This window comes from Mesorhizobium sp. M1342 (assembly GCF_040317955.1).
In the GTDB taxonomy this organism is placed as follows: Bacteria; Pseudomonadota; Alphaproteobacteria; order Rhizobiales; family Rhizobiaceae; genus Mesorhizobium.
Genome location: NZ_JAMYLI010000030.1, coordinates 1 through 55,584, shown reverse-complemented (window position 1 = coordinate 55,584; position 55,584 = coordinate 1). Strand labels below are relative to the sequence as shown.

Here is a 55,584-nt window from a genome sequence, read left to right as displayed (position 1 = left end):
ACTCGCCATGGACCCCTGCCCCAACATAAGCACCGGGCTGGCGTAGCGCCGCAGCGGTTTTCGCCCGTATAGCTTGGTGCCAAGGGAGCTGAATTCACAGTTCCCTTGTGTCGCTCCTCACAGCATTTCTGCCGCTCCGGCAATTTTGGTCCCACGCGCCTTATGGCCGATATCGCCATTCTCGAAACACGCGAGCGGGTTCTTGCAGGCATCCTGCTGACCGGTGCGGCCTATCTGCTGTTTTCGACACAGGATGCTTCGATCAAGCTGTTGGTCGTCGGCATGAGCGTCTGGCAGATCATGTTCTTCCGCAGCATCACCATTCTGGGTGCGTGCGCGGCGATCGGCGGACGACAGTTGTTTGCTGACACGATGCGCTCGCCGATCGTGCGGCCGATGCTGGTGCGCAGTGCCTTCACGCTTGCTGCGTGGCTCTGCTACTACAACGCGGCGCGCAGCCTGCAGCTCGCCGAACTGACCACCGTCTATTACGCGGCCCCAATCATTGTCACCGTGCTTTCGGTGTTCCTGCTCGGCGAAAAAGTGCCGATGCTGCGCTGGCTGGCGGTGCTGATCGGCTTTGCCGGCGTGTTCATCGCTTGCGATCCGACTCATCTCGGCCTGTCCGTGCCGGTGCTGCTGGTGCTGGCGGCCGCCTTCTTGTGGGGCATCGCCATCGTACTCTTGCGCAAAACCGCCCTTGCCGAGCGCTCGATGATCCAACTCCTGCTCAACAATTTCTATTTCCTGCTGTTTTCGGCGGTACCGGCGTTGTTGTGGTGGCGGACACCGGACGGGGCTCAGTTGCTGCTCCTTGCCAGCGTCGGCGCACTCGGCGGCCTGGCGCAGTATCTTCTCTTCGAGGGCATGAAGCGCACACCGGCCTCGGTGCTGGCACCGCTGGAATACACCTCGCTGTTGTGGGCGTTCGCGCTCGGCTTTGCGATCTGGGGCGACGTGCCGCGCCGCGAAGTCTTCCTGGGTGCCGCCCTGATCGTCGCCGCCGGCCTGCTGATCGTCGGCACCGAGCATTTTCGCAAACGCCTATGATGTGGATCACCATCATTGCTGACATTACGATGTCAGGACCAAGCGGCGTAGGCTGGCCGCATGACTGAGATTGCAGCTACCATCGACACCGCCGCGGAGCGTACGCTCGGCATCATCCTGGTGTCGTCCTCGGCGGCTGTGTTTGGCCTGACCGGCGTTCTGACCAAGTCGATCCATGCCGACCCGCTGACCATCATCTGCTGGCGCGGCTTCGTCGGCTCGATCCTGGTCAGCCTCTATGTGCTGTGGCGGCGCCACCGCTCCGGCGGGCGTGATAGCCTGCGGCTTGGCTGGCGCGGCTGGCTGCTGGCGGTGGAAGGGGCTCTCGCCAGCATCGCTTTCATATCGGCATTCAAGTTCACCTTCGTTGCCAATGTCGCCGTCATCTATGCCACAGCACCTTTCGTCACCGCGCTGCTGGCCTGGGTTCTGACGCGCGAACCCTTCCGGTTGCAGACGATGGTCGCCGCCGCCGTGTCACTGTGCGGCGTGGCGATCATGGTCTGGTCCGGCTTCGGCACCGGCAATCTGTTCGGCGACGGACTGGCACTGCTGATGACCATCGGCAGCGGCCTCTACATGATCATGGTGCGCGCCTTCCGCGACACGCCCGTGGTGTGGGCCGGTGCGGTTTCGGCTTTCCTGTTGTTCGTGCTCGGCTGGTTCGTCGCCGATCCGCTGGCGGTTTCGCCAAGGGACGCCGTTCTGCTCGCCACTTTCGGCGCGTCCTTCGCACTCTCCTCGATCCTGTGGACGGAGGGCGCGCGGCTCATCCCGCCGGCCGAATCCGGGCTGCTCGGCTCGGCCGAAGTGCCGTTCGCGATCCTGTTTGCCTTCCTGTTCCTGGGCGAGATTGCCCCAGCCGCCAGCATGATCGGCGGCGTCATCGTGTTGTGTGCGGTGTTTGCCCATGCGGGGCGGGATTGGCTGATGGCCCGCTCGCAACGCTTAGCATCAAATATTTCTTAAAAAAGTGACGCGGTCACGGAACCATCATCCGGGTCAGGCATTATTGCTGCGACGGGCCATCCCCAAGTCCCCCCAAACCCCTCGGCCCGTCCTACTCCAAGCCGACCGTAAGGTCGGCTTTTTCTTTGCCCCCAAGCCGACCGTAAGGTCGGCTTTTTCTTCATTCAACCGCCCGACAGGGCAAGGTTACCGCCGAGCAGGGCCGCCAGATCGCCCGCCGGACCATCGGCGCCAGCGCGCAGCCGGATGGCGAACTCAGCCATTGGAACCTGTGGCAGGCCAAGCTCGCGCGGTGCCTCGACAATGCCGGAATGGGCAAAGCGGGCCGTTCGCAGCGTCAGCGCGACACCGGCGTTCACCGCCGTGCGCAGGCCGGCCAGGCTGGCGCTGCCGGCAGCAATATGATAGCGGCGGCCGGCCGCATCGAGTGCGGCAAGTGCTGCTTCGCGAAAACCGCAATATGGGTCGAGCAGCGCCAGCGGCAGTTCCTCCTGCCGCGTGGCCAGCCCCTTTTGTGAGCATAGCCATATCATCGGCTCGCGCAGCACACCGACTTCGTCCGGCGCTGCCGCCTGGCGCATGACGATCGCCAGATCGAGGCCGCCAGACTGCAGCGCCTGCGCCAGTTCGGCGGAGCGGCCGACCCGCAGTTCGATCCTGACGCGCCGATGGCTGCCGGCGAAGGCACGCAGCAGATCCGGCAGGCCGCTGTCGGCGAAATCCTGTGTCGTGCCGATGGCGACGCGTCCGGCAGCGCGGGCGCCCTTAAGCGCCAGCCATGCCTCGCGATGGGCGGCAAGGATCCGCCTAGCATGGCCGACGAGGTCTTCGCCTGCAGGGGTTAAGCCGCGCCCTCGCCCTTGCGGCGCCAGCAGCGGCTCGCCGACGATTTCCTCCAGCCGCTGCATCTGGGCGGTCACCGCCGAGGGCGAACGTGCGACGCTTGCAGCCGCCTTGGCCAGTGAGCCGCTGTCGACGAAAGCTAGGAAGGTTCGGAGCAGATCGGGATCCAGCGTTTCCATACTTCGATCTTATCGAATCTTCAGTTAAAAACAATTCGATTTTTTTGATCGAAAGATGGTGGCATGGTTGTTTCAACGGCGATCGGACGCCGCTCAAGCCAAGGAGAAGAAAAATGCCCATCATCAACATCAGCGTCACCGGCAAACCTGACGCGGCTCTTTCCGCTCGCATCGCAAAGGAGGCCACCGAAATCACCGCGACGCAGCTGCGCAAGGACCCGACGATCACGGCAGTTGCCGTGTCCTACGTCGATCCGCAGCACTGGTTCGCCAGCGGCATGTCGCTGGCCGAGCACGGCACCAACACGTTCTGGCTTGATATCAAGGTGGTCGACGGCACCAATACCAAGCTTGAACTGGAGGCCTATCTGAAGGCGATCTTCGCAGCCTTCGGCCGTCTGCTGGGCGGCGTGCATGAGGAGAGCTACGCCTTCGTGCATGAAGTGCCGGCAGCCGCTTATGGCTATGGCGGCAAGACGCAGGAATTTCGTTTCATCAGTGGACGGCTGCAGGCGGCGTGAGAAGCAGCTTCCCGCACCAAGGGAAGCAAAAGCTCCGCATTGACCTTGCTCCCACATCGTCTAGGTTCTGGCCGACACGGCCGCAAAGAGCCGAGATGCTAAAAAACGTTGGGAGAGACGCGGCATGATCCTGACACTGGCGCTGCTTGCGGGTCTTGTTCTGGCCTGGCTGCTGATCGGCGTGGCGGAAAAATTCCGCCTCGGCCTGCGCTTCACCCAGGCGCTGCTCTATGTGCCGTTCAAGCTCGCCTACCGGATCGGAGACAGCCGCATCCGGGTCGCCCGCAAGGCGCAGGCTCCAGTCATCTACGTCATCTCGCATCAATCGCGCTTCGAGCCGGCGCTGATGCTGTCGCTGCTGCCGGAAGACACGCTGCATATTCTCGATGAGGTCTCGGCGCGCTCGCCGTGGCTCGAACCTTGGCGCGAGCTTGGCCGTACCATCGCCTTCAACGCCGAACATGTCTTCGTCAGCCGCCGGCTGGTGCGCGTGCTCAAAGGCAAGGGCCGGCTCGCCGTCTATCTGCCGGATGCGGTCGAGCCCGACGTCAAGACGTTTCGGTTGTTTCGTGCCGTCACCCGCATCGCCATGCAGGCCGATGCCAAAATCGTGCCGATCTTCGTCGGCGGCGCGCGCAGCCTGCCGGTGTCGCTGACGCCCGCGGACAAGGCGCCACGACACTGGTTTCCGCAGCTGTCGATCAGCGTGCTGGAGCCGATGACCATCGCCGAACTGGTGGCGCGCAACCCCGAGCAGGCCTCGAACACCAACGCGCTGTTCGACCGTGTCGCCGAGGCGCGGCTCTTCGGCACCAACCTCGATCGTGGCCTTTTCCTGGCCATGCGCGATGCCGCCGACCGCGTCGGCGCTTCGCACACGATCATAGAAGACGTCATCTCGGGTGCGTTGAGCTACCGCAAGATGTTCATCGGCGCCCGCGTCCTGGGCAGGCGCTTCGAGGCCGTCACGGCGCCGGGCGAAGCGGTCGGTGTGATGCTGCCCAACGCCAATGGCGTCGTGCTGTCGCTCACCGGCCTTCTGTCGGCCGGCCGGGTGGCGGCGATGATCAACTATACGGCCGGGCCGGCGAGCGTCACCGCGGCCGTGCGCACGGCGGTGATAAGGACCGTGATTTCGTCCCGCGCGTTCGTCGAGAAGGCCGACCTTGCCGATATCGTCGCGGCGATCGAAAAGGGCGGCGCCAGGCTTCTCTGGCTCGAGGATGTGCGGGCCAGCGTCACCGCGCTGGACAAGCTTGCCGCCGCCTTGCTGTGGCGCTGGCCACTGCAGCGGCAGGATGCGGCCAAGCCGGCCGTGATCCTGTTTACCTCGGGCTCGGAAGGCACGCCGAAGGCGGTCGTGCTGTCGCACAAGAACCTTTACGCCAACGCCATGCAGGCCGAGGCGCGGATCACCATCTCGCCTGCCGACATCCTGCTCAACGTGCTGCCGGTGTTCCACTCCTTCGGCCTAACGGGCGGCACCATCCTACCGCTGGTCACCGGGGTAAAGCTGTTCCTCTACCCCTCGCCGCTGCACTACAAGATCATCCCCGAGGTTGCGCGCAAGGTAAAACCGACCATCATGTTCGGCACCGACACATTCCTCGCCAACTATGCGCGCACCGCCAAGGACGGCGATTTTTCCAGCCTGCGCTTCGTCGTCGCCGGCGCCGAGGCGGTGAAGCCGGAAACCCGCCGCGTCTATCGCGAGCGCTTCCAGGCCGAGATCATCGAAGGGTTCGGGCTGACCGAGGCGGCACCGGTGGTTGCCGTCAACACGGCAATCCATGGCCGCGATGGCACGGTCGGCCGGCTGCTGCCGGCCATGCGCATGAAGCTGGAGCCGGTCGAAGGCATCTCCGACGCCGGCCAATTGTGGCTCGACGGACCGAATCTGATGATGGGCTACATGACGTCGGACCGCCCCGGCGAGCTGCAGCCGCTGACCGGCTGGCACGACACCGGCGACATCGTTGCCGTCGACCGCGAAGGCTTCATCACCATTCGCGGACGCGCCAAGCGCTTCGCCAAGATCGCCGGCGAGATGGTGTCGCTGGGTGCGGTGGAGATGCTGGTGCAGTCGCTGTGGCCGGAAGAGCACCACGCGGCTGTGGCCGTGCCCGACAAGAGGCGCGGCGAGCGCATCGTGCTGGTCACCACCGCCGACGACGCCAATCCCGACGAATTGCGCAAATTCGGCAAACAGGCGGGTGCTGCCGAACTGATGGTGCCGAACGACATCGTTAAGGTCGAGGAAATCCCGGTGCTGGGATCCGGCAAGACCGACTATGTGTCGACGAGAAAGCTGGCGATCGACAGGCTGGGGCTCGGCGTCGCGGCGTAAATACCTCGCGGTCGTCATCCTAGGGCGAAGCAAGGAGCGAAGCGACGCGGCGCAGACCCTAGGATCCATTCCGTGACATTCACGTCACGCGCGGCCATTCAGAAGGCGACCGGCGCCAAGCGATTGCCAGTTCTCGTCCGTTGCGCTTTTTGGCTGAGGTCACGGCATGGATCCCAGGGTCTTCGCAACGTCGCTTCGCTCCTGCTTCGCCCTAGGATGACGAAAGCGTAGGTTCTAACCTATATCCGAAGGCGGCACCTTCTCGCCCTCCAGCTTGGCGCGCTTCGAATAGGCGCGCACGCTGAACGGCAGGAAGATCAGGTAGCCGGCGACCGAAGCGGTCAGCGTGTACCAGGGATAGGTCATCAACAGGAGCACGTAGAGGACGACACCCAGGATGATCGGCAACACCTTGTCGCCCGGGATTCTCAGGCTCTTGCCGGAATAGACAGGCAGCCGGCTGACCAGCAGGAAAGCGACCAGGATGGTGAAGCCGGTGGCGACGAAGGCTGCTGGACGACTGGGCTCCAGACCTGTGCGCAGGAAATAGAGATAAAGCGGCAGCATCACCAGCACGGCGCCAGCCGGCGCCGGCACGCCGACGAAATATTCGGACTGCCATATGGGGCGATCGGCCTTCTCGTCATCGAGCACGTTGAAACGGGCGAGGCGCAGCCCGCAGGCGATGGCGAACAGCAGTGCCGCGATCCAGCCCGGCGAACCGGCGCGGTCGAGCAGGAAGGCATAGAGCACCAGAGCCGGCGCCACGCCGAAATTGACGATGTCGGCCAGCGAATCCATCTGAGCGCCGAATTTGGATGTCGCCTTCAGCATCCGCGCCAAGCGGCCGTCAATGCCGTCGAGGAAGGCTGCAAGCAGCACCATCACCACCGCCGGCTCGAAGCGGCCTTCGAAGCCGAAGCGGATGCCGGACAGGCCGGCGCAAATGGCGAGCACGGTGACCAGATTGGGCAGCACCATGCGCATCGGGATTTCGCGGATGCGCGGACCGCCGCTGGCATGGGCCTCGAACTTTTTGTATTGCGTGCCCACCGGTCAGGAAACCCGAACAAGAGGCGTGCCGGCAACACCGCCGAATTCGGCCAGCACGGTTTCGCCGCCAACCGCCGTCTGGCCGACTGCAACGCGCGGCGTCGCGGTCAGGGGCAGGAACACATCGACACGCGAGCCGAAGCGGATCAGGCCAAAACGCTCGCCAGTGCCGATCGAGCCGCCGGCCTCGGCCCAGCAGACGATGCGGCGCGCCACCAGGCCGGCGATCTGGACGGCCGCGACCGTGCCATTGGGGCTCTCGATGACCAGGCCGTTGCGCTCGTTCTCGGTGCTGGCCTTGTCCAGTTCGGCATTGAGGAATTTGCCCGGCCGATGTTCGATTTTCGCAATACGGCCGCGCACCGGGGCGCGGTTCACGTGGCAGGAGAAGACGTTCATGAACACCGAGATGCGGGTCATCTCGACATTGCCGAGGCCGAGTTCGCGCGGCGGCACGGCGGGTCCGACCGCCGAGATGATGCCGTCGGCGGGGCTGACCACCAGGCGGTCATCTACCGGCGTGACGCGCTCGGGATCGCGAAAGAAATAGACGCACCAGGCCGTCAGTATCAGACCGATCCAGAACAGGATCGAGGAGAAATAACCGAGGAAAAGCGTCGCCGCGCCAAAGGCTGCGATGAAGGGATAGCCCTCGCGATGGATCGGTACGAACGCGTTCTTGACCGTATCGACAAGGCTCATCGGTAATAAACAGGCTCCGTTTCAAGTCCGGCCTCAATAGCCGAAAGCCCCCCTCGCCGCAACGCAACAATAGGGAAGGCCGTATTGGGTGCGCCGGCAGGGGTCGCGATCCGCTTGCTAGGTCGGTGTCGTTGTCGGCAGAATTCGGGACACCGACGGTTCAAGGCGCCGGAAAAGGTTGCCCGTCCATGATCCCAAATCCGAAGGCTTCTGAAGCCCGCACCGGCCAGGTGCTCAGCGTCGAAGCGCCGGCACCTGGCATCGGCTGGCGGTAGCAGCCTTGCTACAGCCCGGGAACCCTCTGATAGTTGGCGATGTCGGCGCGAACGCCGAGCCGGGCGATCGTCTCCTGCGGGTTGAAGGCGATGCGCTCGTGCGCGGCTTTGACGATCGGCACGACGTTGTCGACGGCCGCCTGGCTCTCCCATTCGACGATGGTGACGAGGTTGAATTCGCCTGGGCCTGAGAATTGCTCGAGCAGGAAATCCTGCACAAAGCCTTGTTGCAGGCGCAGCAATTCATGCGTCGTCCGGACCTTGGCGAGTATCTCCTTGCGAGCGGCGGCCGGGACGACGAATTTGTCCACCCTGAACACGCTGCCCCCGTCAACAGTCTGATTTGTCTCGCTCATTCGATTGCTCCGTTTTTTAAACACGCTAGTTGGCGGGCTCCAAGAACGGCCTACGATCTCAACTTAAGTTGAGGTCAAGCGGAAATTTTCTCTTTTCCCCTCGTTGGAGAAGGAAACGGTGTCAATTCACCTCCGACGTTCGTCGACGAACGACAACGCCAAGCTCGTCGCCCTCGCGGGCGATGCGTAGGCGCTCCTCGGCCTCGGTCGCCTCGCGCTGGCGGTCCCACATCGAGGCGTAGAGGCCATGCTTGCGCATCAGCTCGGCATGGGTGCCGCGCTCGGCGATCTGGCCGTCCTGCAGCACGATGATCTCATCAGCGGTAATCACCGTCGACAGGCGGTGGGCGATGACGATGGTGGTGCGGCCACGGCTGACCAGATCGAGCGCGGCCTGGATTTCCTGTTCGGTGTGGCTGTCGAGCGCCGAGGTCGCTTCGTCGAGCATCAGGATCGGCGGCGCCTTCAGGATGGTGCGGGCGATCGCCACGCGCTGCTTCTCGCCGCCCGAAAGTTTTAGCCCGCGTTCGCCGACCATCGACTTGTAACCGTCAGGCAATCGCTCGATGAACGGGCCGATCTGGGCGAGTTCGGCGGCCTTCTGCATATCCTCCTCGCTGGCGCCGATGCGGCCATAGCGGATGTTGTAGGCGATGGTGTCGTTGAACAGTACGGTGTCCTGCGGCACCATGCCGATCGCTCCGCGCAGGCTCTCCTGCGTCACGTCCCTGATATCCTGGCCGTCGATCAGCACCTGGCCGGACTGGACGTCGTAGAAGCGGAACAGAAGCCGCGAGATGGTCGACTTGCCGGCGCCCGAGGGCCCGACAATGGCCACGGTCTTGCCGGCCGGCACCTCGAAGCTGATGCCCTTCAGGATCTTGCGGTTGGGGTCATAGGAAAAATGCACGTCGCGGAACTCGACCTTGCCGGCGCTGACAGTAAGTGGCTTCGCGTCCGGCTTGTCGACGATCTCCTGCGGCACATCCAGAAGGTCGAACATCTGCTCGATGTCGGTCAGCCCCTGGCGGATTTCGCGGTAGATGAAGCCGATGAAATTGAGCGGCACCGACAGCTGCATCAGCATGGCATTGATGAAGACGAAGTCGCCGACCGTCTGCGTGCCGGCCTGCACTTCCAGCGCCGACATGCACATGACGATGACGGTGCCGAGGCCAAAGATGATGCCTTGGCCGAAGTTCAGCCAGCCGAGCGAGGTCCAGATCCGGGTCGCTGCGACCTCGTAGCGTGCCATCGAGCGGTCGAAGCGCTCGGCTTCCATGCCCTCATTGTTGAAATATTTCACCGTCTCGTAATTGAGCAACGAGTCGATTGCCTTGGTGTTGGCATCGGTGTCGCTGTCGTTCATGTCGCGGCGGATCGAGATGCGCCAGTCGCTGGCGCGGACCGTGAACCAGACATAGACCCAGACGGTGACCGCGACGACGACTACGTATTTCCAGCCATAGGTGTAGGCGAAGATGCCGGTGGTCAGCGCGAATTCGAGGATGGTCGGCGCCGTGTTGAGCATGATGAAGCGCACGATCGTCTCGATACCCTTGGTGCCGCGCTCGATGATGCGCGACAGGCCGCCGGTGCGGCGCTCGAGATGGAAGCGCAGCGACAGTTGGTGCATGTGGACGAAGGTGCGGAAGGCGAGCTGGCGCACCGCGTATTGGCCGACACGGGCAAACAAGGCGTCGCGCAATTGATTGAAGCCAAGTTGCACCAGGCGCACGACATTGTAGGCAACGACCAGCATGACCGGCGCCAACAGAAAACTCGGCAGCGGCGGCACCGATTTGGCGTCGCCGGCCAGCGCGTCGGTCGCCCATTTGAAAAAATAGGGACCGGCGACCAGCGTCAGCTTGGCGACGACCAACAGAAGCGTCGCCCATGTGACCCGGGCTCTCAGATCGGCGCGATCCGCCGGCCACATATAGGGCCACAAATTGAGCAGCGTCTTGAAGGTCGAGGAGTCGGAGACGGTTTTTTCGGCCATTTCTTGTGCCTTCTTCTTATGTCTTTTTGACCATGATCTCGTCCGAGAACCGGGCTCCACTTTTCGGGATCATGGTCTAGCGGCCGGAGCAGCAGGAATTGACGAGCGCGGCCACCGACGCGGAAACATCGGCAAGTGCGGCACGATCGACCTCGTAGCGCGAGCGCTGACGGTCGGGTTCGAACCGGACCAGCCCGGCTTCGACCAGTATCTTCAAATGTTGTGACACAGTGGACTGCGCCAGATCGAAACGGTCGACAACCTCGCGGCAGCAGCAGGAGTTGCTTGCGGACAGGTATTTCAGGATTTCGATCCGAGCCGGGTGCGAAAGTGCTGCCAGCCGGGTGGCAACGGCTCGGCTGTCCGGGGCGCAGCCAGGCATACCTATTTCAGCTAGGGATTCGCTCATCGTCCATCGGCGATAAACGATGGTCGACGCTGCTGCAAGCTACTCTTCTGGGCAGAGCAGATAGCGGCTAACGCTTTGGACTGGACTTCTCGATCCCCGGGATGCCGGCAATCCGCTCAGCCAGGAAGTCGACCATCAGGCGGACCCTTGCAACGCCCGCGCGCTCCGGGACGATCAGCATGTTCAAAGGGGCGGACGGCAGTGAATAATCATCCAGTATCGTCTCGAGCAGGCCCGCCGCCAAAAGATCGTCGACAAGCCATCGGTGAGCCGGTGCGACCCCTCGACCCGCGAGCAAAGCCTCGCGCGCGGCAAGCCCATGGTCGACACGCAGGCGCCCCGCGAAAGGCACCATATGGCGCTCGCCTCCGGCGCCCTGCAAGGCAAGAGTTTCACTCCCCGCCACGTTCGACATCCGGATACCCTCATGTCCAGACAGATCCGACGGGATAGCCGGTCTGCCTCGCTGCGCCAGATAATCCGGCGATGCCACGAGCAGGCGCCGTGACAGGCCGAGGGCCCGCAGCCTCAATGAGCTGTCGGTGAGCGGCCCCAACCGAAGCGCGATGTCGACACCTTCCCTGACGAGGTCGACACGCTCATCGCTGAGGCTGAGGTCAACGCCGATGTCGGGATATCGGTCCTGAAAGTCGAAGATGAGTCGGCTGGTGTGCAAGACCCCGAAAGCGGCAGTACAGGATATCCGGACGGTGCCGGCCGGCGCGCCACGTGCGCCCCGCGCTTCGTCGCCGGCCTGCTCGACAAGGCGCAGGATCTGGACGCTGTTGGCATAGTAGCGGCTGCCCTCGTCGGTCAGCGTGACCCGCCGGGTGGTCCTGCTGAGCAAAGGCGCACCCACTGCCTCTTCGAGTTCCTGCAGATGCCGCGTGACCGTCGATTGTCCGATACCCAGTTCACCGGCAACCAAGGACAGATTGCCCCGTTCCGCGACGCGAACGAAGGTGCGCATGCGTTCGAGGGTGATGTCCGATTTATCCACTATTCGGCACAATCTTATGCATTACGAATATATAGCGGATTGCGTCGATATTGCCTAGCTAAGGGACCAGTTTTTCAATCCCCGGAGTCCCCCGCATGAAAATCCTACTTGTCTTCGCACATCCCGAATCCCGCTCGCTCAACGGCGCGCTCCGCGACGTCGCCATCAGAGAACTCGAGGCACAAGGCCACGAAGTGCGGGTGACGGACCTCTACGCCCAGGGTTGGAAATCAGCGGTTGATCGGGCCGACTTTCCGGTTTTGGCGCCGGGCGCGCGGCTGATGCCTGCCGCAGCGTCAAAAAAGTCTTTCGAGGCCGACGCGCTGACAGAGGACGTCAAGGCCGAGATCGCAAAGCTGCTATGGGCGGATGCCCTGATTCTCCAATTTCCGCTCTGGTGGTTTGCCATGCCGGCGATCCTCAAGGGCTGGGTCGACAGGGTCTTTGCCTACGGCTTCGCTTACGGCGTGGGCGAACATAGCGACAAACGATGGGGCGACCGCTACGGCGAGGGAACCTTGATGGGCAAGCGCGCATGTTGATCGTGACCGCCGGCGGCTGGGAGGAGCACTATGCCCCTCGCGGCGTCAACGGACCAATCGATGATCTGCTGTTCCCGATCAACCACGGGATCCTCTACTACCCGGGCTACGACGTCCTTCCGCCATTCGTCGCCTATAGCGTCGACCGCTTCGGTGAAGCCGACTTCGAACCCACCGCCGAGCGCCTGCGCGAGAGGATGAGAACGCTCGCGACCACGCAACCCATCCCCTATCGCCGGCAGAATGGCGGCGACTATTTGATTCCGAGCATGAAGCTACGCCCCGACCTGGGAGATCCGAACATAATCGGATTCAAACTGCACCTGAGCGGTTCAACAAACTAGCTGACGTCGGCCTTTGGATGGCCTGGACTAGTTGGTCTTGGCCGGCGCTGTCGTTGCCTGCTCGCCCATCGCCTTGAGGTCGGCGGCTTCGCCTTCCTTCGACTTTTCCGGGACCTTGAACACCTGACCCGGCCAGATGCGGTCGGGATCGCTGATCTGGTCCTGGTTGGCGAGGTAGATGGTCGAGAAGCGCACGCCATGGCCATAGACGCGCCGCGAGATCCGCCACAGCGTGTCGTTGCGGCGGATGATGACGGCGCCGTCGGCATGTTCGAGCTTGGGCGCCACGGTCTCGGGCACATCGCTCGGCGGCGTCGCCTCCGCCACAACGGCCGGAGCCTCGGTGGCGGGAGCAGGCGTCGTGGCCGGAGCCGTCTCGGCCGCGGCCGGCGCCTCGGCGGCGGCAGGTGCGGCCGGCTTGGGCTGAACGGGCTTCGGCGCCGAGGGTGCCACGGCGGCGACCGCTTCGCCGGGCTCGCGCTCGAACGGCACGGCTGCGCGGGCCACAACTGTCACACCGTCGGTATCGAGGCCGTCGACACGAATTGTGTAGCTGCCGACCGGAATGTCGCGCGTCGCCTCGACCAGGAAATGACCGTCCGTCGAAGTTTGCGCATCACCGAGCAGGATATCGTTGGCATAGGCGCGCACCTTGCGGCCGGCATCGGCGAGACCGGCGACAAAGATCTTGCTGCCGTCGATCTCGACCGCCTCGACGACGATCTTGGGCTCGGTCACGCCTGCAGCGGGCGGCGTCGCCGGCGCTGCAGGAGCCGGTGCTGCGTCGACCACGGCAGGTGCCGGGGCGGCTGGTGCCGGAGCAGCTGCGGGCGCTTCGGCTGCGGGAGCAGCCGGCGCGGCGGCCGGAGCAGCCGGCTTTGCCTCGGGCGCGGGAACGGTCAGCAATTCGGCCGGCTTGCCCGGCTCCTCGACCATGGCCAGCACCTGGCCGGCCGCATCCTTGGGAACCGAAACGACGGCGGTCTGCACCGAGGGCGTTACGACATCGCCCGTGGTCGCGCGCAGCGCGATGGTATAATCGCCGGGCTTCAGCGGATCATCGAGAACGATAACGAAGGCGCCATCGGGACCAGCGACCGTCGAGCCAAGCACCGTCGAGCCGTTGAGGATCTCGACCTTGGCGTTGGGCGCCGCATTGCCGGCGACGACAATCGAGCCATTGCTTTCGACGCGCACGACATCGAAGGACGGTGCGACCGGACCGGCCGCAGCCGGCGCAGCCGCGGCCGGTGCCGTTGCCTGGGGCACCGCGGCGGGAGCCGCAGGGACTTCCGCGGCGGGCAGCCGCGCTTCGGTGCCGGGATCGGCCGATTTTGGCGCTGCGGGCGGCATCTGCGCCGCCACTTGCGCCGGCGGCGTGGGATTGAGATACGGGTCGAGTGCGCCCGATACATAGGCGGTTCCCGCGGCCGCAACGGTCCCACCCGCCGCGAACAGGAACGCCTTCAGTGGATTAATTGCCATATTTCCCTACCCCTTAGCCACCTAACGCCGGTCTAGCCTGTTTTGCCAATGCCGACAAGAAAAACGGGCCGACAAGAAAAAGCCCGGGCTTGTTGACCCTTGGGGCTTGACCACGCTTTCAGACCCAATCACCAATCATCGGCATGAACACGATTCGATCCGTCTGCGTCTATTGCGGCTCGTCTCCGGGCCGCGATGAAACCTATATCAAGGCCGGGCACCTGCTCGGGCGCTCGATTGCCAAAGCGGGACTGCGGCTGGTCTATGGCGGCGGCACCAAAGGCATTATGGGCGCTGTCGCCGAAGGCGCGCTCAAGGCCGGCGGCAAGGTGACGGGCATCATTCCGCGCTTCCTGATCAACAAGGAGGCGAGCGAAACAGCGCTTGACCGGCTCGATGAACTCTTGATCACCGACAACATGCACGAGCGCAAACACAAGATGTTCGAGAAATCCGACGCCTTTGTGGCACTGCCAGGTGGCATCGGCACGGTCGAGGAGATCATCGAGATCATGACCTGGGGACAACTTGGCCATCATCGCAAGCCGATCGTCTTCGGCAATGTCAAAGGATTTTGGGATCCGATGCTGGCGCTGCTCGATCACATGGCCGCCGAAGGCTTCATCCACACCGCACAGCGGGTCAAGCCGCTGGTCATTGACGACCCCGAAGCGATCGTCGCCGCCATCATGGTGGCAGGATCGTCCGTCGACGCCCCGACCGAAGGCGTGCAGTCGGTGATAGACAAGATGTAGGGAATACGGGAGTAAGGCAGTAGGGGAATATGTGAAGTGCCTGGGAACGGCGCCCCCTATTCCCCTATTCCCCTATTCCCCTATTCCCCTATTCCCCTATTCCCCTATTCCCCTATTCCCCTATTCCCCTATTCCCCTACCTTCGGCTTCCCAAACCGCGCCGCCGCCGCCAAAAGCACGCTGAGCATCAGCCCGTTGAGGATGTGCCAGAGGAAGTGCGTTCCGAGCGGAAAGCTGCCGCAGACCACCGGGTCGATCATCCGGCAGATGACGGACACGACGAAGATCGCCGAGCCCGCCAGATTATACCAGCCGGCGCGATTGCCGCTCACCGTCACCCAGACACCGAAGAAGGCGAGCGCCAGGAACGGCGGCAGATAGCACGTCGTACCGTTCGACGCCTGGCGCAGCCAGTCCGGCACGGCAAGGGTTATCGCCCCGGCAATCACATAGAAAGCGATGAAGATGGCGATGGCCTTGCCCCATCGCATGCCGAGGAAGCGGCGTAAATTGAACAGCGTGTAGGCCAGCGTGAAGCCGGCGATCGGCAGCACGTCGGCCCAGACCGTGCCCTTGGTGGCAAAGGTGTGGAAGATCGTCGAACCGATGCCGATCGCCACCACCCACCAGGCCAGCACCTCGGCGAAGGCGCCGGTGCCCAGCCTTCGCACCTCGCGCACGCCCCACAGGCCGGCGGCGATGAAGGCGAGATTGGTCAGGGCGTTGACGGGTTCGGACCAGAATTCCGGGCCGGTCCGCTCGCAATAGAGGTCGACTGGCGCCAAAAACGTTTGCCACATCGTGATTGCCGCCCGAATCGGTTTCTATCCTGAAGCGCAGATCCTTCCTATTGCGGGGTTGCGGTCAGCTGCAATGGCAAAATTTCACTGCAACGTGACTTCCCGTTGACTTCCGGTTCTGCCACATATTTTAGCAATCAAGATAAAGCCGGCACCACCGGCGGGAATCGGAATGGCCATGGCCTCGCGAAAATCATTGTGGCTGGCAGCTCTTGCGCTGGCCTTCTCGGCGTCTGCCGGCGCCGGGCATGCCGGCGAATCCGATCGCGCCCATGCCGACCGGGTCCAGATCGACAGGCCCCAGATCGACAAGCCATTGGGCGTGGTCGAGCTGTTCACCAGCCAAGGCTGCAGTTCCTGCCCGCCGGCCGATACTCTGTTCTCCGAACTTGCCGCCAAGGAAGATATCGTGGCGCTCGCCTATCACGTCGACTATTGGGACTATCTCGGCTGGCAGGACACGCTGGGCCGCAAGGAGAACACCGAGCGGCAATACGACTACATGCGCGCCTTCGGCAGCCGCTCCGTCTATACGCCGCAGGCCGTCATCAATGGCCGTGTCCACGTCAACGGCGCCAGCCGCGGCGAGGTTGATGGCGCGCTCGCCCGCATGGCCAAGAGCGGCGAAGGCATGCGCGTCGCCGTCAAGGTCAGCCGCACCAGCGACCGTGTGACGATCGACGCCGGCGATGCCGGCAACGGCCCCAGCGACGCCCATGTCGTCATCGTCTATTTCGACCCGCCGCAGACGGTCAAGGTCGGCGAGGGCGAGAATACCGGCCGCAAGATGACCTACTGGAACGCCGTCACCGGGATACAGACCGCCGGCATGTGGCATGGCAAGGCACAGCGCTACGAACTGCCGATGAGCGAGATTGCCAAAAAGGGCGGCTGCGCCGTGCTGCTGCAGTCGGTCGGTAAGGACGGCATGCCCGGTCCTATTCTCGGCGCCGCGTTCATCCACAAGCCGTAACGGACGCCGGCGCCCCCCATCTTCGCACTGTGGATGGGAGGCCCCCTCATCCGGCCGCTTCGCGGCCACCTTCTCCCCGAGGGGAGAAGAGATAAAGCGCCCCCGCGATCTCCTCTCCCCTCGGGGAGAGGTCGGATTGTCCCGAATTGCCCCTTCGCAATTCGGTTGGCAATCCGGGTGAGGGGGACGCGACGCTCGGTGAAACCGCACTCGACTCACCCCAATAAAAAACCGACGTCAGCTTGCTTCTGACGTCGGTCATTTAGGTTTTGGGATCGTCGCACCCGATTCTTCCGAAGAAGAACCGAGGTTGGTTCGATCCGACGCAGACCCGTGGGCGGGGGGCTTGGGGTTTACGAGCCGGTGCCGGACCGAACCGTCTCAGGCAACACCGGTAAATTCGTCGGACATTGGGGCATGAGCGCGGATAAAAAAAGGCAGAAATGTGGCGGAACATCACCAATTCCAACACGGCGTTTCATAAAAGTGACTGGACGTGACGGAAACAGCGCGGCGCGGGGCTCGGTTCGCCGGGCCTTGCAATTCAGTCGCGAACACGCCAACTTTGGTTGGCAAAGATTCATTTTGAAGGATCGAGGCATGACGGATGACAGCGGCGGGACGGGGGATGGGGACGCATCCGCGATATTGATCCCGCTGCACGAGGCGCGACGCGAACGTCTCGATCAGCCGGTGCGGTTCGACCGCCGCGAGCTGGACCAGATTCTCAGGCTCTACGGACGCATGGTCGCTGCCAATGAATGGCGCGACTACGCCATCGATCATCTTGCGGACCGCGCCGTGTTTTCCGTATTCCGCCGCACCAGCGAAGTGCCGCTGTTCCAGATCGTCAAGGATCCGAAACTGGCCCGCAAGCAGGGCGCCTTCGCCGTCATCGCCGCCGGCGGCCGCATCCTGAAGCGCGGCCAGGAACTTGGCCGCGTGCTTGGTGTGTTCGACAGCAAGCTCAAGGTTGTAGAGGCTTGAGCTACGGAATTGAAGAAACTGGAGAATTGAAGAAAAGGGCACTCGACGCCTGATGTAACCGCCTTCTTCTTCAGTTCTTCAGTTCTTCAGTTCTTCAATTCCCCAATTCCTCGCTTCAGCCCCCTCTAAGGCGAAACTTCCGCTCCGGCAGCGAGCTCGGATCGGGCGGCGCCGATGCCCCACCATTCAGCGACAGCTGCATGAACACCGTGTCCAGCCAGCGCCCATGCTTGTAGCCGGAACCTTCGAGGCGTCCCGAATAGCGAAAGCCGAGCTTTTCGTGCATCCGCACCGAGGCACTGTCGGGACGGCCATCGCCGATCACCGCGATGATCTGGCGAAAGCCCGCCGTCGTCACTGCCTCGATCAGGCTTTGCATCAGCTTGAGCCCGACGCCCTGGCCCTTGGCCTCGGGCGCGACATAGACCGAATCCTCGACGATGAAGCGATAGGCCGGGCGCGGCCGGAAGGCGCCGGCATAGGCGTAGCCGAGAACAGTGCCGTCCTTCTCCGCCACCAGGTAAGGAAAGCCGCCGGCCATCAGGCTGTCGAATCGAACACCCATCTCCGCGCGGCTCGGCGGCTCCAGCTCATAGCTCGCCGTGCCTTGGGTCACCGCGTCGGCATAGATGGCCGTGACGCTGTCGAGGTCGGCCACCGTGACAGGCCGGATCGTAATATTGCTCATTGTTTATGCATGTCGTTTCTCTGCTCGCAATAACAGCAAAGGCCAAGACAAAAGAAAAGGGCGGCCGTTGGGCCGCCCTTCTGGAACTCGATGGTCCAAGCGCTGCTGTACTAGCGGCGGTCGCCCATGAACTGCAGCAGGAACATGAACAGGTTGATGAAGTCGAGATAGAGCCTCAGCGCGCCCATGATCGCCTTGCGGCCGGCGACATCGGTAGCATCGCCCTCGAAATACATCTCCTTGATCTTCTGCGTGTCATAGGCGGTGAGGCCGGCGAAGACCAGCACTCCGATCGCCGACACGGCGAAAGACAGCGCCGACGACTGCAGGAAGATGTTGATCACCGACGCGATGATGATGCCGAACACGCCCATGATCAGGAACGAGCCCATTGCCGTCAAGTCGCGCTTGGTGGTGTAGCCGAACAGCGACAGCGCGCCGAAAGCGGCGGCGGTGGCGAAGAAGGTCTGCGAGATGCTTGCCGTGGTGTAGACCAGGAAGATCGACGACAGCGACAGGCCGACGAGACCGGCATAGACCCAGAACGTGGTCTGCGCGGCAGCGACGCTCATCGACTGAATCCTGAACGACAGGAAGAACACGGCGGCCAGCGGCGCCAGCATCACCACCCAGCGCAGCGGCGAACCGAAGATCGCGTAGCCGAACGAGGTCAGCATCTCGCCGCTTGGCAGCGTCGCGACAGCCGAAGCCGGATCGGTGGTGGTGGCCAGCATGATCGTGCCGACAGCGGCAAGACCAGTGATGAGGAGGCCAAGCCCCATCAGATTGTAAACCTTGATCATGTAGGCGCGCAGGCCCTGATCGATGTCGGCACCGACGCTGACGCCGGGCACGGCGCGCGTCTGGTAGTTGCGAATGGGATCAGCCATTGTAGTCCTCTATTGCTTCTGCCCCGTCCGGTGTCAGGTCCTTCCGGACCCAGGCGCCGCTGGCAGGGCTCCAGCATGCCTGTGGCGAAATATGATGGTTATTCGCGTCAAGAACAAGACCGTAACCGGATGTAACGGTTCGTGAGGCAACCAAGTGCCGATTCCTCGGCTTTCCGGACGGCTTTCTTACCAAGATTTAATCCAGGATGCCTTTTCCGGGCCTGTCGTCACAGGTTGCGCAGCACCGGTGCTGCCTTGTGGCCGAGCACCCGCCAGGTGCCGGCGAGACCAATGCCGACCGTGACCACCAGCGAAAACAGAATGGTTGCCACCGCCACCTCCGGCATGAAATGCGACGGCAATGTCATGATGCGCGCGACGACGAACCAGGCGGCAGCACTGCCCGCTGCCAGCGCGAAGATGGCGGTGGCCAGCCCGATCAGCATATATTCGAGCGAGAAGGCCGATATCAGCGTCGTGCGTGTCGCACCCAGCGTCTTCAACACCACCGCATCATGGATGCGCGCCCGGTTGCCGGCTGCAAGCGCGCCGGCCAGCACCAGCACCGAGGCGATCAGCGCCACGCCAGCGGCGGCCCGGATCGCCGTGCCGAGTTGCCCGACCAACCGGTTGACGACATCGAGCGCGTCCTTGACCCGCACCGTCGTCACCGCGGGGAAGGCGCGGGTGACGGCGTTGAGGATGCGGGCGTCGTCGGCCGTCGAGGCACTCTTTTCGGTCAGCGTCGCCATCCAGCCATGCGGGGCGCCTGCGAATGTGTTGGGCGAGAAGACCATGACGAAATTGATGCCCATCGTCTCCCATTCGACCTGGCGGAAATTGGCGATCCTGGCGGTGACATTGCGGCCCAGCACATTGACGGTGATGGTGTCGCCGAGCTTCAGCCCGATCTCCTTGCCTTCTTGCGCCGAAAACGAAACCAGCGGTTCGCCGCTGTAATTTTCGGGCCACCAACTGCCCTCGGTCAACGTCGCGTTCTCCGGTTGCCTGGTGTCATAGGTCAGGCCGCGGTCCCCCCTCAGCACCCAGGCGCCTTCCGCCGGCACTTTCACCTTGTCGACATCGACACCGTTCAGCGCCATCACCCGGCCGCGCAGCATCGGCACCTTGGCCAGCACGCCCTGCGGGGCCTCCTTGCCGATCAGCGCCGAGAAAGACGCGACATCGGCGCTCTGGATGTCGACGAAGAAGAAGTTCGGCGCCCGTTCCGGCAGGCTGCCGGAGATCTGCCGCCTGAGATTGCCATCGATCAGCGCCAGCGTCACCAGCAGCGTCAGGCCAAGCCCCAGGGACAGCACCACCGATGGCGTCAGGGCGCCTGGCCGATGAATGTTGCCGATGGCGAGCCTGAGCGCCACGAAGCGCACGCGCGGGCTTTTCCTGGCCGCCCATTGCACCAGTGCGCCGACCACGCGCAGCACCAGGAAGGCGAAGACGGTAGCGCCGACAAAAATCGAGGCTATGCGCTGGTCGCCCGAGAACAGAATGGCCAGCGCCGCCAGCAACAGCGCGATGCCTATGGCGGCCGCGACATAGGCGGGGCGCGGCAAGCCGCGGCCTTCCAGCCCCATTTCGCGAAACAGCGCGGTTGCCGGCACATCGCGGGCGCGGCCGAGCGGCAGCAGCGCGAAAGCTAATGTCACCAGCAGGCCGAACAGCGCCGCCATGCCGAGCGCGCCGGGAAAGAAGCCGCCTTCGGCCGGCACCGGAATGACGGATTGCAAGGCCGCACTCGCCGCGAACGGCATCAGCGCGCCGAACACAAGGCCCAGCACGATACCCAATCCGGCTATGATCAGGATCTGCACGAGATAGACGGCAAAGACGAAGCCGCCCGAAGCGCCCAGGCTCTTGAAGGTGGCGATGACGCCGCGCTTGCCGTCGAGATAGGCGCGTACCGCATTGGCGACGCCCACACCGCCGACCACCAGCGCCGTCAGCCCGACCAGGGTCAGGAACTGCGAGAAACGTTCGATGTTGGACGACAGCGCGGGCGCCGCGTTGCTGCGTGTGCGGATCGACCAGCCTGCTTCGGGGAAATCCGTGGCGGCCTGGTCCTGGACGGCCTTCAGCCGCGCCTCGTCGGCGTCCGCCGGCAGGCGGATCTTGTAGGCATTCTCGACCAGGCTGCCCGGCTGGATCAGTCCAGTGGCCGCCAGCCCGTCCGTCGAGATCATCAGCCTTGGCGCGAAGCCGAAACCGTCGGACACGGCGTCCGGTTCGGCGACCAGCCTGGCGCGCAGTTCGAAAGTGGCGGTGCCGAGCTTCAGCCGGTCGCCGATCTTGACGTGCAGCCGCTCGAACAGAAGATCGGGTGCCGCCGCACCGAAGACGCCGAACTCTTCGCCGAACAGTTCCTGTTTCGACAGTGCCGGCTCGGTCTCCAGCGTGCCATAGAGCGGATAGGCATGGTCGACCGCCTTGGCCTCGACCAGCGCCTGGTCGGATCCGTCGGCCAGACGCGCCATCGAACGCATGCTGGCGGTCCGGGAAACCGTGCCGAGCCCGTCAAGGAAGCTGCGCTCCGCCTGGCTGGCGTCACGCTGGTTGATCTGGAAGCGAAGATCGCCGCCAAGCAATGTCTGGCCCTGATTGGCGACACCGGCGGTGATCGAACGCGCCACCGAGTTGACGCCGCCGATGGCCGCGACGCCGAGCGCGATGCAGGCGAGGAAGATCAGGAAGCCGGACAGGCCGCCGCGCATCTCGCGCAGTGAGAAGCGGACCGCGAGCCTCAACGTCCGGGACAGCGGCATCAGGCCGTCACCTTGACGGGCGCCGGCGCCTCGATCCGGCCCGAGCGCATCGAAACCTGGCGCGAACAGCGCGCCGCGAGCGCCGGATCATGGGTCACCAGCACCAGCGTCATGCCGCGCTCGGCCGCTTTGGCAAACAGGAGGTCGGCGACCTGCCGCCCGGTCGCCTGGTCGAGATTGCCGGTCGGCTCGTCGGCGATCAGGATGCGCGGCGAGGGCGCCAATGCGCGGGCGATCGCCACGCGCTGCTGCTCGCCGCCCGACAATTCGCCGGGATAGTGGGTGACGCGGTCGCTGAGGCCAACCGCCGCCAGCTCGCGCGCCGCCACCGCGAACGGATCGGCATGGCCGGCCAGTTCCAGCGGCACCGCGACATTTTCGAGCGCCGTCATGTTGGGAATGAGATGGAAGGACTGGAACACGATGCCAATGTTTCGGCCACGAAACGAAGCAATCTGGTCCTCGCTTTTGCCGTTGAGCAGCTCGCCGGCGATTCGGACCGTACCCGAATCGACCCTTTCCAGTCCTGCAAGGATCATCAGCAATGTCGACTTGCCGGAACCCGAAGGCCCGACGATGCCGGTCGCCTCGCCGGTCGCCACATCGAGGCTCACCCCCTTCAGCACATGGACCGATGAAGCGCCCTCGCCAAGGGTCAGGGATACATCTTTCAGCGCGATGACCGCTTCTGTCAAAATGAAATCGTCCTATATCTGGAGATGAAGGCTCTGCTTGCCGGAAGCCGTCGAAGAATCCTAGCTCATATGGGGCCTGCCGCATGTCTTTCAAACGCAGTATTGCCGCAGGCTTCGTGGCTTTCCTCGCCATTTGCGGCGCCATGTCCTCGGCGAGCGCCGAGCCGTTCAAGATCGTCGGCTTCGGTGACAGCCTGATGGCGGGCTTCGGCCTTGGGCCGGACCAGGGCTTTACCAACAGGCTGCAGGCGGCACTTGGCGCCAAGGGCCACGAAGTGACCGTCGCCAATGCCGGCGTCTCCGGCGACACGACGAGCGGCGGCCTGGCGCGGCTCGACTGGTCGGTGCCGGACGGCACGCAGCTGGTCATCCTCGAACTCGGCGCCAACGACATGCTGCGCGGCGTTTCGCCCGACATCGCCAGGAAGAACCTCGACGAGATGCTAAGCAAGCTGAGGCAGCGCAAGATTGCCGTGCTTCTGGCCGGCATGCGTGCCGCACCCAATCTCGGTCCCGACTACCAGAATGCGTTCGACGCCATTTTTCCGGACCTGGCGAAGAAATACGACGTCGTGCTCTACCCGTTCTTTCTCGACGGCGTCGCCGGCCAGCCCGGCATGCAGCTCGAGGACGGCCTGCATCCAAGCGCACGAGGCGTCGACCAGATGGTCGAACGCATCCTGCCGACGGTCGAGAAGGTGATCGCGGCGGTGCCGGGCGATTCCTAGCGGACTGGAACTGTTTCCGCCCGGCGAGCTTTTAACAGGGACTGTGACCAACAAACCTCTTGCTCCGTTTGACTATCGATGATTCGCTATAGGTGACAGTTCGATTCGAGGAAGGGAGGCTCTTCATGCCGCGTCTTTTCACCGCCCTCGAAATTCCGCGTGACGCCGCCCTTTCGCTGTCCCTGCTGCGGGGAGGCTTGCCGGGAGCCCGCTGGATCGACGTCGAAAATTACCATCTGACGCTGCGCTTCATCGGCGATGTCCCCGGCCATGTGGCCGACGAGATCGCCAACGCGCTCGACCGGGTCCACCGCCCTTCGTTCTCGCTGGCGCTGTCCGGCGTCGGCGCTTTCGGCCAGAAGAAGCCGCATGCGGTGTGGGCGGGCACTTCCGCCTCGCCTGATCTGGCCGCCCTTCAAGGTGAGATCGACCGCATCTGCCAGCGGCTCGGCATCCCGGCCGACCCGCGCAAATTCATGCCGCATGTGACGCTGGCGCGGTTACGCAATTCGACCCCGCTGGACGTCGCCCAATATCTGTCGGCGCGTGGCAATTTCTCGACGCTGCCGTTCCGCATCGGCCGTTTCGTGCTGATGTCGTCGCGCGATTCGGTCGGCGGCGGACCCTACATCGTCGAGGAAGCCTGGCCGCTGTCAGGCACGGACGCCCGCGCCTCCAGCCTTGTCGCCAGCGCCTCCGACGCCTCGCGGATCATGCGATAGGCGGAAGCGAAGGCTTCTGCCTCGTCGTGATAAGGATCCGGCACGTCGCGTGACTTTCCCTGCGCGAACTCCAGGAACAGATGGATGCGGTCCTGCACGGCCGCCGGCGCCAGCGCCTTCAGGTCGGCGACATTCGACCGGTCCATGCCGAGGATCAGGTCGAAACGGTGGAGGTCCTGCGGCGTGACTTTACGCGCCCTCTGCCCGGAAATGTCGACGCCGTGCCGCATGGCGACCGCGATCGCGCGTCGATCGGGGGCAGAGCCGGCCTCCCAGTCACTGGTCCCTGCTGAATCGAGCAGGATATCCCGGGCCGACCCGCGCTCGGCCCAAACGGCGCGGAAGACACCTTCCGCCAGCGGCGACCGGCAGATGTTGCCGAGGCAGACGAAGAGAATGGAATTTATGGGCTTCGCGCTCATCGATCCGTCGCTATGGTGAGGGTCGTTTTCGAATAGCACAGGATATGGACATGGCGAGAGAGAAACTGGGCAGGCAAGCCGCTGAAGCCGCATTGACCGGTCTCGACGGCTGGGCGCTGGCGGAAGACGGCGCCTCCATCAAGCGCACATTCACCTTCGCGAATTTCTCCGAGGCTTTCGCCTTCATGACCCGCGTCGCGCTTGCCGCCGAGACGATGGACCATCATCCCGACTGGTCGAATGTCTACAAGACAGTCGACGTGACGCTGAACACTCACGACGCCGGCGGCGTCACCGCGCTCGATATCGATCTGGCCAAGAAAATGAACCGTTTTGCCGGCGCCTGAGGCCTGGTATCGCCTCGGCAGGCTCAAATCGGCGCCGGCATCTTGTAGCGGGGGTCGGGTTTCACCACATTTTCCCCCGCGGGCATGCGCCGGATGCGCATGGGCGCTCGCAAGGAGAGACTGATGGCGCAACAATCCGGTTTTGGTTTCTTCGGCTTTGGCGGCAAGCTGGCGGACGAGAGCGAAGTGCGCGAGAAATTCTGGCGCACAGCCAAGAAGGCCGCACGGCAGATCCCCTTCATGGAAGAGGTCGTGGCCGCCTATTACTGCGCCATGGACAAGAACACGCCACTGCGCGCCAAAGGCATTCTGCTGGCCGCGCTCGGCTATTTCGTGCTGCCGGTGGATGTCATCCCCGACTTCGTCTTCGGGCTTGGCTTCACCGACGACATCGCCGTGCTCACCGCCGCGATCACCGCCGTCAGGGCCCACATCACCACTGCGCACCGGCAGGCCGCCAGGGACGCCATGGCCGACAAGGGCTGAGCACGCGCGCGGAACGCCGTTGAAGCCGGCTTTTGGCGACAGCGTAAAAAGTCAAACTCTTGCCGCTTTCGTGGCCTCCAAGTCCGCCAAAGGGATGTCGCGTCACCCGCTCGCAGGGCGGCGGCACGGGAATGGCGGCGGTTTCCTCGGGTGAGGGTCCTTTTCTATTCGGAAATTCACCGTTTGGTAACCCAGATTAAATCAAAATGAAGCGACGGGCAGGACGCCAAGCCGGCCTGCCTCCGCACCATTTGGAATACGGGAAAAGCGATGCGCGGATTGATTGCACTAGTTTCGAGTCTGGCCCTGGTGGCCGTGGCAGCGCCGGCACTGGCGCAGTCTGCGACCAAAATCGGCCAGCACAATGCCTGGGGCACCTACAGCTACCAGGCATCGGGCGGCAAGGTCTGCTATGTCCTGACCGTGCCGACCGACAAGCAGCCGCCGACGCTCGACCATGGCGACATGTTCTTCTTCGTCAGCCAGCGGCCCGGCCAGCAAGTGTCCTACGAGCCGCAATTCATTGCCGGCTACAACTTCCAGGACGGCTCCAAGGCCACCGTGACCATCGATAAGAAGACGTTTTCGATGTTCACCCGCGGCAAATCGGCCTGGGTCGAGAATGCCGCCGAGGAGCCGGTGCTGATCGCCGCCATGAAGACCGGCACCGACATGAAGGTGACGGCGAAGTCCGGCCGCGGCAACCCGACCAGCTACGTCTTCTCGCTGAAGGGCATTTCGGCGGCGCTGACGTCGATTGCCAAGTGCAAATAGCTAGGCTTTGTTTTAGTGAAAGGCCGGGCCGCAAAGCCCGGCCTTTCGTTTTTGGGTCTGTTGGTGGATCTCTGGCGAGGGTGCATCATCGCACAACCCATGACTCTGCCGTCAACCTGTGCTATGCGCCGCGCTTCCTTTCCGGCACGATGCGTGAAATCGGCCGCAAACCGCTTATATCAGTGCAACCATGACCCTTTCATTCGATCTCACCACTGACGGCGCCCGCGACGCGTTGCGTGCCCGCGCGGCACAGCCCGAAAAGCCGTCGCTGATCGGCCTGACGCGGGTCGAGCTCGCCGAGGCTCTGGTTGCATCAGGCACCGTGCCCGAGCGCCAGGCGAAAATGCGCGCCCAGCAGTTGTGGCACTGGATGTATGTGCGCGGCGTCTCCGATTTCGCCGGCATGTTCAACATCTCCAAGGATCTGCGCGCCGAGTTGGACAAGCACTTCACCGTCGCTAGGCCCGAGATCGTCGAGGAGCAGATTTCCGCCGACGGCACGCGCAAATGGCTGTTCCGCTTCCCGCCGCGCGGCGCCGGCCGGCCGGTCGAGATCGAAACCGTCTACATTCCCGAGGAAGGCCGCGGCACGCTGTGCATCTCCTCGCAGGTGGGCTGCACGCTGACCTGTTCGTTCTGCCACACCGGCACGCAGAAGCTGGTGCGCAATCTGACGGCTGAAGAGATCCTCGCCCAGCTGCTCACCGCCCGCGACCGGCTCGGCGACTTCCCTGACCGCGACACGCCCGACGGCGCCATCGTGCCGGCCGAGGGCCGCAAAGTGTCCAACATCGTCATGATGGGCATGGGCGAGCCGCTCTACAATTTCGAGGCGGTGAAGAAGGCGCTGCTGATCGCTTCCGACGGTGACGGCCTTTCCTTGTCGAAGCGGCGCATCACGCTGTCGACCTCCGGCGTCGTGCCGGAAATCTTCCGCACCGGCGAGGAGATCGGCGTCATGCTGGCGATCTCGCTGCATGCCACCAATGACGATCTGCGCGACCTGCTGGTGCCGATCAACAAGAAGTATCCGCTCAACGAACTGATCGCCGCCTGCCGCGCCTATCCCGGCCTGTCGAACGCCAAGCGCATCACCTTCGAATATGTGATGCTGAAGGACGTCAACGATTCCATCGAGGACGCCAAGGGCCTGATCAAGCTGCTCAAGGGCATTCCGGCCAAAATCAATCTGATCCCGTTCAACCCGTGGCCGGGCACCAATTACCAGTGCTCGGACTGGGAGACGATCGAGAAATTCGCCGATTACATCAACAATGCCGGCTATGCCTCGCCGATCCGCACGCCGCGCGGCCGCGACATTCTCGCCGCCTGCGGCCAGCTCAAATCCGACTCCGAGCGCATGCGCAAGGTCGACCGGCTGGCGCTGGAAGCGATGATGATAGCGGGGCACGGCGAGGCGTGAGCCGCCCCTTCGCCTGGCTAAAACGCCTCGCCATCATGGCGGTCGGCTATGTCGCCGCGGTGCTGACCTCGATCCTGGTGCCGGTGCTGCTGATCGCTCTCCTGGAAGGCATCGAAGACGGCAACTGGTCCATCATTTTCGCTTTCGACTGGCTGGGCTCGTTCCCGCTCGCCGTCTTGACCGTAACGATCGGCGCGCTGTTGATCGTCGGCCCGGCGCTCTTTGTCGCCGAACGGTTTTCACTTCGGGGATGGTTCTACTTCGCCGCCACCGGTGCGATCACGTCCATCGCCTTTGGCGTATCCATGCCGCGCTCGGCCAGCAGCTTTGTCTTCAATCCGGGCTTTCTGGGTTTTCTCGCCACCGCCGGCATCGCCGCCGGTTCGGTCTACTGGCTTCTGGCTGGACGCAGGTCCGGCACGCGACAGAATCTGGGCCGAGATTGATGGCGCGTCTCGTCGGCTACCTCGTCCGTTTCACCGTCATCCTGTTCGGCTATGCCGTCGCCTCGCTGGCGGCGAGCGCCTTCCTCAACATCCTGTTGCTGGCATCGCTCGGCTACACGCCGGAGCATGCGCATCCGACGGCGACGGCTTCCCTGTATTTCTCAATTCCCTTCGCCGCTCTGTTCGTCGCCTATTTCGCCCTGATGCCGGCCTCTGTCGTCATCCTGCTTGCCGAAATCCTGGGCCGGCGCGACTGGCTGTTCTATGCGCTGGCAGGCGCGGTGGTTGCCGGTGTTTTCCTCGGGCTTGCCGACCGCAGCGGTGACACCGCCTTCGTCGTCAGGGACACCAGCGCCATCATGGCCGTGATCGGCAGCGGCATGGTCGGTGGTATCTTTTACTGGCTCAGCGCCGGGCGCTGGGCCGCAAGCTGGTGGCAAGGCGAACCAGGATCAAAAGAGGATGGCCAGACAGGATGACGGCGCCTACTTCGCCTGCGCCGTCAGGATCTTGAGGGCGAAGGCGGAGAACACGCCGGCAAAGAGATAGTCGACCGCCCGTGTGACGCGCGGGCTGGCCTTCATCGCCGCCGAAAACTTTTCCGCCGCCAGCACCATCGGCACCGTCACCGGGACCGACAGCACAATGAACATCAGCCCAAGGAAAAACAGCTTTCCCGGTGCGTTCGGATCATGCGCGGAGACGAACTGCGGCAGGAAGGTCATGAAGAACAGGATGATCTTCGGGTTGAGCAGATTGACGCCAAGACCCGCGGCCCAGCTGCGCAACAGGGAAATCTCGGGGCCTGTCTTCTTCTCCGGCGAAAAGGCCGAGCCCCTGGTGATTGCCTGCCAGGCCAGGAAGACGAGATAGCCGGCGCCGAAGATCTTCAGCACGAGGAAAGCCATCGGCGAGGCGACGATCAGCGCCGAGACACCGACAACCACCAGTGTGGTGTGGATCAGCGTGCCGCACAGCGCGCCGGCCATCGAGGCAAAGCCGGTGGCACGGCCCTGGCTCAGCGTGCGCGAGACGAACAGGGTCATGTCCGGCCCCGGCGTGATCGCCAGGATGACCGTGGCGATGGCGAACTGGATCAGCGTGGCGGTGTCTGGAATGAACGACATGAGCGGCCCCCAAGGGATTGCGAGGCCTATACAGGATGCGCCATGACGATGCCAGACACAGCAGCGACCCGATCTCGATCCAGCAGGCGTCCGCACGGCATTCGCTGGACGGCCGGCCGCGGCGTCCTATGCCTGCCTGCTCAGCCGCATCCTCGCCGGCTCCTCCGCGACGAGTTGATCGTTGCGGACATCGGCGTCCCCGGTGATCTGGTCGATCGGCTTGGGCCGGCCGAGGAAATAGCCTTGCGCCTCGTTGCAGCCTTCGACTTGCAGGATGGTGAGCTGGACATGCGTCTCGACGCCTTCGGCAAGCACCGGAATGTCGAGGCTGCGGCCCAGCGTCAGCACCGCCCGGATGATGGCCTTGGCCTGCGGGCTTCGCTCGACGTCAGCCATGAATGAACGGTCGAGTTTGATCTTGTCGAACGGAAACGAGCGCAGCGTATCGAGCGATGAATAGCCTGTGCCGAAATCGTCGATCGCGATCGTCACCCCCAGCGCCTTGATCTGGCGCAGAACATGCAGCGTGCGCACCTTGTCGGCGACGATCGTCGATTCGGTGAGCTCCAGCTCCAGCCGTTTCGGCGACAGCCCGGTCTCGATCAGGATCTGATGGACGAGCTTGGCGAGATCGGCATGGGCGAACTGTACCGGCGACAAATTGACCGCGATCTTGTGGCCGTTGCCCCACGAGGCCGCCTGGCGGCACGCGGTCCGCAGCACCCATTCGCCGATCGCCATGATCGAGCCGTTCTCCTCGGCAATCGGGATGAATTCGGCGGGCGGGATCATGCCGTGCACCGGATGGGTCCAGCGCAGCAGCGCCTCGTAGCCGCAGGTGGCGCCGGTCGGGACCGAGGTCTGTACCTGATAGTGGAGCGAAAGCTCGCCGCGCTCGATCGCCTGGCGAAGGTCGGTGGCCAGCGCGCGGCGCGCCCGCGCCGTCTCGTCCATGGCGGATTCGTAGAAGCAGACGGCTCGCGTGACGTCGTTCTTTGCCCGGTACATGGCAAGATCGGCATTGCTGACCAGCCGCTCGCGGTCGGCCCCGTCGCGCGGATAGATCGCTACGCCGATGCTGGCGCCGGCGGCGATTTCGAAATCGTCGAGCCGCAACGGCTCGAACAGGAATTTCTCCAGCCGCGAGACCAGCCCGAGAAGGTCCTTCTGATCCTTGAAGCGCTTGATCGCGGCGAACTCGTCACCGCCGAGCCGGGCGACGAATTCGCCCTCGCCGATGAGTTTCGAGAGCCTGCGGGCGACGATCTTGAGCGCCTGGTCGCCGGCCGCATGCCCCCTGAGGTCGTTGATCTCCTTGAAGCGGTCGAGATCGATGACGATGACCGCCGTCATTGTGTCCTCGCCCTCGCATGCCCGGTCGATTTCATGGTCAAGGCGGTCGTTGAAGGAGACCCGGTTGGGAAGGCCGGTAAGGGCGTCGTTGAGGGCGAGATGCTGAAGCCGCTCGAAGCTCTCCAAACGACCACGCTCATCGATCAGATAGCTGGCGAAGCCGGTAGCCGCGACGATCAGGCCCACCACGGCGACGGCGACCGCCATTGCCACCAGAATATCGGGATTGGTGCCTGTGCTGATGAAGGACAGCGGCGTCACCGCCACCGCGGCCATAGCCGTGAAATGCAGGCCGACGATCGCCAGCACCAGCAGCCCGATGGCGAGATAGTTCGACCAGCGGTATGGCCGGCGCACGGCATGGCCGACGGCCAGGGCGGAGAACACCGCCGAGATGACCAGTGAGGCCACGACATAGGAGCCGTCCCATTCGACGATGCCGGCAACGTGATAGGCCATCATGCCGGTGTAGTGCATGGCCGAGATCGCCAGGCCGACGACGACGCCGCCCCATTCCGGGGCCAGGCGCCGGCTCTTGCCGGATGCGAGGGTGAAACCCAGCCCGGTGCCGGCGATGGCGATGACCAGGGATGCCATGGTCAGGACCGGATCGAAGGTGATCGGCGCGCCGGGCTGGTAGGCCAGCATGGCGATGAAATGGGTGCACCAGATCGACGAGCCGGCGGCGACCGCGGTCAGGAACAGCCAGCCCTTCATCTGCACGCCGGTGGTTTTTCTCGAACGGTCGAAGAGGCCGATCGTCACCCAGCAGCCGGTGACGCACATCAGCGCCGCCAGCAGGACGAGCCACAGATTATGCTCCGTGGCGATACATGATATAACGCGCATCAGGAATGGCCCAGCCCGAGGGTGCCCGCGACGAGGCAAGGCCGTCTCGGCACTTCGCCTACACAGCTTGTCGTCATATTAGCGACGGAGCGTGAAAACTTGATTAAATCCCTCCAGCAAATGCAGCCCTTGATTGCAGAAGGTTGTTTTCCCTGCCCACCCCTCGCCATGGACTGGACCAGAAGCCATGCATGCACGTGTGCTTGCTCGCTCTGCCGTTCCTGCTAAAAGGCGCTGCGACAATCCGTGACGCCCAGGCTGGGGCGTCCGCCATCGACGGAGTAGAAATGTCCAAGGCCAAAGACGTCAAGAAGGTCGTGCTCGCCTATTCCGGCGGTCTCGACACATCCATCATCCTGAAATGGCTGCAGACTGAACTCGGCGCCGAAGTCGTGACTTTCACCGCCGATCTTGGCCAGGGCGGCGAACTCGAGCCGGCCCGTCGCAAGGCCGAGATGATGGGCATCAAGGACATCCGCGTCGTCGACGTGCGCGAGGAATTCGTGTCCGACTTCGTCTTCCCGATGTTTCGCGCCAACACCGTCTATGAAGGCACCTATCTGCTCGGCACCTCGATCGCGCGGCCGCTGATCTCCAAGCATCTGGTCGATATAGCCCGGGAAACCGGCGCCGACGCGATCGCGCATGGCGCCACCGGCAAGGGCAACGATCAGGTTCGCTTCGAGCTTTCAGCTTACGCACTGAACCCCGACATCAAGGTCATCGCGCCGTGGCGCGACTGGTCGTTCAAATCGCGTACCGACCTGATGAATTTCGCCGAGCAGCACCAGATCCCGGTGCCGAAGGACAAGAAGGGCGACGCACCGTTTTCGGTCGACGCCAACCTTTTGCATTCGTCCTCCGAGGGCAAGGTGCTGGAAGACCCGTGGGTGGAGCCGCCCGAATTCGTCCACCAGCGCACCGTTTCGCCGATGGACGCGCCTGATACCGTCACCGAGATCGAGATCGAGTTCCTGAAGGGCGATCCGATCGCGCTGAACGGCAAGAAACTGTCGCCGGCGACCATGCTGGCGGCACTCAACGATCTTGGCCGCGACAATGGCATCGGCCGGCTCGACCTGGTCGAGAACCGCTTCGTCGGCATGAAATCGCGCGGCGTCTACGAAACACCAGGCGGCACCATCCTGATCGCCGCCCATCGCGCCATCGAATCGATCACGCTCGACCGAGGTGCCGCCCACCTCAAGGACGAGTTCATGCCGCGCTATGCCGAGCTGATCTACAACGGCTTCTGGTTCGCGCCCGAACGGCTGATGCTGCAGGCGATGATCGACAAGAGCCAGGAAGACGTCGAAGGCACGGTGCGCCTCAAGCTCTACAAGGGCAATGTCATGGTCACCGGCCGCAAGTCGAAGAAGACGCTTTATTCGGATGCGCTGGTCACCTTCGAGGACGATCGCGGCGCCTACGACCAGAAGGACGCCGCCGGCTTCATCCGCCTCAACGCGCTGAGGCTAAGGACGCTGGCCGCGCGCAGCCGCACCAAGTAGCGCGGATGCGCGGTTTCGGTCGCTGCTTGGCGCCGCTGGTTGTTCTGGCGACGCCGGCCGCCGGCCAGGAGTTCGACCCCGCCTCTCTCGACCTTCCGGCCCTGATCGAGTGCAGGGCGGACGTTCCGACCTACAACGACTTTGCCCTGTGGCTGTCCAGCGCACCAGGTGCCGTTGAAACGCTTGGCTGGAAGGAGGTTGCCTCGGGCAATCCGTTTCTCAGCCAATACGAACTGCCGGCCAAAATCCGCGTGTTCAACCGCGAGACGGGATCGATCGTGTTTACCGCAGCCGGGCCGATGGCCGTGCTCGATGGCATTGCGGCGCCAGAGCTTGCCAGGGAGCTCAATGTCATTGCCGTTTTTTCGACGCCGGAAAAATTCCTTGGCGAGAAGGTCGTTGTCCAAAGCACCGAAGAGTCGGAAGGATTGACCTTCTCCACGGGCATCAAGCTCAACGTCTCGACCGTCGAGTCGCACCCCGGCAAGACGCTGGCGGGCTGCTCCTACACGCTCGAAATCAAATGAAACCCGACATTCGCGCCGGGTTTCCGATCAAGTCAAAAATAGCCGGGGCCTTCTGCCCGGAGCATGATCCGTCAATCGCCGTCGATCGCCGTGGCAATGCGGGCGATGGCCTGCTGATAGACGCTCGCGGAATTCCAGCCGGCAATCGCGCCCATATTCGCACTCGCGCTCGCGCCCGCCCGCCAGCCATGCCCCTTGAGGAAGTTGGCGGTGGAAGCCAGCGCCGTGCTCTTGTCGCGCAGGTTTCCGCCACCGACGCCATATTTCAGGACGTTTCCGGGCAGGAACTGCGTGTGTCCGATCTCGCCATGCGCGGCCCCGACCGACGAGGCTGTCAACGCCCCGCGATCAACCAGCTTCAGGGCTGCGATGGCATGCGGGTAGAAGAACCCCGGCCGGCGGCAATCATAGGCAAGCGTCAAAATGGCAGAGACGGTGTTCTGGTTGCCCATGGCCGAACCGAAGCCGGTTTCCATACCCCAGATGGCGAGCAACACGCCCGGCGACACGCCGTAATTCGCTTCGATCTTGGAGAACAGCGCCGCATTCGACTTTTTCAGCGACCGGCCCTTGGAAATAATCGCTGCGCCACCACGACGCCGCATGAAATCGTCCACCGAGCCGCTGAAGGCCTTGTGAATGCCGCGGTCGACTGAGATCGTCTTTGTCGCGTAGTTTGCCCCGGCCAGAGCGGCCAGCCCCTTGGCGCCTACACCTTCCGACCTGGCCTGCGCGGCAAAGTCCTGCTTCCAGGCGTCGAAGCCGGCGCCGGTCTTGCCGCAGCTGGCTGCCGCCTGTGCGCCCGTCGCCAGCGCAAGCACCGCCACCACGGCCGCTGCAAACATCTTTCCCTTGGCAAGAATTGCCATGTTGATCTCCTGGTTGCCTGAATCACGTCCCAATTGCGAACTTGCCAGCGAAACGCGCACTTGTCACTGTCACCGCTGCAATGCTGGCGAATGCCGTGGAATTTGCCTAGGATCAAGTGATTATTGTGGCAGGGGGGCTGCATGCAAGACGTTGATGTCGTCATCATCGGTGCCGGCTCGGCGGGTCTTGCCGCCGCCAGGAGCTTGCAGGCGGCGGGACTTTCCTTCACGCTGCTCGAAGCGATGGACCGAATCGGCGGGCGAGCCTGGACCAGCGACCAGCATTTCGGCGTGCCTTTCGACATCGGCTGCGCCTGGCTGCATGCGGCCGACCGCAATCCCTATTTTCCCGAAGCCCAGGCGGCAGGCTGGACGTTGCATCATCACGACATGAACGTCGATCATCTCTACTACCGCGAGCGCAAGGCGAGCGAAGCGGAAGAAGCCGACATGAAGGCCGCCGACGCAAAGCTGTTCGAACTGCTGGCCAGGCATGAAGTGAAGGACGGAGATGACGATCGTCTTTCGGCGCTGTTGGCAAAAGGCCATGCACCGCGCGCCGCCGCCACCTTCGCCGGGCCGATGGATTTCGGTGCCGACGAGGACGAAATCTCGATCCTCGACTTCCAGGCCGCTGCCGATCTCGACCCGAACTACTTCAGCAAGGAGGGCCTTGGCGCGCTGGTGGTGCGTTTCGGCGCCGGCGTGCCGGTCGAACTGTCGACGCCGGTGCGCAAGATCCTGTGGGACGTGCCCGGCGTCGCCTGCGTCACCGATCGCGGCACCGTCCGCGCCAAGGCGGTGATCGTCACCGCTTCGCCGGCGGTGCTAGCCTTCGAGGAGATCGCGTTCTCGCCGGCTCTGCCCGACACGCATTTCGGCGCCTTCTTCGACCTGCCGATGGGTATGCTGACCAAATTGCCGGTCGAAATATCGGGCACCAGGCTCGGGCTGCAGCCCTTCGACGACCTGCTGATCGAACGGATGGCCAGGCACGACATCTACTTCCTCTGCTTCCCGTTCGACCTCGACCTGATGGTCGGCTTCGTCGGCGGCGATTTCGCCTGGGAAATGTCGGCAGCCGGCGAGGCGGCCGGCATCGACTTCGTCGTCGACCGGCTGTGTGGCATCTTCGGCGGCGATACGCGCAAGCACGTCGGACGCGCCATGATGACCAATTGGGGCGGCGAGCGCTTCGTGCGCGGTGCCTATGCCGCCGCTCGCCCCGGCCGTTCACTGGCGCGCGCCGCACTCATGCAGCCGGTGGCCGACAAGATCTTCTTCGCCGGCGAGCATCTGGCCGGTCCGCTGATGCAGACCTGTGGCGGCGCACGGCTGTCAGGCGAAGCGGTGGCAAGACAGGTTGTCACCCAGCTTGCGGCGAGGACATGATCCGAACCGAAGGACGGAACCAACGACAGGTGGAACCTGGTCTTCGCTTTGCGAAACCTCGTTCTGCAGAGATTATGTTCCAACAAGTTCGACAAAATGCGGAACGCCGCGCGGCTGTTCGCGTTGGGCACGGGCCGCCGTGAACATCTATGTCACCTCCGGTGAATTGAGACCGACATGAAACTCTTCGACTGCCCCCATTGCGGCCATCGCATCTATTTCGAGAACGCCAAGTGCCTGAACTGCGGGAACCCGGTGCTCTACGATCCCGAGCACGCGCGCTTTGCGCTGGCGGGCGTCGACGGCGTCTTCCAGTGCACCAACGCGGACGAATGCGCCTGCAACTGGATGGCGGAACCGGGTCACGCTTTTTGCCGCGCCTGCGTGCTGAACCAGCTGATCCCGGATCTCTCCGTCGACGGCAACCGCCGCCGCTGGATCCGTGTCGAAGCGGCGAAGAAGCGCGCCATCTACTCGCTGCTGGCCTTCGGGCTGCCGGTAGTCCCCAAGCAGACTCCTGCCGACGAGGTCGGCCTGGCCTTCGACTTCCTCGCCGATCCGATCGGCGGCGGCCCTGGTGGCGAGCGGATCCTCACCGGCCACGACAATGGTTTGATCACGCTCAATGTCGCCGAGGCGGATTCGGCCGAGCGCGAGAAGCGGCGCGTCGAGATGGGCGAGAACTACCGCACCTTGCTCGGCCATTTCCGCCATGAGCTCGGGCACTATTACTGGGACCGCCTCATCCGCGACGATCCGCACAGGCTCGAAGCTTTCCGCGCACTGTTCGGCGACGACCGCGCCGATTACGAACAGGCGCTGAAGGCCTATTATGCCGATGGTGCGCCGCCCGACTGGCAGCAGGGCCACATCTCGGCCTATGCGACCTCGCATCCTTGGGAGGACTGGGCCGAGACCTGGGCTCATCACCTGCACATCACCGACACGCTGGAAATGGTGCACGCACTGAACTTTCCGCTCGGCCGGCTGGAGACGGTGGAGGCCAACGACTTGCCGCGCGGCGACACCGGCGGCGAATTGCAGGCAGCACCCTCGGAGCCGGCGACCGCGCCGGAGCCTTTCGAAAAGATCCTTGCCCGCTGGCTGGTGCTGTCGGAGGCCTCCAATTCGATCAACCGCTGCATGGGCCTGCCCGACCTCTACCCCTTCGTCATTTCGGACGTCACGGCGCGGAAATTGGAATTCGTTCACGAACTTCTGACCGATTTGCCGAAAGAACACGGAACAAATCGTGAGTTGGCGCAGGCGCTTTAGCGGGAACGCATGAGCTGCTGCCCCGTTTTCGCTGGCGAGGGACCATGAAAACGGAGAGAAACCATGAAATCCCTATTGTTTCCTGCGGTAGCCGGAATGCTGACCGTGATGTCCGGCGCCGCGTTTGCCGATACCGCCGTCTCAGCCGTCACCGATCTTAACGTGCGCGCCGGGCCCGGCCCGCAATACCCTGTGATCGGCGTGCTCGCCGCCGGTCAGTCGGCAACGCTCAATGGCTGCATCGAAAACAGCAAATGGTGCACCATAGCCGAGGCCGGCGGCCAGGGCTGGGTCTATTCCGACTATGTGACGGCCGATATAGGCGGCAGCCGGGTGGTGCTGACGGAACGGCGCTCCAGCGTTGCTGTCGTCTCGCCGCCGGAGGACATCGGCAACTACTCGACCGATTATACCGGCGCGATCATCGCCAGCGATCCGGTCGTGGATGACTTCCCTTCGCCCCCGGCTGAAGTCCGCACCTATGTCGACACGCATCGCCTCGATCCCATCTATCTCGAAGGCGAAGTGGTGACCGGCGCGACCCTGCCCGACACCGTCGAGCTGCGCGAGATTCCGGACTACAATTACCGCTATGTCTATGTGAACGGCCAGCGGGCGCTGATCGATCCGCAGACCCGGCGCATCATGTACGTCGTTCGCTGACGACAAGCGGCACAAGCGGCCGCAGCGACAGCAGCGGCCGCCAGCAGGCGGCGCTGCCGCGCGGCGCTCTCCTGCGCCGACTTTGCTCTGGCTTAGTCTTTGCGGAAAACCATTCCGATTTTCCCGGCCATCGGTTAGTCAACAGGCGATGACTTTGGGAAGGGAGCCCGCGTGACCATCGATCCGGCCGCCTTCGAGCGTTACAGGCATTCGCCGAACGCCAGGACGACCTTACCGCGCCTGTTGCTCGGAACGGGGATCGTGGTCCTTTTTTGGGCAGCAACCACCGTGGCCGTGCTGGTCGGCGGCACCTATGCCTTCATCGCCTGGCAGCGACCCCATCATCCGGCATTCAGGGCTTCCTCGCTTCGCCCCTCGGCATCCTCACCGCGCTCGTCTCGTTTGCCGGCATCTGGATCGGCCTGTGGGTCGCGATGCGCTGGGTGCATGGCGAGAAGCTGTCGGCGCTGCTCGGCAACAGCCGACGAGTTTCATGGCCCGGCTTCCTCAAAGGGCTGATCGCGGTGCTGATCACGTCGTTCATATCCGAAATCCTGCTCTATCTGCTGCAGCCGCAGATCACGCGTGGCCCGATCAGCCTGTCATCCTGGCTGCTGTTTGCGATCCCGATCGCCGCGCTTACCTTGGTGCAGACCTCTTCGGAAGAGCTGCTGTTTCGCGGCTACCTGCTGCGCGGTCTCGCCAGCCGGTTCACGAGCCCGTTCGTCTGGGCCCTGCTGCCGGCCCTGCTGTTCACCTCGCTGCATTGGAGTGCGAGTTCGTCACCAGCCATCAATGCTTGCGTGCTGGCGTCGATCGCCGCTTTCGCGCTGCTGCTGACACTTGTCGTCTACGCAACCGGCAATCTCGGCGCCGCCTTGGGTGCTCATCTCGGCAACAACCTGACCGGGTTTCTCTTGATCTCGCATCAGGAAAGCTACAATTCCTTCGCCCTGTTCAATGCCAGGCCGCTCGAAGGACCGGGCTGGGCGACGTCGGATGCGGTTCTCATCGCCTTCATCGGCATCGCCTGCAGCCTGCTGACCATCGTGCTGCTTCTATATCCGCGTTCGCCGCTCAGGGTTGCCGCCGAATTTCCGGACCGGGCGAGCACGGCCTGATTGCAGGCCGGGAACGACGCAATCCGGTCTTTGTCTTGACACTGCGTCCGATTTCCTGTCTACACGCCCCGAATTCCGCGACGAGTATCCCTCCGAGCAAGCCGACCAGGACGCCGAAGCCTCTTTGAGGTGAAGTGCTGTAAATCGATCCTGGAGGCCAACACCCGGCAGCGCTGAGCGCCCCCGGGTGCTTTTTGGCTTTTCGCTTGGACGGGCTTTTGCTTGGACACTTGGCGCGAACGCATTACTTCTCGGTCACCGTCCGGGTGCCTGGGAAAAAGGAAGAAGAATGTTTGAATCGCTGCAGGAGCGCCTTGGCTCCATCCTGAACGGCCTCACCGGCCGCGGCGCGCTGTCGGAGGCTGATGTCTCGGCGGCGCTGCGCGAGGTGCGCCGTGCACTGCTCGAAGCCGACGTGGCGCTGGAAGTGGTGCGCTCCTTCACCGACAAGGTGCGTGAGAAGGCCGTCGGCGCTGCCGTGGTCAAGTCTATCAAGCCCGGCCAGATGGTCGTCAAGATCGTCCATGACGAACTGGTCGACATGCTCGGCGCCGAGGGCGTCGCCATCGATCTCAATGCCCCGGCCCCGGTCGTCATCATGATGGTCGGCCTGCAGGGTTCCGGCAAGACGACGACCTCGGCCAAGATCGCCAAGCGTCTCACCGAGCGTCAGAACAAGAAGGTCCTGATGGCCTCGCTCGACACGCGGCGTCCTGCCGCGCAAGAGCAGCTTCGCCAGCTCGGCGAACAGGTCAAGGTCGCCACGCTGCCGATCATCGACGGCCAGTCGCCGGTCGACATCGCCCGCCGCGCCGTGCAGGCGGCCAAGCTCGGCGGCCACGACATCGTCATCCTCGACACCGCCGGCCGCACCCATATCGACGAGCCGCTGATGGTCGAGATGGCCGACATCAAGAAGGTGTCGAGCCCGCACGAAATCCTGCTGGTCGCCGATTCGCTGACCGGCCAGGACGCCGTCAACCTGGCCAAGAGCTTCGACGAGCGCGTCGGCATCACCGGCCTCGTCCTGACCCGCATGGACGGCGACGGCCGCGGTGGTGCTGCACTCTCCATGCGCGCCGTCACCGGCAAGCCGATCAAGCTGATCGGCACTGGCGAAAAGATGGACGGGCTGGAGGAATTCCACCCCAAGCGCATCGCCGACCGCATCCTCGGCATGGGCGACATTGTCTCGCTCGTCGAAAAGGCCGCCGAGAACATCGACGCCGAGCAGGCGGCGGCGATGGCCAAGAAGATGCAGTCGGGCAAGTTCGACCTGAACGATCTCGCCGGCCAGCTTCAGCAGATGTCGAAGATGGGCGGCATGGGCGGCATCATGGGCATGATGCCCGGCATGGGCAAGATGAAGGACCAGATGGCCGCCGCCGGTCTCGACGACAAGATGTTCGGCCGCCAGCTCGCCATCATCTCGTCGATGACCAAGGCCGAGCGCGCCAATCCCGATTTGCTCAAGCATTCGCGCAAGAAGCGCATCGCCGCCGGTTCCGGCACCGACGCGGCCGAAATCAACAAGCTGCTCAAGATGCATCGCGGCATGGCCGACATGATGAAGGCGATGGGCGGCAAGGGCAAAGGCGGCGGCCTGATGCGCGGCATGATGGGCGGCCTCGCGTCCAAGATGGGCCTCGGCGGCATGATGCCGGGCGGCCCCGGGGGCATGGGTGGCGGCATGATGGGCGGCGGCATGCCGGACCTGTCGAAGATGGATCCCAAGCAGCTCGAAGCCTTGCAGAAGCAGGCGCAAGCAGCCGGCCTCGGCGGCGGCATGAAAGGCCTTCCCGGCGGCGGCCTACCCGGACTGCCCGGCGGCATGAAGCTCCCCGGCCTGCCCGGAATGGGCGGCGGCCTGCCCGGCCTTGGCAAGAAGAAGTGAGGACGCCATGAACGAAGAGAAGGACATGGCCGACGCTCGCGCTCTCCTGGCCGATTACCGCGCCTCGATCGACAACATCGACGCGGCCCTCATCCACATGCTGGCCGAGCGCTTCCGCTGCACCAAGGCGGTCGGTGTGCTGAAGGCGACGCATGGCCTGCCCCCGGCCGACCCGGCACGCGAGCAGCAGCAGATCGCCCGGCTTCGCCAGCTGGCGAAGGATGCCCATCTCGACCCGGATTTCGCGGAAAAATTCCTCAACTTCGTCGTCCGCGAAGTGATCCGCCACCACGAACAGATCGCCGCTTCCAACGGCGTGATGAAAGCCGGCTGAGAAACCAGCCACCAACCGATCAACCAAATCAGCCTTTTTAGGAGAAAATAAATGCCCTTGAAGATCCGACTGGCCCGTGCGGGCTCGAAGAAGCGTCCTTACTACCACGTCGTCATTGCCGACGCCCGTTCGCCGCGTGACGGCCGGTTCATCGAGTCGATCGGCTCGTGGAACCCGCTGCTGCCCAAGGACGGCGAACGCGTCAAGGTCGACGCCGACCGCGTCAAGCATTGGCTGGCGCATGGCGCCCAGCCGACCGACCGCGTGCTGCGTTTCCTCGACGAGGCCGGCCTCGTCAAGCGCGACGCCCGTTCCAACCCGAAGAAGGCCGAGCCGGGCAAGAAGGCGCAGGAACGTGCTTCGCTCTTGAAGAAGGCGCAGGAAGACGCTGCTGCCGCGGCTGCGGCCGCCGCAGCAGCACCGGCCGAGGCGGAAGCCGCCACCGCCGAATAAGTATTGCCCTATCGCATCCAGGAAAACGGCGGGCCAAGGCCCGCCGTTTTGCTGTCCAGTTCTGTCTGTAAGAGCTGCCGATCAATAACCGCTCGGGCAGCGGTCGATGTAGACGCGGCCCCGCCGATCGCGATAGCGGCATTCGCCGCTCTCGCTTGCCCGGCCGATCAGTGCACCGGCAACAGCACCGACAGCGCCACCGACGACGGCGCCTTCAACCGGATCGCCGGCGACCGCCGCACCGACGGCAGCGCCACCGAGGCCGCCTACGGCCGCGCCTTTTTCCGTTTGCGAACAAGCGGCAAGCGGCACCAGCAGCGCCATCAAAAGCATCGTTTTCTTCATCGTCGTTCCTCTCCGATAGGAGCCGCCTCCGCCGCCAAGCGAATCTCTAACTCGCAACTCGGCGATTCGATCCCTAAGACATTGCCCGGCAAAGGGTTCCAGGCTTCGAGTTGAAAGCGATGCTTCGATCGGATCTATCGGCTGAACGGGATCAGCGCGCGGACCCTGGCATCGCGCAGATACAGGCCACCCCACAGGATAATGCCGAGATAGACGCCGAACAGCATGTGCGAGAACAGCGGGTTGTCGACGCGGACATTGGTGGCGATTGCGCCGCCCATATACGCGGTGAGCAGGATGGCGCCGAGCACCGCGGTGCGCGGCAAGGCGTAGAGCGCGGTCGAGATGACGCCAAGCATGCGCGCGACATTGGCATCGGCCGGCCAGCCGAGCGGCACCATCGTCTGGGTGACGACATCGAGCGGCGGCAGCTTGATGACGCCGTCGAAGATCATGAACAGCACGATGACGCCGCTGAGCACGCGGCCGGTCCACAAAGCGCCCGGCGAGACGGGCGCGGTTTCGGAAATGCTCATGGTGGTCCCTCCTGATGGTCGAGCCCTTTCGCAGGGGTCGACCCAAGGACGTGGCATGGGGCCGCGATCCGACAGCGGGGCGGATTCTTTTAAACCCGCGCGCCTTCGCCTACGAAAAATAGAACTTTTCCGCCGGGATCATCTTCGGCGGCGTTTCGCCCAGCGCCTCGAACACCGAGATCTCGCAGACGCGGCAGAGACCGTCGAGGGCGAGGTCGTTGGCCTCGGTGCCGAACGGATCCTCGAGCTCTTCCGAAAGCGCGTCGAGGCCGAAGAAGGTGTAGGCGATCAGCGCCGTGAACAGCGGCGTCGCCCAACCGGTGGTCGAGATCAGGCCGATCGGCAGCAGCAGGCAGACGATATAGGCCGTGCGATGCACCAGCAACGTGTAGGCGAAAGGTAACGGCGTACCGGCGATCCGCTCGCAGCCGGCCTGGATGGCCGCGATCGACGCGAGCCTCTCATCGAGGATACGAAAGCCGATCGAGTCGACGTCGCCCGCCCGGCGCTGCGCATTGGCACGCCGGCCCATGCGCCTGACCATCTCATCCGCCGGATTGGAAAAGGCTGCTGCCTTGTCCGCCTCGGCGTCGATGAAGGCGCGGGCATCCTTCATGCTGTCGATCTTGCGCAACTGCCCGCGCAGGAAATGACAGAAGGCGAGCGCTTCCATCAGCAAGGCGCGCTGTTCGGTCTGGTCCGGGATGAGGCTGGTGGTGGCGCGTGCCAGGTTGCGCATTTCGAAGACCAGCGCGCCCCACAGCTTGCGCGCCTCCCACCAACGGTCGTAGGCGGCGTTGTTGCGGAACGAGAGATAGATCGACAATGTCACGCCGACCAGGCCGAAAGGCGTGATGTTGAAGACGCTGAAATCAAGCTGGAACCGGCGCGCCACGGCCAGGATGATCGCGGAATAAAGCGCGAAGCCCAATATCTGCGGCAGGATACGTGGCACGACCGAACCGCGCATGATGAAGAACAGCTGTAGGAATGTGGGGCGCGGGCGAACGATCATCGAAGGCCTTTCACGGACCGCCATCGGCCCTCACCTCCTTTATTGTGCGATGCGACAGCTCTGCAAGCCCAGCCACCAGCGACACCGCCATGTCGTCCTTGCAGCGCCTGGACTATCGGCACGCGCCGGTCGCGGATATTGAAGAGCACATGGGCTGCGGCCCATTTCTGCAAGCGAGAGAAACCGAATGACCGGCGAGACCGATCTGAAGACACTGCTGGCATCGATGACGCCGGAACTGCTCGCCGGCACCTATGTCTTCGCCATGCTGGCGCCCGGCGTCGTTCAGCCGGAAGGCCTCGAGCCGGTGATGATCTTTCGTGAGCGCGAGGGCGTGACACTGATCGTAACCGAGGAGAAGGCCATCGCTGCGGCACTGACCGCGTCATTCCGCTGCCGGATGGTCACGCTGAACATCCATTCGTCGCTGGAAGCCGTCGGCTTTCTCGCCGCCATCACCACGCGCCTCGCCGCCGCCGGCATGGGCGTGAACCCGGTTTCGGCCTTCTACCACGACCATCTGTTCGTGCCGGTCGACCGGGCGGAGGAAGCGCTGGGGCTGTTGAACCAGCTGGCCAGGGAGAACAGAGCGTAGCGCATCGGCCAGAGCTGCCGATCTCCCCCTCGTGGGGAGATCGGCATCCATCAATGCCTTCGCTAACCTTCAGCACCCGGCCGAAGGCCGAGCCCGCGACTGCGGGCCGCCGGTCGTCCGGCGCCCCCGCGGAGCGCCCGCCGCGGCAGCGGCGATACGGCCCGTGAGCGAAAACTAAGCCGCCTTCTTCTTCGGCTGGATCAGGCCGCGCTCGACCAGCAACTCGGCGATCTGCACTGCGTTGAGCGCCGCGCCCTTGCGCAGATTGTCGGAGACGATCCACATCGACAGGCCGTTGTCGATGGTCGAATCCTCGCGGATGCGCGAGATGAAGGTGGCGTCTTCGCCGGCCGATTCCAGCGGCGTGATGTAGCCGCCGTCCTCGCGCTTGTCCAAGACCTGACAGCCCGGCGCCTCGCGCAGGATATCGCGCGCCTCGTCGGCGGTGATCGGCTTTTCGAACTCGATGTTGACCGCTTCCGAATGGCCGATGAACACCGGCACGCGCACGCAGGTCGCCGTCAGCTTGATCTTGGGGTCGAGCATCTTCTTGGTCTCGGCGACCATCTTCCACTCTTCCTTAGTGGAGCCGTCATCAAGGAAGACATCGATGTGCGGGATGACGTTGAAGGCGATGCGCTTGGTGAACTTCTTGACCTCGACGCCATCGGCGACGAAGACCGCGCGGGTCTGGGTAAAGAGTTCGTCCATACCTTCCTTGCCGGCGCCCGACACCGACTGGTAGGTGGCGACAACGACACGCTTGATGGTGGCGAAGTCATGCAGCGGCTTCAATGCCACTACCAGCTGCGCCGTCGAGCAATTCGGATTGGCGATGATGTTCTTGCGCGTGAACAGCGAGATCGCGTCCGGGTTCACTTCCGGCACGATCAACGGCACGTCCTGATCGTAGCGGAAGGCCGACGAATTATCGATGACGACGCAGCCCTGCTTGCCGATCTTCGGCGACCATTCCTTGGAGACGCTGCCGCCAGCCGACATGATGCAGATGTCGGTGTCGGAAAAATCATACTGGTCGAGCGTCTTCACCTTCAGCGTGCGGTCGCCGAACGACACTTCCGTGCCCTGGCTGCGCCGCGACGCCAGCGCCACGACTTCGCTTACCGGAAAGCCGCGCTCTTCCAGTATGTTGAGCATTTCCCGGCCCACATTGCCCGTTGCGCCGACGATCGCTACCTTGAAACTCATCGAAAAATCTCCTGTCCCTCTCCGCTTGGTTTTTGGAGAAACCCGCTGGCCGATGCGGGTTCCGTCCCCCGGGCCGAACCCGGGAGAGGGTGGTTAGGCCAAGGGAGTCACACCGTTTTGGTGGTGGTTTTGGTAGTTTTTTTGGCCAAGAATGGGGTTTTGCTGGAACGAGGGGACGCGCCGACGCGCCCGGCCCAATGATGTGCATTGAGGCTGGGGGCATCGAATGCAAGAAGAGCCATCAAAAGGCCGCGCATCGAAAAAACGATCCCGTTCAAAGCGGGCTTTTACGCGGTTTGCGTCAAGAGTCAATTGCGATGAGCGTCCTGTTGCCCTGTACAATCGCGGCGGCACGAAGTACGAACGGCATGACCATCCGGCTCATGGAGCGTCCCGACGCCCGCCGAAGACAGGCCCATTGCTGGGCATATAAGAATCCGAATTCCGAAAGAGTAAGATGTCCAACTTCGATGCACTCGTTCCCGCGCTGGCAAGGGCGCTGGAAAAACGCGGCTATTCCGAGCTGACGCCCGTCCAGAAGGCGGTTGTGGCGCCGGAACTCGGCGAGGCCGATGCGCTGGTTTCGGCGCAGACAGGCTCCGGCAAGACGGTGGCCTTCGGCCTCGCTCTGGCGCCGACCCTGCTTGAGGGCGCGGAGCGCTTTGGCCACGCCGCCGCACCGCTGGCGCTGGCGGTGGCGCCGACGCGCGAACTCGCCTTGCAGGTGACGCGCGAGCTGGAATGGCTCTACGAACTGACCGGCGCCACCGTGGCGTCCTGCGTCGGCGGCATGGACATGCGCTCGGAGCGGCGTGTGCTGGAGCGCGGCGCCCATATCGTCGTCGGCACGCCCGGCCGGCTGCGCGACCACATCACCCGGCGCTCGCTCGACATGTCGGCGCTGAAGGCGGTGGTGCTCGACGAGGCCGACGAGATGCTCGATCTGGGCTTTCGCGAAGACCTCGAATTCATCCTCGACGCCGCTCCTGCCGAACGCCGGACGCTGATGTTCTCGGCCACGGTGCCGCGCTCGATCGCCACGCTCGCGCAGGGCTATCAGCGCGATGCGGTGCGCATCTCGGCCGCCGGCGAGGAGAAGCAGCATCTCGACATCGAATACCGGGCGCTGAGCGTCGCCCAGCCCGACCGGGAAAACGCCATCATCAACGTTCTGCGCTATTACGAAGCTAAGAACGCGCTGGTGTTCTGCAACACGCGTGCCGCCGTCAATCATCTGACCGCGCGCTTCAACAACCGCAACTTCTCCGTCGTCGCCCTCTCCGGCGAGCTCAGCCAGAACGAGCGCAGCCATGCGCTGCAGGCAATGCGCGACGGCCGCGCAAAAGTCTGCATCGCCACCGATGTCGCGGCGCGCGGCATCGACCTGCCCAACCTCGAACTGGTCATCCACGCCGACCTGCCGACCAACCCGGAAACGCTGCTGCACCGCAGCGGCCGCACCGGCCGCGCCGGGCGCAAGGGCGTCAGCGCGCTGATCGTGCCCAACAGTGCCCGCAAGCGCACCGAGCGGCTGTTGCAGAACGCCGGCCTCAAGGCGACATGGGCGAGCCCGCCCTCGGCCGACGACGTGATGCGGCGCGACGACGAGCGCATCCTGGCCGATCCGGTTTTCGACGAGCCGGTGAAGGACGACGAACGCGGTTTCATCGACGCGCTGCTCGCAAGACATGGCGCCGAGCAAGTGGCTGCCGCCTTCGTGCGCCAGTGCCGCGCCAGCCGCTCGGCCCCCGAGGACCTCATGGAGATCGCGCCCTTCACGCCGTCGCGTGAAAGACCGGCAGGCGAAGGTTTCGCGCGCCGCGACGAGGCGCCCAGCCGTCGCGACGATTTCGGTGACAGCGTCTGGTTCTCGTTGTCGATCGGGCGCCGGCAGAATGCCGAGCCGCGCTGGCTCATCCCGATGCTGTGCCGCACCGGCAGCATCTCGAAGCGCGAGATCGGCGCCATCAAGATGCAGCCGGAAGAGACCTACGTGCAGATATCAGCCGACTGGGCCGACCGCTTCCTGGCCGCGATCGGTCCCGATCGCAAGCTGCAAGGCAACATCCTGGTGAAGCGGCTCGAGGGCACGCCCGATCTGTCGCGCGCCGGCTACCAGCCGCCAAGCCCCGACAAGAAACCGCATCGCGGCAAGGCGCCATTCGACCCCAACGCGCCGAAGCGCAAATTCGAAAAACGTGCACCGGCAGCAGTCGATCAGCGCCCGGCCACCGCGCATGAGGCAAAGCCATGGGCGAAGAAGCCGGGCAAGCCGAAATTCGACACCACCGGCGCGCCCAAGCACAAGAAAGCGAAGAAGCGGCCCACCTAGAGCATTTCACCGTTTCACGGAAACGGCGATCTGCTCTAACTCTTTGTTTTGACGCAATTCTAGACGGAAAACCGCGTCACACCTTTCCTAGAATTGCTCTAGGACTTCGGCCGGAGGGACGCGCTTGCCTGCAGGCCAGCCTTGATGGCAGCCCAGCTGGCCGATGCCGGCGTCGGGCGATGCTGCTTTGCGATGCGTTCCGTCAGCGATGAGCGCCAGTCCGGGTCTTCCGCCATCCTGCGGATCGCAGCGTACCAGCCGGCCTGGTCATTGGAATCGATCGCCGGCATCAGCCCGCCGCTCGCCTCGATCAGCGACGGCGCGGTCGAGACGATGACGGGAACGCCGAAATCGAGACATTCCGAGGCGCCATAGCCCCAGCCCTCGATATGCGAGGGAAAGACGCCGAAGGAAGCGCTGCGATAATATCGGATGAGTTCCTCATCGCTGATCGCTCCGGTGAACGTAACCCGCTCGAGCAGTCTCGGATGGGCCTTGAGATAGGCGCGCAGCGGATCGATCATCCAGCCCCAGCGCCCGGCGCAGACGAGCCTCGGCAGCTTGACGCCCTCGTCGAGCGCCTGCTGCCATATCCGTGCCAGCAGGATGTGGTTCTTGCGCACTTCGATGGTCGAACAATAGAGCACGAACGGCTCGTCGGCCTCGATGCGCGAAGTCTCGCCCATGCGCGAAGCCGTCTCGTACAGGATGGAAGGCATCGGAAACCGGTATACCACCGGCTGCGTGACGCCTGCCTGTTGCATATGATCGGTCAGCGTCGCACCAACTTCGTCGGATGCACAAAATGCCGGCGCGCCGGAACGCACGAGGTGCTCGAGATATGACCCGTAGCGAGCCTCGCCAGGGCTCATACCAACCATGTCGGGGCGCAGTGTCGGGATGAGGTCGTGGCAAAGAAACGCGAGGCCACCGGCGCGCCCGGAGACGGCGGCTCGGTCGTCCCCGGTCAGAATGTGATGGCTGATCAAGACAAAGCCGCGTTCAGTCTCGTCCGGTTGGCTTGGAGCCTGACGCGGGGCCGACCGGATCCGCGCCCGCTGGTACAGACGATAGGCCCGGATCAGCAGCCTCGTCGCCTGATAGGCAATCCCTTTGCGGCCATGGGTCATCGTCTTTGCGAGATGGCGGTCGGCGTCGCGCTTGCCCCATGGCTGCTGCCTCACCGCTTCGAGGGCCTGCGACATCGCCGTGCGTCTCCCAGGCCATCGTTTGAGGCGCCAGGGTGAAATCTCGCCCGTCGCGACATGGTCCTGCTCGAAAGGAGCGAGGGGGCGAAACCGGCCTTCCCACGGTCGGAACGCCACCACCTCCACGCAAGGGTCGGGATCGGCCAGGGCTGCGCTGACGAGAAAGCTTTCCACCCGTGGGATGCCGACAAGTCCCTGGCCGGACGGCCAGAACGTCAGGCCGGTGGCGTCGATGGCCAGCCTGGGAGGTCTTCTTTCCCCTCCATCTTCATTTACGGTTTTACTGTCAGGACTCTCGACTGTCATGTCTGCTTCTGTCGAAGGCGGTTGCACTCGATGCCTTATGCTTCATTTGCCGCGAAGAGGGTAGCCATGCTGGCCGTCTTGCCCATCGGCACGGCCCTGTGCCACCTTCGGCTAGGACGTGGCGAGCGGGGGTGGCAAATGCGCGGCGAAGTGCTTCACTATGACGAGGTCCAGGGCTTCGGCTTCATCACCGGCGCCGACGGCAGCCAATACACCTTCACCCGAGAAAACCTGCGCCGTGAAACTGCCATGCGGAAGGGCGCGTCCGTCGAGTTTCAGGCGGGCGGCGGCCAGGCTCACGACGTCTTTTCGATTGCCGCCCAGACCGCTACTTCGGCCACTGACGCCGGCACGAACCCCGCACCGACTCAAGCCGGCAGCAAGGCCGCGGCAACCCCGCCCCCGGCACAGCATTTCGGCCGCTCCTCCGAGCCGGCCGAACCCAGCGATCTCTGGGGCTATTTCTGGCGCGGCGTGACGCAGAACTACTTCAATTTCGCCGGCCGCGCCCGCCGCAAGGAATATTGGGGCTACTGCCTGTTCTGGACGGTTTGCCTGCTGATCATCGGCGGCATCGGCCTGTACACCGATATGGATATGGGCGGTTTCGACAGTGATATTTCGGGCGCGATAACGGTCGGGCTGTGCGGCACGTTCCTGCTGGCGACACTGCTCCCTAGCCTCGGCATGATCGTGCGCCGGCTCCACGACATCGGCCTGTCAGGCTGGCTCAGCCTGCTGATCCTGATCCCGACCATCGGCAGCCTGATCATCCTGGTCTTCGCGCTGATCCCGACGCAGGCCCGGGAAAACCAGTGGGGGCCGGTGCCGGCGGGTGTCAGGATTTAGCCGCCACGTGTATTGCAATCACAAACAACCCTGGGTAGTATTTGCGCAACGCGGGGGAGAAACATGCGTGGCACGATATTCCACTACGATCAGGATCAGGACTACGGCTACATCGACGGAATCGACAGCAAGCGTTATATCTTTGCCCGTGACGATGTGAGCCATGAAGTGACCCTCGCCAGGGGCACCCTTGTCGAGTTTCAACCGGATGACGGTACGGCGCACGATATAGTCGCCGTCACCCCGACAGCGCCATCGCCAAGCACGGGCCAGCCACGCCGTTCGGCCGAGAGCAGGCCCGCCTATTCCATGGGTCTGTGGGCTTACTTCTGGCGCGCGATAATTGCGGACTATAGCAATTTCAAAGGTCGCGCCCGCCGCAAGGAATTCTGGGCCTTCTGGCTATTCTACACCCTCGGGATATTGGCGCTTCTAGGCTTCGGAATACTCGTTGACCTAGCGTTCAATGGCTTCAAAACCAATGCGGACAGGACGACGATGAGGGCCATAGGGCTCATACCCTTCCTGGTTTTCTTTTCGGGATTGATCCTGCCGTCGATTGCCCTCGTCGTGCGGCGTGTGCATGACGCGGGTCTGAGCGGCTGGTTTGCACTGCTGGGCTTCATCACTCCCATTGGCAGCATTGCCTTGCTGGTCTTCGGACTTCTGCCGTCCCAGGTGGGCGAAAATCCTTGGGGACCAGTGCCGGCAGGCGTCAGGATCTAGCCGCTTTTCAACGCCTCACCCGAAAGTCTGAGAAAGACCTTCTGGCCGTGGCGTTCGGCGCCAAGCCGGTCGTAGAAGCGCAGCGCGCCTTCGTTCCAGTCCTCGGTGGTCAGGTCGATGCGGCCGATGCCTTCGCGCAGGCAATGATCGGCGAGAAAGCCGATCATTGCTCGGCCGACGCCGGCGTTGCGGGCTTTGTCGCGCACGAACAAATCCTTGAGGAACAGCAGCCGCTCAAGATCGATGCCGGGATGCGCGATCGCCACCGACGCCAGGCCGCTGACCTCGCCCTCGACGAAGGCGAGCGCGAAATGCGGATAGGCCGGGCTTTCCTCGCCAAGCCATTTTCGTGCGGCAGACACGGCCCGGCCGGCATCGAGAGGTGGCTGCCGGTAGTGAACCGCCATCTCGCACAATATGGCCGCGAGCGCCGTCGCGTCCTCGATCGTCGCCCAGCGGACGTCGACCGTCACGATATCAGCCCAGGAATTTGGCGATGATCGCGTCGCCCATCTGAACCGTACCGACCTCGGTCATGCCATCGGACATGATGTCTTTCGTCCGCAGGCCCGCGTCGAGCACGGCGGCGATCGCGCCTTCGACGCGGTCGGCTTCATCGACCATGCCGAAGGAATAGCGCAGGCACATGGCGAAGGAAGCGATTATGGCGATCGGGTTGGCGATGCCCTTGCCGGCAATGTCGGGCGCCGAGCCGTGCACCGGTTCGTAGAGTGCCTTGCGCTTCTTGGTTTTCACATCAGGCGCGCCGAGCGAGGCCGACGGCAGCATGCCGATCGAGCCGGTCAGCATGGCGGCGATGTCGGACAGCATGTCGCCGAACAGATTGTCGGTGACAATGACGTCGAACTGTTTTGGCCAGCGCACCAGCTGCATGCCGCCGGCATCGGCCAGCATGTGGTCGAGCTTGACGTCGGAATAGCGTGCCTTGTGGGTCTGGGTGACGACCTCGTTCCACAACACGCCCGACTTCATCACATTGCGCTTTTCCATCGAGGTGACGTGGTTCTTGCGCGTGCGTGCCAGTTCGAAAGCGACGCCCGAAATGCGCTCGATCTCGAACGTGTCGTAGACCTGCGTGTCGATGCCGCGCTTCTGGCCGTTGCCGAGATCGATGATCTGCTTGGGCTCGCCGAAATAGACGCCGCCGGTCAGCTCGCGCACGATCAATATGTCGAGGCCTTCGACCACCTCCTGCTTGAGCGAGGAGGACGCCGCCAGCGCCGGGTAGCAGATGGCCGGGCGCAGATTGGCAAACAGCTCCATGTCCTTGCGCAGCCGCAGCAGGCCGGCCTCAGGGCGCACCTCGTAGGGCACCGCATCCCATTTCGGACCGCCGACGGCGCCGAACAGCACCGCGTCGGCCGCCATCGCCTTTTCCATGTCGGCATCGGAGATCGCCGCGCCATGCGCGTCATAGGCGCAGCCGCCGACCAGCCCCTCATCGGTGGCAAAACCGCTGCCGAGCTTGTCGTTCATGACCGCGATCAGTTTCTTGACCTCGGCCATGGCCTCGGGACCGATGCCGTCACCGGGGAGCAGGAAAAGATGCTTCGTTGCCATGGAGAAACCGTCCTGGAAAGATTTGAACCGCGGCCTTGCTAAACGCCAAGCCGGTTGTGCGCAAGGAGTAACGCAGCGATCAAGAACAACCTCGTTCGTTTGCGATCCTTCGCGCCCCCCTCTGCCCCGCCAGCCTCCCGCAAATTGCAGCGCCTTGCCTTCACCGATGCGAGAGAATGTTGACCAGCCTGCCGAACGGATCGCGGACATAGAAGCGGCGCACGCCCCACGGTTCGTCGGCCGGTCCGTATTCGATGGCGAAGCCCGCCGTCTTCATGGCGCCGAGCGCCGCATCGACATCATCGACCTCGATCGAAAGATCCGGCACCGGCGTTTCGGAGCCGCCTTGCGCCATGAAACTGACCTGGACATCCATCTTTGCTTGCGAGCCGTAGGTGGCGATCCAGCCAAGGTCCATAAGCACATCGAGGCCGAGGACATCCTGATAGAAACGCTTGGCCGCAGTGGCATCCGATGTCTCGATATTGGCAACGATGCGCCGGACTTTCATCGTCGGTCGCCTTTCAAGCCGTGCGCCGCAGCGCCGTTACCTCGATCTCGATCTTCATTTCCGGTTTGTTGAGCTGGCAGACGATCATCGTCGCCGCCGGCCTGATATCGCCGAACGTCTCGCCCAGAATCGGGAAGACGATGTCCACGAAGGCCTGGTCGGTGATGTAGTAATGCGCCCGCACCACGTCGGCCATGTCGAAACCGCCATCCTGCAGCGCCTTGGCAATCGTCGCCAGGCAATTGCGCGTCTGCGCCTCCACCGGCTCCGGCATCGTCATCGTCGCATAGTCGTAACCGGTCGTTCCGGAGACGAAACACCAGTCGCCCTGCACCACGGCGCGCGAATAGCCGGCGGTCTTTTCGAAGGGGGAACCGGTGGAGATGAGTTTTCGCATGGGGTTCTCGTGAGTTGTGGTGGGCCATTTTGCAGGGAAAGGGCAGATCTGACCATGGGTCAACGCAGAGCGACTGGCGCTGCAAAGGCATTTTTATGTCGGCGGGACAGCACCCCCCTCTGGCCTGCCGGCCATCTCCCCCGCAAGGAGGGAGATCGGATGTCTCGAATGCTTTCGCCAGTTACAAACGGTGCAGAGATAGGCAGAGCGGCCAAGCTGCCGATCTCCCCCCTTGCGGGGGAGATGCCCGGCAGGGCAGAGGGGGGTGTGAAGGATCGCGGCGAAACAGTTTTTGGTTCACCGCCGAAATGCCTAGTTCGCAGACCCCAGCGCCTTGTCCAACGCCGCCTTCACATCGGCCGGCCATGTCGCCACATCAGGCCACGCCTGCGGCTTGCCATTGTCGCCGCGGCGCGCAAAATAGAGCCTTTGCTTGGCCGGGTCGACCGCCATGAAGCCGTCATTGCCGCCGCAATCATGCGGCACGCAGCCGCTGGCGTAGAAGGCGCCCGAAGCGGTCTTTTCCGTGCCGCCGCCGACCAGCAGGCTGGTCGCCATATCGGGCATGTCCTTGCCCAGCAGCTTTTCGGCTTCCTTGTAGACAGCCTCATTGTGGAAAGCGTCGATGATGTTCTGGTACTTTTCCGGATCGATGTCTTTCCAGTCCGTGCCGGGTTCCGGCATGTAGGTCAGATTGCCCGAAATCGTCAGCCCATCGGTCGGCGACCATTGCAAAGCCGGTTTCTCATCCCCCGGCAACAGATACGGCACGAAATAGATGGCATTGTCGGACACCGCCGAGGGCGGGGCGCCGCACTGGTCCTGCTCGACCATTGTGCTCTGGATCGTGCCACCTTCCGGTTTCCAGACGATCACCGTCGCCGGCCCGCATTGGTTGCCGCCGTCGCCGACATCGAACAGCGCCACCTTGACGCCGCCGACTTCCACGATCCTGTCAAAGAAGACGTCATAGTTGGTGGCCAGCTGCTGGCCGTCATAGGCAAGCACCTTCTCGCCATACTGTTCCTTCTGGGTGATGGTCAGCGTGCCGCCTTCGAAAGGGACGGGCGCCTGCTTGTCGTCATCGGCAGCGTCGGCGGCGTTCGTCCCCTGATCGGCGGACGGCTGGTCCGTCGCCGGGGCCGGCTGGTTGGCGGGTGCCTGTGTCTGCGCAAACGCGCTCACGGTTTGCCCCAGCAACAAGGCCAGCCCGCAAACGCCGGCAAGAAGCAAACGTGTCATGACTGTCCCTCCACTCAGTCGCAACGAACCCGGCGCAACGAAGGCCTGAAAAGCGGCCGGGCCTCCGCCTGGAGTGTGTACCGCTCAGGCCCAGGGGCGCTGTTCGGCGTTGCGCTTCTCGAACGAGGCGATGGCGCCGGCCTTCTCCATGGTCAGGCCGATGTCGTCGAGCCCGTTGAGCAGGCAGTGCCGCTTGAAATCGTCAAGGTCGAAGGTGACGACACCGCCGTCGGGACCACGGATTTCCTTGGATTCGAGGTCGACCGACACGGTGGCATTGGAGCCGCGCGAGGCGTCGTCCATCAGCTTCTCGAGATCCTCGGGGCTGACGGTGATCGGCAGGATGCCATTCTTGAAGCAGTTGTTGTAGAAAATGTCGGCGAACGAGGTCGAGATGACGCAGCGAATGCCGAAGTCGAGCAGCGCCCACGGTGCGTGCTCGCGGCTGGAACCGCAGCCGAAATTGTCGCCGGCAACCAGGATCTGCGCCTTGCGGTAGGCCGGCTTGTTGAGCACGAAATCCGGGTTTTCCGAGCCGTCATCCTTGTAGCGCATTTCGGCGAACAGGCCGGTGCCGAGCCCGGTGCGCTTGATCGTCTTGAGGTAATCCTTCGGGATGATCATGTCGGTGTCGACATTGACGATCGGCATCGGAGCGGCGACGCCGGTGAGCTTGGTGAACTTTTCCATGGCTTTTGCCCGTGTTTTCGTTGCGGGGGGATTGCTGAGGCACGGTTTACACAAAGCCGGCGGCAAATAAAAGGCAACTGTTCGTGCACGGTGGCACAAGCCAGCCCGATGGTGCAGTCTGGCGGACATGGCAGAAAACGCACACGTCCTCTATAACAGCGAAGCCGCGCTCGACATCGCCGAATTCCGTCGCGTGCTGGTCGAATCCGGCCTCGGCGAGACACGGCCGGTCGATGATGAAGCACGGCTGCGGGCGATGCTGTCGGGCGCCAACCTGGTACTGACCGCGCGCCTCGACGTCGAGGGCAAGCCGCTGATCGGCGTTATCAGGGCGATCACCGACTTCTCCTGGGTCTGCTACATCTCCGAACTCGCCGTTTCCCAATCCGCGCAGGGGCTCGGCATAGGCAAGGGCCTGATGGACGAGGCGCGCCGGCAGCTTGGATCGTCGGTCGCCATCAGCCTGATCTCCATGCCCGACGCCGTCGGCTTCTACGAACGTATCGGCATGAAGCGCATGGCCGACGCCTTCTGGTTCGACCGCAAGGGCTGACGTGCGGTCACCTGACTTGCAACGGCTAGCGGGACAGCACCCCCCTTGTATCTACACGAGAGAGATTTCGTGGGATTAGAGCGATTGAGCCAAGGTCCGGGCGGCCGCCCGGACCTTGGCTTGGCGAA

Annotated in this window: 57 protein-coding genes and 1 pseudogene; 30 read left to right on the top strand and 28 right to left on the bottom strand. The window is 63.6% G+C overall.

The window, feature by feature from the left end; translation table 11 throughout:
• Window positions 1–162: 162 nt before the first annotated feature.
• Window positions 163–1,050, top strand: coding sequence for a DMT family transporter (locus NKH06_RS26265; RefSeq protein WP_128303058.1), 888 nt, complete (start codon window positions 163–165; stop codon window positions 1,048–1,050).
• 60 nt (window positions 1,051–1,110) lie between these two features.
• Window positions 1,111–2,019, top strand: a complete 909-nt coding sequence (locus NKH06_RS26260) for a DMT family transporter (RefSeq protein WP_128303057.1) — start codon at window positions 1,111–1,113, stop codon at window positions 2,017–2,019.
• A 164-nt stretch (window positions 2,020–2,183) separates the two neighbouring features.
• Here the strand turns inward: NKH06_RS26260 and NKH06_RS26255 are convergent, their stop codons facing one another.
• Complete coding sequence (locus NKH06_RS26255) at window positions 2,184–3,041, bottom strand: LysR substrate-binding domain-containing protein (protein WP_352442160.1); 858 nt, start codon at window positions 3,039–3,041, stop codon at window positions 2,184–2,186.
• A 113-nt stretch (window positions 3,042–3,154) separates the two neighbouring features.
• Here NKH06_RS26255 and NKH06_RS26250 point away from each other — a divergent pair, with 113 nt between their 5' ends.
• On the top strand, window positions 3,155–3,562 hold the full coding sequence (locus tag NKH06_RS26250; protein WP_023813736.1) for a tautomerase family protein: 408 nt from the start codon (window positions 3,155–3,157) through the stop codon (window positions 3,560–3,562).
• A gap of 124 nt (window positions 3,563–3,686) precedes the next feature.
• A complete protein-coding gene (locus tag NKH06_RS26245; protein WP_352442158.1) occupies window positions 3,687–5,909 on the top strand; it encodes an AMP-binding protein in 2,223 nt (740 codons plus the stop codon).
• 234 nt (window positions 5,910–6,143) lie between these two features.
• Here NKH06_RS26245 and NKH06_RS26240 read toward each other — a convergent pair whose 3' ends face one another.
• The 6 genes from NKH06_RS26240 to NKH06_RS26215 form a co-directional block, all read right to left on the bottom strand.
• Complete coding sequence (locus NKH06_RS26240; RefSeq protein WP_502895160.1) at window positions 6,144–6,962, bottom strand: CDP-alcohol phosphatidyltransferase family protein; 819 nt, start codon at window positions 6,960–6,962, stop codon at window positions 6,144–6,146.
• 3 nt (window positions 6,963–6,965) lie between these two features.
• Window positions 6,966–7,664, bottom strand: a complete 699-nt coding sequence (locus NKH06_RS26235) for a phosphatidylserine decarboxylase (protein ID WP_352442157.1) — start codon at window positions 7,662–7,664, stop codon at window positions 6,966–6,968.
• A gap of 283 nt (window positions 7,665–7,947) precedes the next feature.
• Window positions 7,948–8,295: an antibiotic biosynthesis monooxygenase family protein gene (locus NKH06_RS26230; RefSeq protein ID WP_023813733.1), complete on the bottom strand. Its 348-nt coding sequence runs from the start codon at window positions 8,293–8,295 to the stop codon at window positions 7,948–7,950.
• Window positions 8,296–8,416: 121 nt separating this feature from the next.
• The gene (locus NKH06_RS26225; RefSeq protein WP_023813732.1) at window positions 8,417–10,297 is read right to left on the bottom strand and encodes an ABCB family ABC transporter ATP-binding protein/permease; all 1,881 of its coding nucleotides are present in this window, start codon (window positions 10,295–10,297) and stop codon (window positions 8,417–8,419) included.
• A 76-nt stretch (window positions 10,298–10,373) separates the two neighbouring features.
• Entirely contained in the window at window positions 10,374–10,706 is a 333-nt protein-coding gene (locus tag NKH06_RS26220; RefSeq protein WP_031213736.1) for an ArsR/SmtB family transcription factor, read from the bottom strand.
• Between the two features lie 67 nt (window positions 10,707–10,773).
• Window positions 10,774–11,706 carry a LysR family transcriptional regulator gene (locus NKH06_RS26215; protein WP_031213735.1) on the bottom strand — a complete coding sequence of 311 codons (933 nt, stop codon included), beginning with the start codon at window positions 11,704–11,706 and terminating at the stop codon, window positions 10,774–10,776.
• 95 nt (window positions 11,707–11,801) lie between these two features.
• On the opposite strand from NKH06_RS26215, the pseudogene NKH06_RS26210 reads away from it, so the two are divergent.
• Window positions 11,802–12,592 (top strand): annotated as a pseudogene (locus tag NKH06_RS26210) (NAD(P)H-dependent oxidoreductase).
• 27 nt (window positions 12,593–12,619) lie between these two features.
• Here NKH06_RS26210 and NKH06_RS26205 read toward each other — a convergent pair.
• The gene (locus NKH06_RS26205; protein ID WP_352894604.1) at window positions 12,620–14,077 is read right to left on the bottom strand and encodes a LysM peptidoglycan-binding domain-containing protein; all 1,458 of its coding nucleotides are present in this window, start codon (window positions 14,075–14,077) and stop codon (window positions 12,620–12,622) included.
• A gap of 143 nt (window positions 14,078–14,220) precedes the next feature.
• Here NKH06_RS26205 and NKH06_RS26200 point away from each other — a divergent pair, with 143 nt between their 5' ends.
• Window positions 14,221–14,832, top strand: a complete 612-nt coding sequence (locus NKH06_RS26200; protein ID WP_127289311.1) for an LOG family protein — start codon at window positions 14,221–14,223, stop codon at window positions 14,830–14,832.
• A gap of 128 nt (window positions 14,833–14,960) precedes the next feature.
• Here the strand turns inward: NKH06_RS26200 and NKH06_RS26195 are convergent, their stop codons facing one another.
• Window positions 14,961–15,632: a ceramidase domain-containing protein gene (locus NKH06_RS26195; protein ID WP_352894601.1), complete on the bottom strand. Its 672-nt coding sequence runs from the start codon at window positions 15,630–15,632 to the stop codon at window positions 14,961–14,963.
• Window positions 15,633–15,804: 172 nt separating this feature from the next.
• On the opposite strand from NKH06_RS26195, the gene NKH06_RS26190 reads away from it, so the two are divergent.
• Together NKH06_RS26190 and NKH06_RS26185 are read left to right on the top strand one after the other, a co-directional pair.
• On the top strand, window positions 15,805–16,605 hold the full coding sequence (locus NKH06_RS26190) for a DUF1223 domain-containing protein (protein WP_352891681.1): 801 nt from the start codon (window positions 15,805–15,807) through the stop codon (window positions 16,603–16,605).
• A 600-nt stretch (window positions 16,606–17,205) separates the two neighbouring features.
• Window positions 17,206–17,592: a DUF2794 domain-containing protein gene (locus tag NKH06_RS26185; RefSeq protein ID WP_023811306.1), complete on the top strand. Its 387-nt coding sequence runs from the start codon at window positions 17,206–17,208 to the stop codon at window positions 17,590–17,592.
• Window positions 17,593–17,707: 115 nt separating this feature from the next.
• Here NKH06_RS26185 and NKH06_RS26180 read toward each other — a convergent pair whose 3' ends face one another.
• From NKH06_RS26180 to NKH06_RS26165, 4 genes are all read right to left on the bottom strand, one after another.
• Window positions 17,708–18,280, bottom strand: coding sequence for a GNAT family N-acetyltransferase (locus NKH06_RS26180; RefSeq protein WP_352894598.1), 573 nt, complete (start codon window positions 18,278–18,280; stop codon window positions 17,708–17,710).
• A gap of 110 nt (window positions 18,281–18,390) precedes the next feature.
• Complete coding sequence (locus NKH06_RS26175) at window positions 18,391–19,170, bottom strand: Bax inhibitor-1/YccA family protein (RefSeq protein WP_023811308.1); 780 nt, start codon at window positions 19,168–19,170, stop codon at window positions 18,391–18,393.
• Window positions 19,171–19,397: 227 nt separating this feature from the next.
• On the bottom strand, window positions 19,398–21,947 hold the full coding sequence (locus tag NKH06_RS26170; RefSeq protein WP_352894595.1) for an ABC transporter permease: 2,550 nt from the start codon (window positions 21,945–21,947) through the stop codon (window positions 19,398–19,400).
• Window positions 21,947–22,642, bottom strand: a complete 696-nt coding sequence (locus NKH06_RS26165) for an ABC transporter ATP-binding protein (RefSeq protein ID WP_352894593.1) — start codon at window positions 22,640–22,642, stop codon at window positions 21,947–21,949. Before NKH06_RS26165 ends, NKH06_RS26170 begins: the two co-directional genes overlap by 1 nt.
• An 83-nt stretch (window positions 22,643–22,725) precedes the next feature.
• On the opposite strand from NKH06_RS26165, the gene NKH06_RS26160 reads away from it, so the two are divergent.
• Window positions 22,726–23,370, top strand: coding sequence for an arylesterase (locus tag NKH06_RS26160; protein WP_352894590.1), 645 nt, complete (start codon window positions 22,726–22,728; stop codon window positions 23,368–23,370).
• A 125-nt stretch (window positions 23,371–23,495) separates the two neighbouring features.
• Window positions 23,496–24,092: an RNA 2',3'-cyclic phosphodiesterase gene (thpR, locus tag NKH06_RS26155; RefSeq protein WP_027037464.1), complete on the top strand. Its 597-nt coding sequence runs from the start codon at window positions 23,496–23,498 to the stop codon at window positions 24,090–24,092.
• Here thpR and NKH06_RS26150 read toward each other — a convergent pair.
• On the bottom strand, window positions 23,996–24,514 hold the full coding sequence (locus tag NKH06_RS26150) for a low molecular weight protein-tyrosine-phosphatase (RefSeq protein ID WP_352630970.1): 519 nt from the start codon (window positions 24,512–24,514) through the stop codon (window positions 23,996–23,998). The genes thpR and NKH06_RS26150 overlap by 97 nt on opposite strands.
• Before the next feature lie 50 nt (window positions 24,515–24,564).
• Between NKH06_RS26150 and NKH06_RS26145 the strand changes: the two genes are divergently transcribed.
• The 6 genes from NKH06_RS26145 to NKH06_RS26120 all read left to right on the top strand — a co-directional run bounded on the left by NKH06_RS26145 (window position 24,565) and on the right by NKH06_RS26120 (window position 28,472).
• Window positions 24,565–24,861, top strand: a complete 297-nt coding sequence (locus NKH06_RS26145) for a 4a-hydroxytetrahydrobiopterin dehydratase (RefSeq protein WP_023811314.1) — start codon at window positions 24,565–24,567, stop codon at window positions 24,859–24,861.
• Between the two features lie 123 nt (window positions 24,862–24,984).
• On the top strand, window positions 24,985–25,347 hold the full coding sequence (locus tag NKH06_RS26140; RefSeq protein ID WP_352894588.1) for a YkvA family protein: 363 nt from the start codon (window positions 24,985–24,987) through the stop codon (window positions 25,345–25,347).
• 270 nt (window positions 25,348–25,617) lie between these two features.
• Complete coding sequence (locus NKH06_RS26135) at window positions 25,618–26,121, top strand: invasion associated locus B family protein (protein WP_352894585.1); 504 nt, start codon at window positions 25,618–25,620, stop codon at window positions 26,119–26,121.
• 190 nt (window positions 26,122–26,311) lie between these two features.
• Entirely contained in the window at window positions 26,312–27,547 is a 1,236-nt protein-coding gene (gene rlmN, locus NKH06_RS26130; protein ID WP_127321010.1) for a dual-specificity RNA methyltransferase RlmN, read from the top strand.
• Complete coding sequence (locus tag NKH06_RS26125) at window positions 27,544–27,993, top strand: hypothetical protein (protein ID WP_352894582.1); 450 nt, start codon at window positions 27,544–27,546, stop codon at window positions 27,991–27,993. The genes rlmN and NKH06_RS26125 overlap by 4 nt, the downstream gene beginning before the upstream one ends.
• On the top strand, window positions 27,993–28,472 hold the full coding sequence (locus NKH06_RS26120; protein WP_023811319.1) for a hypothetical protein: 480 nt from the start codon (window positions 27,993–27,995) through the stop codon (window positions 28,470–28,472). The genes NKH06_RS26125 and NKH06_RS26120 overlap by 1 nt, the downstream gene beginning before the upstream one ends.
• Window positions 28,473–28,478: 6 nt before the next feature.
• Here the strand turns inward: NKH06_RS26120 and NKH06_RS26115 are convergent, their stop codons facing one another.
• On the bottom strand, window positions 28,479–29,120 hold the full coding sequence (locus NKH06_RS26115) for a LysE family translocator (protein ID WP_352894580.1): 642 nt from the start codon (window positions 29,118–29,120) through the stop codon (window positions 28,479–28,481).
• Window positions 29,121–29,246: 126 nt separating this feature from the next.
• A complete protein-coding gene (locus NKH06_RS26110) occupies window positions 29,247–31,322 on the bottom strand; it encodes a putative bifunctional diguanylate cyclase/phosphodiesterase (RefSeq protein ID WP_352894578.1) in 2,076 nt (691 codons plus the stop codon).
• Between the two features lie 287 nt (window positions 31,323–31,609).
• Here NKH06_RS26110 and NKH06_RS26105 point away from each other — a divergent pair, with 287 nt between their 5' ends.
• Together NKH06_RS26105 and NKH06_RS26100 are read left to right on the top strand one after the other, a co-directional pair.
• Window positions 31,610–32,833: an argininosuccinate synthase gene (locus NKH06_RS26105; protein ID WP_128304285.1), complete on the top strand. Its 1,224-nt coding sequence runs from the start codon at window positions 31,610–31,612 to the stop codon at window positions 32,831–32,833.
• A 5-nt stretch (window positions 32,834–32,838) separates the two neighbouring features.
• Window positions 32,839–33,360: a hypothetical protein gene (locus NKH06_RS26100; protein ID WP_352630977.1), complete on the top strand. Its 522-nt coding sequence runs from the start codon at window positions 32,839–32,841 to the stop codon at window positions 33,358–33,360.
• Window positions 33,361–33,431: 71 nt separating this feature from the next.
• Here the strand turns inward: NKH06_RS26100 and NKH06_RS26095 are convergent, their stop codons facing one another.
• Complete coding sequence (locus NKH06_RS26095; RefSeq protein ID WP_128304286.1) at window positions 33,432–34,229, bottom strand: lytic murein transglycosylase; 798 nt, start codon at window positions 34,227–34,229, stop codon at window positions 33,432–33,434.
• Between the two features lie 141 nt (window positions 34,230–34,370).
• On the opposite strand from NKH06_RS26095, the gene NKH06_RS26090 reads away from it, so the two are divergent.
• The 7 genes from NKH06_RS26090 (at window position 34,371) to rpsP (ending at window position 41,361) form a co-directional block, all read left to right on the top strand.
• Window positions 34,371–35,621, top strand: coding sequence for a flavin monoamine oxidase family protein (locus NKH06_RS26090; protein ID WP_352442584.1), 1,251 nt, complete (start codon window positions 34,371–34,373; stop codon window positions 35,619–35,621).
• A 177-nt stretch (window positions 35,622–35,798) separates the two neighbouring features.
• Window positions 35,799–36,896, top strand: coding sequence for a zinc-binding metallopeptidase family protein (locus NKH06_RS26085; RefSeq protein WP_352759331.1), 1,098 nt, complete (start codon window positions 35,799–35,801; stop codon window positions 36,894–36,896).
• 63 nt (window positions 36,897–36,959) lie between these two features.
• Complete coding sequence (locus NKH06_RS26080) at window positions 36,960–37,559, top strand: DUF1236 domain-containing protein (protein ID WP_023811326.1); 600 nt, start codon at window positions 36,960–36,962, stop codon at window positions 37,557–37,559.
• A gap of 272 nt (window positions 37,560–37,831) precedes the next feature.
• Entirely contained in the window at window positions 37,832–38,680 is an 849-nt protein-coding gene (locus NKH06_RS26075; protein ID WP_352894573.1) for a CPBP family intramembrane glutamic endopeptidase, read from the top strand.
• A 289-nt stretch (window positions 38,681–38,969) separates the two neighbouring features.
• Window positions 38,970–40,574, top strand: a complete 1,605-nt coding sequence (gene ffh, locus NKH06_RS26070; RefSeq protein WP_023811328.1) for a signal recognition particle protein — start codon at window positions 38,970–38,972, stop codon at window positions 40,572–40,574.
• Window positions 40,575–40,581: 7 nt separating this feature from the next.
• Window positions 40,582–40,908, top strand: a complete 327-nt coding sequence (locus NKH06_RS26065; protein ID WP_023811329.1) for a chorismate mutase — start codon at window positions 40,582–40,584, stop codon at window positions 40,906–40,908.
• Between the two features lie 51 nt (window positions 40,909–40,959).
• Window positions 40,960–41,361, top strand: coding sequence for a 30S ribosomal protein S16 (gene rpsP, locus NKH06_RS26060; RefSeq protein ID WP_023811330.1), 402 nt, complete (start codon window positions 40,960–40,962; stop codon window positions 41,359–41,361).
• A gap of 81 nt (window positions 41,362–41,442) precedes the next feature.
• Here rpsP and NKH06_RS26055 read toward each other — a convergent pair whose 3' ends face one another.
• The 3 genes from NKH06_RS26055 to NKH06_RS26045 all read right to left on the bottom strand — a co-directional run bounded on the left by NKH06_RS26055 (window position 41,443) and on the right by NKH06_RS26045 (window position 43,281).
• Complete coding sequence (locus tag NKH06_RS26055) at window positions 41,443–41,706, bottom strand: YMGG-like glycine zipper-containing protein (protein WP_023811331.1); 264 nt, start codon at window positions 41,704–41,706, stop codon at window positions 41,443–41,445.
• Window positions 41,707–41,840: 134 nt separating this feature from the next.
• Window positions 41,841–42,242, bottom strand: coding sequence for a DoxX family protein (locus NKH06_RS26050; protein WP_023811332.1), 402 nt, complete (start codon window positions 42,240–42,242; stop codon window positions 41,841–41,843).
• 109 nt (window positions 42,243–42,351) lie between these two features.
• Window positions 42,352–43,281 (bottom strand): bestrophin family protein, encoded by a 930-nt coding sequence (locus NKH06_RS26045; RefSeq protein ID WP_245273215.1) that lies wholly within the window; start codon window positions 43,279–43,281, stop codon window positions 42,352–42,354.
• A 163-nt stretch (window positions 43,282–43,444) separates the two neighbouring features.
• Between NKH06_RS26045 and NKH06_RS26040 the strand changes: the two genes are divergently transcribed.
• Window positions 43,445–43,852 (top strand): ACT domain-containing protein, encoded by a 408-nt coding sequence (locus NKH06_RS26040; RefSeq protein WP_352555601.1) that lies wholly within the window; start codon window positions 43,445–43,447, stop codon window positions 43,850–43,852.
• A gap of 174 nt (window positions 43,853–44,026) precedes the next feature.
• Here the strand turns inward: NKH06_RS26040 and NKH06_RS26035 are convergent, their stop codons facing one another.
• Window positions 44,027–45,061 (bottom strand): aspartate-semialdehyde dehydrogenase, encoded by a 1,035-nt coding sequence (locus NKH06_RS26035; protein WP_023814446.1) that lies wholly within the window; start codon window positions 45,059–45,061, stop codon window positions 44,027–44,029.
• Between the two features lie 457 nt (window positions 45,062–45,518).
• Between NKH06_RS26035 and NKH06_RS26030 the strand changes: the two genes are divergently transcribed.
• Window positions 45,519–47,393, top strand: a complete 1,875-nt coding sequence (locus NKH06_RS26030; RefSeq protein WP_023814445.1) for a DEAD/DEAH box helicase — start codon at window positions 45,519–45,521, stop codon at window positions 47,391–47,393.
• 98 nt (window positions 47,394–47,491) lie between these two features.
• Here NKH06_RS26030 and NKH06_RS26025 read toward each other — a convergent pair whose 3' ends face one another.
• Window positions 47,492–48,907 carry a glycosyltransferase gene (locus NKH06_RS26025; RefSeq protein ID WP_031214053.1) on the bottom strand — a complete coding sequence of 472 codons (1,416 nt, stop codon included), beginning with the start codon at window positions 48,905–48,907 and terminating at the stop codon, window positions 47,492–47,494.
• Window positions 48,908–49,045: 138 nt separating this feature from the next.
• Between NKH06_RS26025 and NKH06_RS26020 the strand changes: the two genes are divergently transcribed.
• On the top strand, window positions 49,046–49,756 hold the full coding sequence (locus tag NKH06_RS26020; RefSeq protein WP_023814443.1) for a DUF805 domain-containing protein: 711 nt from the start codon (window positions 49,046–49,048) through the stop codon (window positions 49,754–49,756).
• Between the two features lie 63 nt (window positions 49,757–49,819).
• Window positions 49,820–50,482: a DUF805 domain-containing protein gene (locus NKH06_RS26015; RefSeq protein WP_023814442.1), complete on the top strand. Its 663-nt coding sequence runs from the start codon at window positions 49,820–49,822 to the stop codon at window positions 50,480–50,482.
• Here the strand turns inward: NKH06_RS26015 and NKH06_RS26010 are convergent.
• From NKH06_RS26010 to leuD, 6 genes are all read right to left on the bottom strand, one after another.
• Window positions 50,479–50,955 carry a GNAT family N-acetyltransferase gene (locus NKH06_RS26010; RefSeq protein WP_352759343.1) on the bottom strand — a complete coding sequence of 159 codons (477 nt, stop codon included), beginning with the start codon at window positions 50,953–50,955 and terminating at the stop codon, window positions 50,479–50,481. The two genes, NKH06_RS26015 and NKH06_RS26010, sit on opposite strands and share 4 nt — an antisense overlap.
• Window positions 50,956–50,959: 4 nt before the next feature.
• Window positions 50,960–52,063, bottom strand: coding sequence for a 3-isopropylmalate dehydrogenase (gene leuB / locus NKH06_RS26005; protein WP_352894563.1), 1,104 nt, complete (start codon window positions 52,061–52,063; stop codon window positions 50,960–50,962).
• Between the two features lie 160 nt (window positions 52,064–52,223).
• Window positions 52,224–52,574, bottom strand: coding sequence for a VOC family protein (locus NKH06_RS26000; RefSeq protein ID WP_352555955.1), 351 nt, complete (start codon window positions 52,572–52,574; stop codon window positions 52,224–52,226).
• A 13-nt stretch (window positions 52,575–52,587) separates the two neighbouring features.
• Window positions 52,588–52,971, bottom strand: a complete 384-nt coding sequence (locus NKH06_RS25995; protein WP_352723110.1) for a RidA family protein — start codon at window positions 52,969–52,971, stop codon at window positions 52,588–52,590.
• Window positions 52,972–53,283: 312 nt separating this feature from the next.
• Window positions 53,284–54,213, bottom strand: coding sequence for an Ivy family c-type lysozyme inhibitor (locus NKH06_RS25990; RefSeq protein WP_352612521.1), 930 nt, complete (start codon window positions 54,211–54,213; stop codon window positions 53,284–53,286).
• A gap of 84 nt (window positions 54,214–54,297) precedes the next feature.
• The gene (gene leuD / locus NKH06_RS25985) at window positions 54,298–54,903 is read right to left on the bottom strand and encodes a 3-isopropylmalate dehydratase small subunit (protein ID WP_127329306.1); all 606 of its coding nucleotides are present in this window, start codon (window positions 54,901–54,903) and stop codon (window positions 54,298–54,300) included.
• Between the two features lie 127 nt (window positions 54,904–55,030).
• Between leuD and NKH06_RS25980 the strand changes: the two genes are divergently transcribed.
• Window positions 55,031–55,456, top strand: coding sequence for a GNAT family N-acetyltransferase (locus NKH06_RS25980; protein ID WP_352868508.1), 426 nt, complete (start codon window positions 55,031–55,033; stop codon window positions 55,454–55,456).
• The last annotated feature ends 128 nt before the right edge of the window (window positions 55,457–55,584 follow it).

Coding starts and splice junctions, on each gene's coding strand:
- NKH06_RS26040 (WP_352555601.1), top strand. CDS start 43,445: ATGACCGGCGAGACCGATCTGAAGACACTGCTGGCATCGATGACGCCG.
- NKH06_RS26145 (WP_023811314.1), top strand. CDS start 24,565: ATGGCGAGAGAGAAACTGGGCAGGCAAGCCGCTGAAGCCGCATTGACC.
- leuB (WP_352894563.1), bottom strand. CDS start 52,063: ATGGCAACGAAGCATCTTTTCCTGCTCCCCGGTGACGGCATCGGTCCC.
- NKH06_RS26140 (WP_352894588.1), top strand. CDS start 24,985: ATGGCGCAACAATCCGGTTTTGGTTTCTTCGGCTTTGGCGGCAAGCTG.
- NKH06_RS26035 (WP_023814446.1), bottom strand. CDS start 45,061: ATGAGTTTCAAGGTAGCGATCGTCGGCGCAACGGGCAATGTGGGCCGG.
- NKH06_RS26160 (WP_352894590.1), top strand. CDS start 22,726: ATGTCTTTCAAACGCAGTATTGCCGCAGGCTTCGTGGCTTTCCTCGCC.
- rpsP (WP_023811330.1), top strand. CDS start 40,960: ATGCCCTTGAAGATCCGACTGGCCCGTGCGGGCTCGAAGAAGCGTCCT.
- NKH06_RS26055 (WP_023811331.1), bottom strand. CDS start 41,706: ATGAAGAAAACGATGCTTTTGATGGCGCTGCTGGTGCCGCTTGCCGCT.
- NKH06_RS26260 (WP_128303057.1), top strand. CDS start 1,111: ATGACTGAGATTGCAGCTACCATCGACACCGCCGCGGAGCGTACGCTC.
- NKH06_RS26050 (WP_023811332.1), bottom strand. CDS start 42,242: ATGAGCATTTCCGAAACCGCGCCCGTCTCGCCGGGCGCTTTGTGGACC.
- NKH06_RS26105 (WP_128304285.1), top strand. CDS start 31,610: ATGTCCAAGGCCAAAGACGTCAAGAAGGTCGTGCTCGCCTATTCCGGC.
- NKH06_RS26200 (WP_127289311.1), top strand. CDS start 14,221: ATGAACACGATTCGATCCGTCTGCGTCTATTGCGGCTCGTCTCCGGGC.
- ffh (WP_023811328.1), top strand. CDS start 38,970: ATGTTTGAATCGCTGCAGGAGCGCCTTGGCTCCATCCTGAACGGCCTC.
- NKH06_RS26120 (WP_023811319.1), top strand. CDS start 27,993: ATGGCGCGTCTCGTCGGCTACCTCGTCCGTTTCACCGTCATCCTGTTC.
- NKH06_RS26045 (WP_245273215.1), bottom strand. CDS start 43,281: ATGGCGGTCCGTGAAAGGCCTTCGATGATCGTTCGCCCGCGCCCCACA.
- NKH06_RS26065 (WP_023811329.1), top strand. CDS start 40,582: ATGAACGAAGAGAAGGACATGGCCGACGCTCGCGCTCTCCTGGCCGAT.
- NKH06_RS26230 (WP_023813733.1), bottom strand. CDS start 8,295: ATGAGCGAGACAAATCAGACTGTTGACGGGGGCAGCGTGTTCAGGGTG.
- NKH06_RS25990 (WP_352612521.1), bottom strand. CDS start 54,213: ATGACACGTTTGCTTCTTGCCGGCGTTTGCGGGCTGGCCTTGTTGCTG.
- NKH06_RS26265 (WP_128303058.1), top strand. CDS start 163: ATGGCCGATATCGCCATTCTCGAAACACGCGAGCGGGTTCTTGCAGGC.
- NKH06_RS26135 (WP_352894585.1), top strand. CDS start 25,618: ATGCGCGGATTGATTGCACTAGTTTCGAGTCTGGCCCTGGTGGCCGTG.
- thpR (WP_027037464.1), top strand. CDS start 23,496: ATGCCGCGTCTTTTCACCGCCCTCGAAATTCCGCGTGACGCCGCCCTT.
- NKH06_RS26175 (WP_023811308.1), bottom strand. CDS start 19,170: ATGGCTGATCCCATTCGCAACTACCAGACGCGCGCCGTGCCCGGCGTC.
- NKH06_RS26180 (WP_352894598.1), bottom strand. CDS start 18,280: ATGAGCAATATTACGATCCGGCCTGTCACGGTGGCCGACCTCGACAGC.
- NKH06_RS26195 (WP_352894601.1), bottom strand. CDS start 15,632: ATGTGGCAAACGTTTTTGGCGCCAGTCGACCTCTATTGCGAGCGGACC.
- NKH06_RS26030 (WP_023814445.1), top strand. CDS start 45,519: ATGTCCAACTTCGATGCACTCGTTCCCGCGCTGGCAAGGGCGCTGGAA.
- NKH06_RS26205 (WP_352894604.1), bottom strand. CDS start 14,077: ATGGCAATTAATCCACTGAAGGCGTTCCTGTTCGCGGCGGGTGGGACC.
- NKH06_RS26250 (WP_023813736.1), top strand. CDS start 3,155: ATGCCCATCATCAACATCAGCGTCACCGGCAAACCTGACGCGGCTCTT.
- NKH06_RS26110 (WP_352894578.1), bottom strand. CDS start 31,322: ATGCGCGTTATATCATGTATCGCCACGGAGCATAATCTGTGGCTCGTC.
- rlmN (WP_127321010.1), top strand. CDS start 26,312: ATGACCCTTTCATTCGATCTCACCACTGACGGCGCCCGCGACGCGTTG.
- NKH06_RS26080 (WP_023811326.1), top strand. CDS start 36,960: ATGAAATCCCTATTGTTTCCTGCGGTAGCCGGAATGCTGACCGTGATG.
- NKH06_RS26090 (WP_352442584.1), top strand. CDS start 34,371: ATGCAAGACGTTGATGTCGTCATCATCGGTGCCGGCTCGGCGGGTCTT.
- NKH06_RS26150 (WP_352630970.1), bottom strand. CDS start 24,514: ATGAGCGCGAAGCCCATAAATTCCATTCTCTTCGTCTGCCTCGGCAAC.
- NKH06_RS26235 (WP_352442157.1), bottom strand. CDS start 7,664: ATGAGCCTTGTCGATACGGTCAAGAACGCGTTCGTACCGATCCATCGC.
- NKH06_RS26095 (WP_128304286.1), bottom strand. CDS start 34,229: ATGGCAATTCTTGCCAAGGGAAAGATGTTTGCAGCGGCCGTGGTGGCG.
- NKH06_RS26225 (WP_023813732.1), bottom strand. CDS start 10,297: ATGGCCGAAAAAACCGTCTCCGACTCCTCGACCTTCAAGACGCTGCTC.
- NKH06_RS26025 (WP_031214053.1), bottom strand. CDS start 48,907: ATGACAGTCGAGAGTCCTGACAGTAAAACCGTAAATGAAGATGGAGGG.
- NKH06_RS26100 (WP_352630977.1), top strand. CDS start 32,839: ATGCGCGGTTTCGGTCGCTGCTTGGCGCCGCTGGTTGTTCTGGCGACG.
- leuD (WP_127329306.1), bottom strand. CDS start 54,903: ATGGAAAAGTTCACCAAGCTCACCGGCGTCGCCGCTCCGATGCCGATC.
- NKH06_RS26185 (WP_023811306.1), top strand. CDS start 17,206: ATGACGGATGACAGCGGCGGGACGGGGGATGGGGACGCATCCGCGATA.
- NKH06_RS26015 (WP_023814442.1), top strand. CDS start 49,820: ATGCGTGGCACGATATTCCACTACGATCAGGATCAGGACTACGGCTAC.
- NKH06_RS26220 (WP_031213736.1), bottom strand. CDS start 10,706: ATGAGCGAATCCCTAGCTGAAATAGGTATGCCTGGCTGCGCCCCGGAC.
- NKH06_RS25980 (WP_352868508.1), top strand. CDS start 55,031: ATGGCAGAAAACGCACACGTCCTCTATAACAGCGAAGCCGCGCTCGAC.
- NKH06_RS26115 (WP_352894580.1), bottom strand. CDS start 29,120: ATGTCGTTCATTCCAGACACCGCCACGCTGATCCAGTTCGCCATCGCC.
- NKH06_RS25995 (WP_352723110.1), bottom strand. CDS start 52,971: ATGCGAAAACTCATCTCCACCGGTTCCCCCTTCGAAAAGACCGCCGGC.
- NKH06_RS26190 (WP_352891681.1), top strand. CDS start 15,805: ATGGCCATGGCCTCGCGAAAATCATTGTGGCTGGCAGCTCTTGCGCTG.
- NKH06_RS26000 (WP_352555955.1), bottom strand. CDS start 52,574: ATGAAAGTCCGGCGCATCGTTGCCAATATCGAGACATCGGATGCCACT.
- NKH06_RS26255 (WP_352442160.1), bottom strand. CDS start 3,041: ATGGAAACGCTGGATCCCGATCTGCTCCGAACCTTCCTAGCTTTCGTC.
- NKH06_RS26020 (WP_023814443.1), top strand. CDS start 49,046: ATGCGCGGCGAAGTGCTTCACTATGACGAGGTCCAGGGCTTCGGCTTC.
- NKH06_RS26245 (WP_352442158.1), top strand. CDS start 3,687: ATGATCCTGACACTGGCGCTGCTTGCGGGTCTTGTTCTGGCCTGGCTG.
- NKH06_RS26085 (WP_352759331.1), top strand. CDS start 35,799: ATGAAACTCTTCGACTGCCCCCATTGCGGCCATCGCATCTATTTCGAG.
- NKH06_RS26170 (WP_352894595.1), bottom strand. CDS start 21,947: ATGCCGCTGTCCCGGACGTTGAGGCTCGCGGTCCGCTTCTCACTGCGC.